Source organism: Aliirhizobium wenxiniae (genome assembly GCF_014201355.1).
GTDB lineage: Bacteria > Pseudomonadota > Alphaproteobacteria > Rhizobiales > Rhizobiaceae > Neorhizobium > Neorhizobium wenxiniae.
The window spans coordinates 1-56,731 of the sequence record NZ_JACHEG010000014.1 but is presented as its reverse complement, the minus strand read 5'-3'; the positions used below and the strand labels follow the sequence as shown (position 1 = coordinate 56,731).

General features: G+C 60.2%; 51 protein-coding genes (1 of these 51 cut by a window edge). 20 read left to right on the top strand and 31 right to left on the bottom strand.

Annotated elements, in window-relative coordinates:
- Positions 1 to 284 carry the end of a P1 family peptidase gene (locus HNQ72_RS28905; RefSeq protein ID WP_183997909.1) on the top strand. It extends 766 nt beyond the left edge of the window, so 284 of the gene's 1,050 nt are visible here — the last part of the coding sequence; its start codon lies beyond the left edge, outside the window; the stop codon is at positions 282 to 284.
- 30 nt (positions 285 to 314) lie between these two features.
- Positions 315 to 1,181 (top strand): D-amino-acid transaminase, encoded by an 867-nt coding sequence (locus HNQ72_RS28900; protein WP_183997907.1) that lies wholly within the window; start codon positions 315 to 317, stop codon positions 1,179 to 1,181.
- Positions 1,182 to 1,230: 49 nt separating this feature from the next.
- Here the strand turns inward: HNQ72_RS28900 and HNQ72_RS28895 are convergent, their stop codons facing one another.
- The 7 genes from HNQ72_RS28895 to HNQ72_RS28865 all read right to left on the bottom strand — a co-directional run bounded on the left by HNQ72_RS28895 (position 1,231) and on the right by HNQ72_RS28865 (position 8,866).
- Complete coding sequence (locus HNQ72_RS28895; protein WP_183997905.1) at positions 1,231 to 2,115, bottom strand: LysR substrate-binding domain-containing protein; 885 nt, start codon at positions 2,113 to 2,115, stop codon at positions 1,231 to 1,233.
- A gap of 109 nt (positions 2,116 to 2,224) precedes the next feature.
- A complete protein-coding gene (locus HNQ72_RS28890; protein WP_183997903.1) occupies positions 2,225 to 3,730 on the bottom strand; it encodes a serine hydrolase domain-containing protein in 1,506 nt (501 codons plus the stop codon).
- Positions 3,731 to 3,787: 57 nt separating this feature from the next.
- Entirely contained in the window at positions 3,788 to 4,531 is a 744-nt protein-coding gene (locus HNQ72_RS28885) for an ABC transporter ATP-binding protein (protein ID WP_183997901.1), read from the bottom strand.
- Positions 4,528 to 5,355: an ABC transporter ATP-binding protein gene (locus HNQ72_RS28880; protein WP_148145221.1), complete on the bottom strand. Its 828-nt coding sequence runs from the start codon at positions 5,353 to 5,355 to the stop codon at positions 4,528 to 4,530. The genes HNQ72_RS28885 and HNQ72_RS28880 overlap by 4 nt, the downstream gene beginning before the upstream one ends.
- Positions 5,356 to 5,358: 3 nt before the next feature.
- On the bottom strand, positions 5,359 to 6,261 hold the full coding sequence (locus HNQ72_RS28875; RefSeq protein ID WP_148145261.1) for an ABC transporter permease: 903 nt from the start codon (positions 6,259 to 6,261) through the stop codon (positions 5,359 to 5,361).
- Complete coding sequence (locus HNQ72_RS28870) at positions 6,258 to 7,271, bottom strand: ABC transporter permease (protein WP_148145220.1); 1,014 nt, start codon at positions 7,269 to 7,271, stop codon at positions 6,258 to 6,260. The genes HNQ72_RS28875 and HNQ72_RS28870 overlap by 4 nt, the downstream gene beginning before the upstream one ends.
- A complete protein-coding gene (locus HNQ72_RS28865) occupies positions 7,268 to 8,866 on the bottom strand; it encodes an ABC transporter substrate-binding protein (protein WP_183997898.1) in 1,599 nt (532 codons plus the stop codon). Before HNQ72_RS28865 ends, HNQ72_RS28870 begins: the two co-directional genes overlap by 4 nt.
- A gap of 208 nt (positions 8,867 to 9,074) precedes the next feature.
- Here HNQ72_RS28865 and HNQ72_RS28860 point away from each other — a divergent pair, with 208 nt between their 5' ends.
- Positions 9,075 to 10,112, top strand: a complete 1,038-nt coding sequence (locus HNQ72_RS28860; RefSeq protein WP_183997897.1) for a dipeptidase — start codon at positions 9,075 to 9,077, stop codon at positions 10,110 to 10,112.
- Positions 10,113 to 10,165: 53 nt separating this feature from the next.
- On the opposite strand, the gene HNQ72_RS28855 is transcribed toward HNQ72_RS28860, so the two are convergent.
- The 6 genes from HNQ72_RS28855 to HNQ72_RS28830 all read right to left on the bottom strand — a co-directional run bounded on the left by HNQ72_RS28855 (position 10,166) and on the right by HNQ72_RS28830 (position 17,106).
- Positions 10,166 to 11,272, bottom strand: a complete 1,107-nt coding sequence (locus tag HNQ72_RS28855) for a glycoside hydrolase family 88/105 protein (RefSeq protein WP_183997894.1) — start codon at positions 11,270 to 11,272, stop codon at positions 10,166 to 10,168.
- Positions 11,269 to 12,834: a polygalacturonase PglA gene (gene pglA / locus HNQ72_RS28850; RefSeq protein WP_183997892.1), complete on the bottom strand. Its 1,566-nt coding sequence runs from the start codon at positions 12,832 to 12,834 to the stop codon at positions 11,269 to 11,271. Before pglA ends, HNQ72_RS28855 begins: the two co-directional genes overlap by 4 nt.
- Positions 12,835 to 12,900: 66 nt before the next feature.
- Positions 12,901 to 14,169, bottom strand: a complete 1,269-nt coding sequence (locus HNQ72_RS28845) for an ABC transporter substrate-binding protein (RefSeq protein ID WP_183997890.1) — start codon at positions 14,167 to 14,169, stop codon at positions 12,901 to 12,903.
- Between the two features lie 29 nt (positions 14,170 to 14,198).
- Positions 14,199 to 15,314 (bottom strand): ABC transporter ATP-binding protein, encoded by a 1,116-nt coding sequence (locus HNQ72_RS28840; RefSeq protein ID WP_183997888.1) that lies wholly within the window; start codon positions 15,312 to 15,314, stop codon positions 14,199 to 14,201.
- Between the two features lies 1 nt (position 15,315).
- The gene (locus HNQ72_RS28835; RefSeq protein ID WP_183997886.1) at positions 15,316 to 16,221 is read right to left on the bottom strand and encodes a carbohydrate ABC transporter permease; all 906 of its coding nucleotides are present in this window, start codon (positions 16,219 to 16,221) and stop codon (positions 15,316 to 15,318) included.
- Between the two features lie 3 nt (positions 16,222 to 16,224).
- Entirely contained in the window at positions 16,225 to 17,106 is an 882-nt protein-coding gene (locus HNQ72_RS28830) for a carbohydrate ABC transporter permease (RefSeq protein WP_183997884.1), read from the bottom strand.
- 212 nt (positions 17,107 to 17,318) lie between these two features.
- On the opposite strand from HNQ72_RS28830, the gene HNQ72_RS28825 reads away from it, so the two are divergent.
- Positions 17,319 to 18,233: an AraC family transcriptional regulator gene (locus HNQ72_RS28825; protein WP_183997882.1), complete on the top strand. Its 915-nt coding sequence runs from the start codon at positions 17,319 to 17,321 to the stop codon at positions 18,231 to 18,233.
- A gap of 13 nt (positions 18,234 to 18,246) precedes the next feature.
- On the opposite strand, the gene HNQ72_RS28820 is transcribed toward HNQ72_RS28825, so the two are convergent.
- Entirely contained in the window at positions 18,247 to 18,639 is a 393-nt protein-coding gene (locus HNQ72_RS28820; RefSeq protein WP_183997880.1) for a winged helix-turn-helix transcriptional regulator, read from the bottom strand.
- 190 nt (positions 18,640 to 18,829) lie between these two features.
- Between HNQ72_RS28820 and HNQ72_RS28815 the strand changes: the two genes are divergently transcribed.
- From HNQ72_RS28815 to HNQ72_RS28780, 8 genes are all read left to right on the top strand, one after another.
- A complete protein-coding gene (locus HNQ72_RS28815) occupies positions 18,830 to 19,711 on the top strand; it encodes a dihydrodipicolinate synthase family protein (protein WP_183997878.1) in 882 nt (293 codons plus the stop codon).
- Positions 19,712 to 19,737: 26 nt separating this feature from the next.
- Positions 19,738 to 20,409 carry a GntR family transcriptional regulator gene (locus HNQ72_RS28810; RefSeq protein WP_244654626.1) on the top strand — a complete coding sequence of 224 codons (672 nt, stop codon included), beginning with the start codon at positions 19,738 to 19,740 and terminating at the stop codon, positions 20,407 to 20,409.
- 53 nt (positions 20,410 to 20,462) lie between these two features.
- A complete protein-coding gene (locus tag HNQ72_RS28805) occupies positions 20,463 to 21,794 on the top strand; it encodes an ABC transporter substrate-binding protein (RefSeq protein ID WP_183997874.1) in 1,332 nt (443 codons plus the stop codon).
- Positions 21,794 to 22,732 carry a carbohydrate ABC transporter permease gene (locus tag HNQ72_RS28800; protein WP_183997872.1) on the top strand — a complete coding sequence of 313 codons (939 nt, stop codon included), beginning with the start codon at positions 21,794 to 21,796 and terminating at the stop codon, positions 22,730 to 22,732. Before HNQ72_RS28805 ends, HNQ72_RS28800 begins: the two co-directional genes overlap by 1 nt.
- Complete coding sequence (locus HNQ72_RS28795; protein WP_183820797.1) at positions 22,732 to 23,565, top strand: carbohydrate ABC transporter permease; 834 nt, start codon at positions 22,732 to 22,734, stop codon at positions 23,563 to 23,565. Before HNQ72_RS28800 ends, HNQ72_RS28795 begins: the two co-directional genes overlap by 1 nt.
- 44 nt (positions 23,566 to 23,609) lie before the next feature.
- The gene (locus tag HNQ72_RS28790) at positions 23,610 to 24,671 is read left to right on the top strand and encodes an ABC transporter ATP-binding protein (protein WP_183997870.1); all 1,062 of its coding nucleotides are present in this window, start codon (positions 23,610 to 23,612) and stop codon (positions 24,669 to 24,671) included.
- 113 nt (positions 24,672 to 24,784) lie between these two features.
- A complete protein-coding gene (locus HNQ72_RS28785; RefSeq protein WP_183997868.1) occupies positions 24,785 to 26,419 on the top strand; it encodes an FGGY-family carbohydrate kinase in 1,635 nt (544 codons plus the stop codon).
- A gap of 17 nt (positions 26,420 to 26,436) precedes the next feature.
- Complete coding sequence (locus HNQ72_RS28780) at positions 26,437 to 28,041, top strand: fucose isomerase (protein WP_183997866.1); 1,605 nt, start codon at positions 26,437 to 26,439, stop codon at positions 28,039 to 28,041.
- A gap of 67 nt (positions 28,042 to 28,108) precedes the next feature.
- Here HNQ72_RS28780 and mmsB read toward each other — a convergent pair whose 3' ends face one another.
- The 7 genes from mmsB to HNQ72_RS28745 all read right to left on the bottom strand — a co-directional run bounded on the left by mmsB (position 28,109) and on the right by HNQ72_RS28745 (position 35,508).
- Complete coding sequence (mmsB, locus tag HNQ72_RS28775; RefSeq protein ID WP_183997864.1) at positions 28,109 to 28,996, bottom strand: 3-hydroxyisobutyrate dehydrogenase; 888 nt, start codon at positions 28,994 to 28,996, stop codon at positions 28,109 to 28,111.
- 32 nt (positions 28,997 to 29,028) lie between these two features.
- Positions 29,029 to 30,624: a GMC family oxidoreductase gene (locus HNQ72_RS28770; protein ID WP_183997862.1), complete on the bottom strand. Its 1,596-nt coding sequence runs from the start codon at positions 30,622 to 30,624 to the stop codon at positions 29,029 to 29,031.
- Between the two features lie 12 nt (positions 30,625 to 30,636).
- Positions 30,637 to 31,641 (bottom strand): branched-chain amino acid ABC transporter permease, encoded by a 1,005-nt coding sequence (locus HNQ72_RS28765; RefSeq protein WP_183997860.1) that lies wholly within the window; start codon positions 31,639 to 31,641, stop codon positions 30,637 to 30,639.
- Positions 31,642 to 31,654: 13 nt separating this feature from the next.
- Complete coding sequence (locus HNQ72_RS28760; protein WP_148170480.1) at positions 31,655 to 32,542, bottom strand: branched-chain amino acid ABC transporter permease; 888 nt, start codon at positions 32,540 to 32,542, stop codon at positions 31,655 to 31,657.
- A gap of 277 nt (positions 32,543 to 32,819) precedes the next feature.
- A complete protein-coding gene (locus tag HNQ72_RS28755; protein WP_183997858.1) occupies positions 32,820 to 33,524 on the bottom strand; it encodes an ABC transporter ATP-binding protein in 705 nt (234 codons plus the stop codon).
- Positions 33,524 to 34,306, bottom strand: coding sequence for an ABC transporter ATP-binding protein (locus HNQ72_RS28750; protein WP_183997856.1), 783 nt, complete (start codon positions 34,304 to 34,306; stop codon positions 33,524 to 33,526). The genes HNQ72_RS28755 and HNQ72_RS28750 overlap by 1 nt, the downstream gene beginning before the upstream one ends.
- Positions 34,306 to 35,508 (bottom strand): ABC transporter substrate-binding protein, encoded by a 1,203-nt coding sequence (locus tag HNQ72_RS28745; protein ID WP_183997854.1) that lies wholly within the window; start codon positions 35,506 to 35,508, stop codon positions 34,306 to 34,308. The genes HNQ72_RS28750 and HNQ72_RS28745 overlap by 1 nt, the downstream gene beginning before the upstream one ends.
- 187 nt (positions 35,509 to 35,695) lie before the next feature.
- Between HNQ72_RS28745 and HNQ72_RS28740 the strand changes: the two genes are divergently transcribed.
- Complete coding sequence (locus HNQ72_RS28740; RefSeq protein WP_183997852.1) at positions 35,696 to 36,619, top strand: LysR family transcriptional regulator; 924 nt, start codon at positions 35,696 to 35,698, stop codon at positions 36,617 to 36,619.
- A gap of 31 nt (positions 36,620 to 36,650) precedes the next feature.
- Here HNQ72_RS28740 and HNQ72_RS28735 read toward each other — a convergent pair whose 3' ends face one another.
- The 3 genes from HNQ72_RS28735 to HNQ72_RS28725 form a co-directional block, all read right to left on the bottom strand.
- Complete coding sequence (locus HNQ72_RS28735) at positions 36,651 to 37,691, bottom strand: zinc-dependent alcohol dehydrogenase family protein (protein WP_183997958.1); 1,041 nt, start codon at positions 37,689 to 37,691, stop codon at positions 36,651 to 36,653.
- 92 nt (positions 37,692 to 37,783) lie between these two features.
- A complete protein-coding gene (locus HNQ72_RS28730; protein WP_183997850.1) occupies positions 37,784 to 39,346 on the bottom strand; it encodes a hydantoinase/oxoprolinase N-terminal domain-containing protein in 1,563 nt (520 codons plus the stop codon).
- Complete coding sequence (locus HNQ72_RS28725) at positions 39,343 to 40,422, bottom strand: DUF917 domain-containing protein (protein ID WP_183997847.1); 1,080 nt, start codon at positions 40,420 to 40,422, stop codon at positions 39,343 to 39,345. The genes HNQ72_RS28730 and HNQ72_RS28725 overlap by 4 nt, the downstream gene beginning before the upstream one ends.
- A gap of 145 nt (positions 40,423 to 40,567) precedes the next feature.
- Here HNQ72_RS28725 and HNQ72_RS31405 point away from each other — a divergent pair, with 145 nt between their 5' ends.
- From HNQ72_RS31405 to HNQ72_RS28695, 6 genes are all read left to right on the top strand, one after another.
- Entirely contained in the window at positions 40,568 to 41,524 is a 957-nt protein-coding gene (locus HNQ72_RS31405) for an AroM family protein (protein WP_244654625.1), read from the top strand.
- 175 nt (positions 41,525 to 41,699) lie between these two features.
- Positions 41,700 to 42,380 (top strand): AroM family protein, encoded by a 681-nt coding sequence (locus HNQ72_RS28715; protein WP_183997845.1) that lies wholly within the window; start codon positions 41,700 to 41,702, stop codon positions 42,378 to 42,380.
- Positions 42,381 to 42,430: 50 nt separating this feature from the next.
- The gene (locus tag HNQ72_RS28710; RefSeq protein ID WP_183997843.1) at positions 42,431 to 44,023 is read left to right on the top strand and encodes an ABC transporter substrate-binding protein; all 1,593 of its coding nucleotides are present in this window, start codon (positions 42,431 to 42,433) and stop codon (positions 44,021 to 44,023) included.
- Between the two features lie 98 nt (positions 44,024 to 44,121).
- Positions 44,122 to 45,129, top strand: a complete 1,008-nt coding sequence (locus HNQ72_RS28705; RefSeq protein WP_183997841.1) for an ABC transporter permease — start codon at positions 44,122 to 44,124, stop codon at positions 45,127 to 45,129.
- Complete coding sequence (locus HNQ72_RS28700) at positions 45,129 to 46,064, top strand: ABC transporter permease (RefSeq protein WP_244654624.1); 936 nt, start codon at positions 45,129 to 45,131, stop codon at positions 46,062 to 46,064. The genes HNQ72_RS28705 and HNQ72_RS28700 overlap by 1 nt, the downstream gene beginning before the upstream one ends.
- Positions 46,061 to 47,707, top strand: a complete 1,647-nt coding sequence (locus tag HNQ72_RS28695) for an ABC transporter ATP-binding protein (RefSeq protein ID WP_183997838.1) — start codon at positions 46,061 to 46,063, stop codon at positions 47,705 to 47,707. Before HNQ72_RS28700 ends, HNQ72_RS28695 begins: the two co-directional genes overlap by 4 nt.
- A gap of 107 nt (positions 47,708 to 47,814) precedes the next feature.
- Here the strand turns inward: HNQ72_RS28695 and HNQ72_RS28690 are convergent, their stop codons facing one another.
- From HNQ72_RS28690 to HNQ72_RS28660, 7 genes are all read right to left on the bottom strand, one after another.
- Entirely contained in the window at positions 47,815 to 48,834 is a 1,020-nt protein-coding gene (locus HNQ72_RS28690; protein WP_183997836.1) for an Ldh family oxidoreductase, read from the bottom strand.
- Positions 48,835 to 48,949: 115 nt separating this feature from the next.
- A complete protein-coding gene (locus HNQ72_RS28685; protein WP_183997834.1) occupies positions 48,950 to 50,629 on the bottom strand; it encodes an amidohydrolase in 1,680 nt (559 codons plus the stop codon).
- Positions 50,630 to 50,638: 9 nt separating this feature from the next.
- The gene (locus HNQ72_RS28680) at positions 50,639 to 51,817 is read right to left on the bottom strand and encodes a serine hydrolase domain-containing protein (protein WP_183997832.1); all 1,179 of its coding nucleotides are present in this window, start codon (positions 51,815 to 51,817) and stop codon (positions 50,639 to 50,641) included.
- Between the two features lie 58 nt (positions 51,818 to 51,875).
- Positions 51,876 to 52,910: an extracellular solute-binding protein gene (locus tag HNQ72_RS28675; protein WP_183997830.1), complete on the bottom strand. Its 1,035-nt coding sequence runs from the start codon at positions 52,908 to 52,910 to the stop codon at positions 51,876 to 51,878.
- A gap of 17 nt (positions 52,911 to 52,927) precedes the next feature.
- Positions 52,928 to 53,737: an ABC transporter permease gene (locus HNQ72_RS28670; RefSeq protein WP_183997828.1), complete on the bottom strand. Its 810-nt coding sequence runs from the start codon at positions 53,735 to 53,737 to the stop codon at positions 52,928 to 52,930.
- A complete protein-coding gene (locus HNQ72_RS28665) occupies positions 53,730 to 54,653 on the bottom strand; it encodes an ABC transporter permease (RefSeq protein ID WP_183997826.1) in 924 nt (307 codons plus the stop codon). Before HNQ72_RS28665 ends, HNQ72_RS28670 begins: the two co-directional genes overlap by 8 nt.
- Before the next feature lie 4 nt (positions 54,654 to 54,657).
- Entirely contained in the window at positions 54,658 to 55,755 is a 1,098-nt protein-coding gene (locus tag HNQ72_RS28660; protein ID WP_183997823.1) for an ABC transporter ATP-binding protein, read from the bottom strand.
- A gap of 343 nt (positions 55,756 to 56,098) precedes the next feature.
- On the opposite strand from HNQ72_RS28660, the gene HNQ72_RS28655 reads away from it, so the two are divergent.
- On the top strand, positions 56,099 to 56,437 hold the full coding sequence (locus HNQ72_RS28655) for a cupin domain-containing protein (RefSeq protein ID WP_183997821.1): 339 nt from the start codon (positions 56,099 to 56,101) through the stop codon (positions 56,435 to 56,437).
- The last annotated feature ends 294 nt before the right edge of the window (positions 56,438 to 56,731 follow it).

The following is a 56,731-nucleotide window of genomic DNA, read 5'->3' as shown; positions in this document are numbered from 1 at the left end:
CGCGCACCGGTGCGGCATTGAGCAATGGTTCGGGTGACTATGCGCTGGCGTTTTCAACCGCCGAAGAGGTGCGCCGCACGCCGGAGCGCCGGAAGGCGGTCGCCAGTTACCCGGTTCTTTCCAATGATATCGTCTCGCCGCTGTTCGAAGCGGTGATCGAGGCTGCCGAGGAGGCCATCCTCAATTCGATGACGATGGCGACCACCACCCATGGCTATAATGCCGGGACGGACAAACCTTCGACCATCCATGCCATTTCTCTCGATGCTCTCAAGCGTCGCTGATCTTTTCCCATACTGTCCAACGGAGTTCCCATGTCCGCCAATGCACCCCGCATCGTTTACCTGAACGGTGCCTTCCTGCCCGAGAACGAAGCCCATGTGTCGATCTTCGATCGCGGTTTTCTTTTCGGTGACGGTATTTATGAAGTCACGGCCGTGCTGGACGGCAAGCTGATCGACAGTCCGCTGCACATGACGCGTCTGGAGCGTAGCGTGCGCGAAATCGGCGGTCATCTGCCGATCTCGACCGATGAGATCGTTGCCATCGAAAAGCGTCTGGTCGAAGAGAACAAGCTGACCGAGGGCGTGATCTACCTGCAGTACACGCGCGGTGCCGAAGATCGCAATTTCCTCTATTCGGAAGATCTTGAGCCGACGCTTCTCCTGTTTACGCAGGCAAAGACGCTGGAACATGTCGCCGCCGTCGAAAAAGGCCTGAAGGTCAAGGTGGTGCCGGACCAGCGCTGGGAACGCCGCGATATCAAGACCGTCTGCCTGTTGCCGCAGGTTCTGGCCAAGCGTATCGCCAAGGCTGAAGGCTGCGACGAGGCCTGGATGGTTCAGGATGGTTTCGTTACCGAAGGTGCGTCGTCGACCGCCTATATCATCACCAATGACGACAAGATCGTCACGCGTGGCAACGGCAACGCCATCCTGCCGGGCTGCACGCGTCTGGCCGTGCTCGAACTTGCCCGCGAGCAGGGGCTGACCGTCGAGGAGCGTCTGTTCACCGTCGAGGAAGCCATGGCGGCGCGCGAGGCCTGCCTCACCAGCGCTTCCAACTTCATCGTGCCGATCACATCGATCGACGGCAAGCCTGTCGGTGACGGCAAGCCCGGCCCGATGTTTACGCGCCTGCGCAAGCTCTACATGGACAATGCCCGCCGCACGGCGGTCTAAGCATTTCCTTGTTTCGGGGCAATTCCGGACGCTGGAATTGCTAGGAACATCAGCCGGCGGCCAATGTCTCCCATATGCGTTTGACGATGGGCCGCCGGTTTTCCTTCGAGCGATAAAGACGGATTTCGACCTCGATATCCCAATCAGGTTCGGCCGCACGAAGGAGCCGACCGTCATTCAGTTCAGCGGCAACAAGACTTTCCGGAATCCAGGCCAAACCCCAGCCCGCCATGACCATGCTTTTCAGGCCGACGGAATGGCTGCCGACATGGACACGATTGTCTGCCGGGAGGCGTGTTGCCAGGGTGCCGGCCATCAACTGGCCGAAGAACGACGTTTTCTGATAGCTGACATGTGCGAAGCCCGGCTCAACCCGGTGAAGCGGCGCGCCTTGGCCGTCCGGTGAACTGACCGGGATGATCGTCTCTGCTCCCAGTCTATGATGTTCGAACTGCGGATCGAGCAACATCGGCACATGCAGGTTCTGGTAGGTCAGCAGAAAATCGGAATCGCCGTCGATCAGCGAGTTGAGATTTTCTTCCATGCTGCCGGAATCGGGCCGCATGTGGGAAACGATCGGCCCGAGCTCGGTGCTCAGCGCCGTCAGCCAGTCCGGGAAAAAGGTGAAGGAAAGCGTATGCAGTGCCGTGAGCGTCACGGTGCGGGCATCATTGCCTTCTTCATGCTGCAGGTTGCGGCGGGCCTGATAGAGACCCTGCAGCGTCTGCTCGGCGATCGGCACGAAACGCTTGCCGGCTTCGGTGAGACGTGAAGGATAGGTGGCGCGATCGATGAGACTGGTGCCGACCCAAGCTTCGAGCTGTTTTATGCGGCGGCTGAAGGCGGACTGGGTGACGTTTCTTTCATCCGCCGCTTTGGAAAAGTTCAGCGTCTGCGCCAGCGCCAGAAAATCTTCAAGCCATTTGACTTCCAAAGCGAACTCCAATGCAAAACCGGCTCTCGGTCTTCCATTGGTCCGAATGGCGGCAAAATGCAATCAGCAGATCATGCTTTTGGAATGCGACTGTGTCAGTGGGCTGCCGTCACGCGCGTCTATATTCGATCATTCTCGCGCGGGACAAAACCAGTTCGAGGCGGTTCTCTGACAGAACATGCAGGCAGACGCGCTTCGTCCACGGGCCGTCCTTCAGCGTGAACAGGAAGCGGCTGTTGCCGAGGGACTTGAGTGGCATGCGGTGGCGGACGGGGCCGACACCCATGATGACCGCATCGCCGTCGATGTCGAACGTGGCGCCTTCATCGGAGAGCCAGCGGCCGGCAAGCGAGGCCGGAACGTCGGTATCGACGGCGGGCAAAAGATGGCGGGCGGGGTAACCGATCTGGCCGGTGATCGCTGCGCCATCCATCTTCAGCCGCATCGGAGAGGTTGCGGAAAAGGATGAGACATAACCGTCTTCGTCCTCATAAACAGCGGTATCGGCGTCGAGCCAGTTGACACTGGAGCCTTTGACTTCGATCCAGAAAGGACCGGTTTCGGTAACGTAAAGGCCATCCTTTAAGGCAGAGGAGGGGACGGGCAGGGCGAGGCCGAACAGGGCGGCCATGGCTGCCTGCGCGATCTTGCTGCCGTTGGTGTCCTCGCGGTTGGAGACGATGACGACACCGGTCTGGTTTGCCTTATCGAGCAGAAAATAGGTTTTGTAGCCGGGATGCGAGCCGCCATGGCCGGTGAATTCATGACCATCCAGAACGGTGCGGCATATGCCGAGGCCGTAGCCGCTTTCGGACCCGTCATTCAGGGCGCGCGGTGCGGCAAGGCGGGCAAGCGTGCCTGTGAAGGGCGCGTTTCCGGAGAGCAGCAGGCGCAGCCAGTTGGCGAGGCTCGTGGCGCTGCCGGTCATGCTGCCGGAAGCGGAGATATGAAGACCGGCGGCAGAGAGCTGCCATTTTTCGCCATCGTGCCAGTAACCGGGCACGAGGCCTGCGACGGCATCGTTCCAGACATCGGGCGCATCAAGCGTGGCACCGGCTTGCGCACCTGCCTTGCGGATGAAGTCGCGGAAGAACAGGCCCTTGCGTTCAAGGGCCGCTTCGACCAGGCGATAGCCGGTGTTGGAATAGGAGACTTCGGTGCCGGCTTCGTAATTCAGGCGCGTTTGGCGGGCGAGATATTCCATCAGCGGACCGGCCTTGGTTTCGGTATAGACCGAGAGACCGAGAAGGGAGAGGCATTCGCGGGTATCGGGCAGGCCGCCGCTCATGTCCAATGCGCGGGCGACCGTGGCACTTGCCATCGGCTCCTGCAGCTCGGGCAGATGCTGGCCGAGCGTGTCGTCGAGGGAGATTGCTTCCGGGTGTGATAGGACCATCGCACAGAAAGCGTGCTTGGTGACGGAGGCGTAACGCACGACCGTATCGGCGCCGAAAGGCGCCATGGTCGAGAGGCTTTCGACACCGCCAACCTCGGCAAAACGGATGCCGTTGGCGTCGAAGCCGATCACTGCACCACCGGGCTGATCCGCACCCCATCCGTCAGTGAATTTCCTGACAGCCTGTTGCGCCTTATCCCAATTGGCCGTGATCGACATCTCGCTTCTCCACTTACTGCTCTAGAACCGGACCGGGTCCGCCAGAACCTTGAAAGGTCAGGCCGGTTCTTCGAGCTCCACGCTCAGACTGCGCAATTCGCGGGTATGAGCGTGATTGACATTGCCGAGTCTCAGGTCCTCGGCAGTTACCTGTTCAACCATATGGCCATCGATCATCACGCCGACTTCTGTGCAAAGATGGGTGATGACGCTGAGATTGTGGCTGACCATCACATAGGTGAGGTTCCGCTCAGCGCGGAGGTCAGCCAGAAGGTTGAGGATTTCCGCCTGAACCGAAACGTCGAGCGCCGATGTCGGTTCGTCGAGCAGCAGAACTTCCGGTTCCGCGATCAGCGCGCGGGCGATTGCGACGCGCTGGCGCTGGCCGCCGGAAAGCTGGTGCGGATAACGGAAGCGCGCGGTCTGCGGCAGGGCAACGGCTGACAGCACCTTGGCGATGCGGTCGTCGATATTGTCCATGCCGTGCACGAGCGGCAGTTCCGACAGGATGCGGTCGATCGTCTGGCGCGGGTGCAGCGAACCATAGGGGTCTTGGAACACCATCTGCACCTTGCGGAAGAAGGCCGGCGGGCGAAACAGCGGGGCATCTTCGCCGGAAAAGGCGATACGACCGGACCAGTCGTTGTTGAGGCCGGCCATGGCGCGCAGAACGGTGGACTTGCCCGAACCGCTTTCACCGACGATGCCGAAGCTTGCGCCCTTGGCAACGTTGAAGGACACGCCCTTGACGACTTCGCGGCCAACGAAGCTGATACGCAGATTGTCGATCTCGATCGTCATTTCAGCCACTCCGGATCACGGGTAAGGACGGGCAGGCGCTCCTTGGGATGCATCAGCGAGGGCATGCAGTTGAGCAGGCCGCGCGTATAGGGATGCTGTGCGGAGAGCAGGTCCGACGCCTTCAGTTCCTCCATCACATGGCCGGCATACATGACGGCAACGCGATCGCAGAAGTGCGAAACGAGCGGCAGGTCGTGGCTGATGAGCAGAAGGCCCATGCCGCGTTCCGAGACCAGTTCCTCGATGAGGCGCAGGATTTCTGCCTGTACCGTGGCATCAAGTGCAGACGTCGGTTCGTCGGCGATCAGGAGTTCCGGATCGGGGGCGAGCATCATGGCGATCATGACGCGCTGGCCCATGCCGCCCGAGACTTCGTGTGGGTAGGAGGCCGCGACCTTTTTCGGGTCGCGGATCTTCACCATTTCCAAAAGGTTGATCGCGGCTTCCAGCGCGGCACGCTTGCTGCCGCCCTTGTGGGTGCGCCATGCTTCGGCGACCTGGCTGCCGACGGTCTTTACCGGGTTCAGCGAATATTTCGGATCCTGCAGGATGAAGCCGGCCCGCTTGCCGCGGATCGTGCGCATCTGCTTTTCCGAAGCCGAGCGGATGTCTATGCCGTCGAATTCCAGCTTGTCCGCCTCGATGACGGTCTGCGTGGGCAGCAGCTTCATCAGTGCGCGGGCGGTCAGGCTCTTGCCCGAGCCGCTTTCGCCGACAATGCCGAGCTTTTCGGTGCCGAGCTTCAGCGACACGCCCTTGACTGCCTGATGGAAGCCTGTGCGCGACTTGAAACCGATCTTGAGGTTTTGAATATCGACCAGCATCCGTCAGTTCCCCTTCGGATCCAGAACGTCGCGCAGCGCATCGCCAAGGAAATTGAAGGCGAGCGAGACGCAGAAGATGGCAATGCCGGGAATGGCGGCGACCCACCATTGTTCGAAGATGAAGCGCTTGGCTGTTGCGATCATCGCTCCCCATTCCGGCGACGGCGGCTGTGCGCCCATGCCGAGGAAGCCGAGCGAGGCGGCGGTGATGATGATCGACGACATATCGAGCGTGACGCGAACGATCAGCGTCGGCACGCAGAGCGGCATGATGTGGCGGAAGATAATGCGCCAGGAGGAGCCACCGGTCAGGCGATAAGCGGCGATGAAGTCGCTGCCGCGAACCGTCAGCGTTTCGGCGCGGGCCATGCGGGCATAGGGCGGCCAGGCGGTCAGCGCGATGGCGAGAATGGCGCTTTCGACCCCCGGCTTCAGCGCCGCAACGAAGGCGAGAGCCAGAACGAGGCGCGGGAAGGCGAGGAAGATGTCGGTGATGCGCATCAGGATCGTATCGACGATGCCGCCGAAATAACCGGCGATGCAGCCGATGGCGAGACCGATCGGGGCGACGAGCACGACAACGGCAATGACCATGCCGAGCGTGACGCGGCCGCCGTAAAGAAGGCGCGAATAGATGTCGCGGCCGAGTTCATCGGTGCCGAACCAGTGCAGCGCGCTCGGAGCCGCAAGGCGGTTGCCAAGATCCTGCATTGCCGGATCGTGGGTGGCAAGCAGCGGCGCGAAGATGGCGATACCGATGAAAATGGCGATGATGGTCAGGCCGATCATGCCGAGCGCGTTGCCGCGCAGGTTCAGCCAGATACGGTACCAGTTGCCCCAGGCGGCCTGGCGGCGCGAGGACGGATTTTCGTCCAGCGCCCAGTTTCGGAAGGTGGCGTTCATTATTGTACCCGTGGATCGAGGACGCGGTAGAGGATGTCCGCAATCAGGTTGAGGCCGACATAGATGAGGCCGATCAGAAGCGTGGTGCCAACGACCGGGTTCATGTCCGCATTCATCAGCGATACGGTCAGATACTGGCCGATGCCCGGCCACGAGAACACGGTCTCGGTGACGACGGCGCCTTCGAGAAGGCCGGCATAGGTCAGAGCCATGACGGTGACGAGCTGGACTGCAACCGTCGGGAAAGCATGGCCCCAGATGACCTTGGTCAGCGACAGACCCTTTGCGCGGGCGGTGATGACGTATTCGCCTTTCAGCGCATCGATCATGAAGGCGCGCGTCATACGGGCGATGTAGGCCATCGAGAAATAGGCGAGGATGATGACCGGCTGGGCCATATGCGCAAGCGCATCCTTGAACGCATCGAAATCGCCGGCGATCAGGGTGTCGATCGTCAGGATGCCGGTGACCGTATCGATCATGCCGTCAAAAATGATGTCCTGGCGGCCGGGACCCGGGGCGAGGTCGAGCCAGGAATAGAAGATCAGAAGCGAGATCAGCGACAGCATGAAGACCGGCACAGAATGGCCGGCGAGGCAGACGACGCGGATCGCCTGGTCGGTGAACGTGCCCTGGCGCACAGCTGCCCAGACGCCGAGCGGAATGCCGATCAGCGCCGCGAGAAGCAGGGCTGCGGTGGCAAGCTCGAAAGTGGCCGGGAAGAAACGGACGATATCGGTCGCGACCGGGTTCTTGGTCAGAACCGACATGCCGAAATCGCCGTGGGCCAGCTGGTAGAGATAATGCAGGAACTGCACTGGAATGGGCTGATCAAGGCCCATTTCGGCGCGTACGCGAAGAATGACATCCTCAGGTGCATTGTCGCCAACGGCGGCAATGACCGGATCGACCGGCATGACCCGGCCGATGAGGAAAGTCAGGACAGTCAAACCGAACAGCGTCAGGAGGACGCTGCTCAGTGTTGCTGCAAGGCTTTTAAAACGTCTGTTCACGCCTTGTTGGTCCCGAGGTAGGAGTTGCCTTCAGACAGAACGCCGATCTGGAAACCGGTAACGCCCTTGCGGCAAGCTGCGGTCTTGGTGTTCTGGAACATGACCGCGAACGGGCTGTTGTGCATGAATTCGCGCTGCAGGGCTTCGTAGAGTTCCAGACGCTTTGCCGGATCCTTCTCGTCGCGGGCAGCTTCTGCCTTGGCGGTCAGCTCGTCGTTCTTGAAGCTGGAGCGCCATGCGAACGGCTTCTTCTTGGCGTCGTCCGAATTGTCCTTGTTGATGCAGAAGACTTCGGCATTGGAGTTCGGGTCGAAGTAGTCGGTGCCCCATGCGGACAGCGCCATTTCGTGCTGGCGGGCGCGCATCTTGGTGAGAACCTGACGGTTTTCAGCCGACTGCAGCTTCACGCGGATGCCGATTTCGCCGAGGTTCGACTGGATCGCCTGGGCGATATCCGGAGCCGGCTGTGCCGAGTAGTGGTCGAGGGTGATGTCGAAACCGTCTGCGAGACCGGCTTCAGCCATCAGCGCCTTGGCCTTGGCGACATCCTTCTGGAACGGCGTATCCATGACCGTGCCCGGGAAGCCTGCCGGTTCCATGCTCTGGTGGACGGCGTGCGTCAGCGGGATGATGTTCTTCTGGATGCCTTCGTAGTCGAGCGCCCACTTGACGGCTTCCCAGACCTGCGGCTTTGCGAGGTTCGCATTGGTCTGGTTCATCGAGATCAGCATCAGGGATGCGATCTGCTTGCGGACCAGAACGACGTTCTCGTCGGACTGCAGCACTTTCAGCTGTTCCGAGGTCAGGTCGCGGGCGATATCGACGTCACCCTTCTGCAGCATGAGCATCTGCGAGGACGGATCGACGACGTGGCGGATGATGACGCGCTTGAGGTTGCCCTTGTACGGGCCGTGCTCGTTGAGCGTCAGTGCGATGCTTTCGGAAGCCTTCCAGGACTGAAGCTTGAACGAACCGGAGCCGGCGCTGTTCTTCTGCAGCCAGGCATTGCCGAGGTCGCCGTTCACTTCGTTTTCAAGAACCGTCTTCTTCTCGACGATGGCGCCGATGTTTGCCGAGAGGCAGAACAGCAGGAAGGAGATTGCGGTCGGCTTTTCGGTCGTCAGCGTGACGGTCTTTTCGTCCTTGGCAACGATCATGGCTTCGACATTCTCTGCCGTGAAGCCGAACTGATTGATGATGAAGGCCGGGCTCTTGTTCATCTTGATGGCGCGCTGCAGCGAGAACGCGACGTCCTCAGCGGTAACGGCTGCGCCCGAGGCGAAGGTGGAGTTGCCGAGCTTGAAGGTGAAGACCTTGTTGTCCGCATCGGCTTCCCAGGAAGCGGCGATGACCGGGAGGACTTCATTGGGGTTGTCGCTGTTGGCGCGAACCAGCTTTTCGTACATGTTGCTGATCATCTCGCCACCGACGGCCTCAAAACCCTCATGCGGGTCAAGGCTGGTCATGTTGTCGAGCTGCTGGGCAACAACCAGAATGTCCTTCGGCGTGGCCGCGAAAACGGTGTCGGCCAGGTTGATGTAGGACAGGAAGGGCAGGGCTGCGCCGCCGATCAGGAAGTTACGTCTGGATACCATTGCTATATTCCCCATTAAAAAACTGAACCCCCAGTATTTGAAGGGTCAGCAAGATTTTGCCGCAATTTGTCGCGCGTCTTAACAGTGCGTTTACGGGCCGACCAATTCCATTTTTCGAATAGGTTATGCGCGGTTTGCATTTGCGACCGCGGCCCCACCTACTTACGGATAGCCAAAACTGATAGGTTCCGGCAGGACAATTTTGAAAATGTTGAACAATCCTCTCCCGATTTTCGATGGCCACAATGACGTGCTTCTCCGCTTGCGACGTGGTGGCGGCAACGACCCGGTAAAGCGTTTTCTTGAAGGCGAAGAAACAGGACATATCGACCTGCCTCGCGCCAGGGCCGGCGGCCTGGCCGGCGGTCTATGCGCTATTTACGTGCCCTCGCCAAGCATGACGAAGGACGCGAACGGGGATTATCCAACACCTTTGCAGCCCGATGCACTGAATGAGACGCTGGCGATGGCGCGGCTTCTTTTCGATATCGAAGCCCGCTCGCAGGGCGCAGTGACCGTATGCCGCACGGCCGACGATATCCGCCGATCGATTGAAACCGGCAGTTTTGCGGCGGTCTTTCATATCGAGGGAGCGGAAGCGGTCGCGGCCGATCTGGATGCACTTCACGTGCTGCATCAGGCGGGCCTGCGCACGCTCGGCCCGGTCTGGAGCCGGCCGAATGTATTCGCCTATGGCGTGCCGTTCCGCTACCCGTCTTCGCCGGATATCGGTCCGGGCCTGACGGATGCCGGCCGTGACCTGATCCGTGCCTGCAACGAGCTGAAGATCATGGTCGACCTGTCGCACATGAACGAGGCAGGTTTCTGGGAGATCGCCAAGCTTTCCAAGGCGCCGCTGGTTGCCTCGCATTCCAACGTGCATGCGCTTTGCAATCACAGCCGCAATCTCACCGACCGCCAGCTCGATGCTATTCGCGATACGGGGGGGCTTGCCGGCATCAATTTCGGCGTGCTGTTCCTGCGGGACGACGGGGTGAAGGACCCGAATACCAGCATTGATCTTCTGGTGCGCCATGTTGCCTATATCGCGGAGCGGATCGGCATCGAGCATGTGGCGCTCGGCTCTGATTTCGACGGCACGACCATTCCGGCGGAAATGAAGGATGCGGCCGGGCTGCCCCTGTTGGTCGAGGCTCTGCGCAAGCATGGTTTCAACGATGCCGAGCTGAAGAAGATCGGTCATGAGAACTGGATTTCGGTTCTGGAGCGCAGCTGGGCTGCTTGATGTTTAAGCGACCTGGCGGCACGAGCGTGCCGCCAGGTTTTTCCGATTAATGGTCAGGCAGCCTTTGCCCTGATCGCAAGCGTGGCTTCCGCATAGGCCATCATGAAGGGGCCGACACCCTTGGCGTCATCGGCCACGACTTCCTCGACCAGATAATAGGCCGGCGAGCCGTCGCGATAGCGGCCATTGAAGGGGCCAAGGCCTGCCACCTGGCAGATGCCGACAAGGCGGGTTTCGCCGTTTTCTTCGACAAGCCGCGTGTCGACCAAAGCCTCTGCCGCCTTCTGGCCGGAGGCGCGGATTTTCGACGCCTCTTCCGGTGCAACCAGATCCAGTCGCTCGGCGCGCAGCAAGGCATAGGCGAACATGGCCGATGCGGAGGTTTCGTCGTAATTGCCGGCAAGATCCGGAGCATCCAGCACCTGCGGCCAGAGGCCGGATTGCTGTTGCCTTTCGGCAAGCGCCAGAAGAACCGCGCGTGTCTGTTTTCTCAGCGTTGCTGTTGCCTGATCTGCGGGAAGAACTGCAAGGATATCGACCAGCGCCATGATCAGCCATCCGACGGCGCGTGACCAGACGGCCGGAGATTTGCCGGTGAGCTGGTCTGCCCATTTTTCCGCGCGGCTGTCGTCATAACCGTGGACATATAGTCCGTTGCCGACCTGGGTCAATGCGAGTGCCGTTGCCAGTTGCTGCAGGGCATCGGTGATCCGCGGCGTTTCACCGGACCGGAGCGCATATTCGACCTGGAAGGGCAGGCCCATATAGAGCCCGTCCAGCCAGACCTGGGAGGGATAGCGCTTCTTATGCCAGTAGTTGCCGGCCGGAATGCGCGGATGCGCATCCAGCTGTGCGATCAGGCGGCGTGCAGCCGACATGTAGCGGGGATCGCCGGTTTGCCGGTCGAGGAAGATCAGTGCTCGTCCCGGCAGGACGTTGTCGATGTTGAACTCTTCCTGGGTATAGCCCGCCAGGCTTCCGTCCGGGCTGACCTGGGGATCAATCAGACGCAGGATATGGTCGAGCCAGCGCTGCTCGCCGGTTGCCTCAAAGAGCAGTTCCAGTCCGCGATAGATGCAGCCGTCCTCATAGCACCAGTTGCCGTTCTTGTAGGCCTGGTAGCGGGTGCAGAATTGGTCGAAATAATCGGTGGGTTTCATCGGGGTGCCAGTAGGTTTGGGAGGGAGATCGGGTCGGTGGAGAGCAGGCTCGCATCATCGATGTCGATCTGCGCGTGTTCGCAGAGGATCTGTTCGTGACGCATGGCCCGCACGCCATCAGCCATGATGGGAGGTGCTGCTATCGCGGCCGGGTCGGTGGAGTGAATACGCAGGCCGCGGATGCGAATGTTGCGGACCGGCATTTCCGGCAGGCCAAGGAAGACGCCGGCGGCAAGCGCCAAGCCGTAGACATCGACGTCCTCGACAAAAATGCCGTCGACATAAGGCGTTCCCTCGACGACCGGTGCCGGTGCACGAGACTGAACCCAGTCGTCATGGCCGTCGGCATCGCAGAAATAATGGACGTTGGCCGAAAGCGTCACCAGGACGCCGTCCATCTTCACCCGGCGCATGGAGATATTGCTGATACCGCCGCCACGACCGCGGCGCGTCTTGATCCGCAGGCCGCGATCGGTGCCGACCATGTCACAATCCTCGACGGTCACATCGTGAACTCCGCCGGACATTTCCGAGCCGATGACAACGCCGCCATGGCCGCGTTCCATCAGGCAATGGCGGATAGTGACACCGCGCGTTTCGCTTAAGTGGTCTGCCTCGCCCTTGTTGCCGCGCTTGCCGGCCTTGATGGCGATGCAATCGTCGCCGACAGAAAAGCGCACTCCCTCGACCGTCACATTCCGGCAGCCTTCGGGGTCGAAGCCATCGGTATTGGGGCTGTCATGGGGTGCCTGGATGTGGAGCGCGACCGCTGCCAATCCGTCACAGCCTTGCGGGTGGACGGTCCATGACGGCGCATTGCGGATGGTGAAGCCGAGAAGAAGGGTTTCCCTGCAGTCGATCAGATGAAGACCGCGCGGACGGCGCGCGCCTTCACGGGTTTCCTTCGGCCATGTCCACCAGTCGCCGGCGTTGCCGGACCCATCGAGGACGCCTTTGCCTTCGATCGTTAGACGTTCCGCACCGATGGCGTGAACGGGAGCTGCAAAGCAGGCATCGGGAAGGCCTTCCCAGCTGCCCAGCATGCGGCCGTCGTCAGCGCGCGCCGGGAGGATCGGCCAGCCGTCGCGGACGCTCGGTGCGCGAAGCACCGCACCTTCCGCCAGATGCAGGGTCAAGTCGCTTCGCAGCTTCAGGGGAAAGGCTGTCCATGTGCCGGGTGCAATATAAAGTGTGCCGCCCAGGGGCGTATCTGACAAAGCCTTGGCAAGAGCGTCGGCATTTTTGCGCGCTGCGGCAAGGTCGGAGAGATCGGTATTCTGAACCAGCCCGTAATCGACTGCCCGCACAAGGCCGGCGCAATCGCGGGTTCGGAATGAAAGAGGCTCGAAACCTTCTGCCTCGAAACGGTAATCCGTGGCAGGATAAAGGGCATCAAGGAGGGTCACCACGGTGGTTGCCGTTCCCTGCTGTACGGGGTCGCTTTCCCCCTTGCGCAACAAGCGCCAGGCTAGCGGTTGCGGCAGGGCATGGCGTGCGCCGGGCACAGCCAGCCTTATGGCCGCGATCCGTGCGGAGATCGCAACTGAAATGGCTTTGTTCATCGTTTCTCTCTTGATTTATGCACCACCCGGCCTCCTGTCAGGCCGGGTGGAGAGTTCTGTCCGCGCTTAGTCGAACTTCTTCAGGGCGTCGTTCACGCCATCGATGATCTGCTCGGCTGCTTCCGTCGAGTTGATCTGTTCGTAGGCATACTCTTCGAGCGTATCGATGATGATGCCGCGGATGACCGGGTTTTCGTCGAAGGGCGAAATCGTCGGGCCTTCGGAGGCCATGACGATTGCGTTGGCGGCGCGGACTTCCGGCTCCCCTGCATTGCTCAGTCGTGCCATGGCGGCCTTGGAGGCCGGGATGCCACGCGACGTACCGAGAATGTCGATGCCTTCCGGTTCATTCAGCAGGCAATTGGTGATCTGCGCTGCTGCTTCCGGGTTCTTCGAGTTCTTGGAGATGGAGAAGACCATCGACGGCTTGCGGAAGACGCCTTCGGTCTTGCCGTTCGCCATTTTCAGCATCGGTACCGGCTTCAGGACCTGACCTTCCTTCAGCGGATCGGCATATTTCGAATAGGTCGAATCCCACTCGTAGGAACCTGCGATCTTGCCTTCTGACCAGGCCGGCTTTTCGAAGAGGTTGACATTGCCATCGGCTGCTTCCTGCTTCTGCGAGCGTATCGCACCGGTTTCCACCAGCTTGCCAAGGAAGTCGATGCCGGCTGCCAGTTCTTCCGGCGTCCAGGCTACACGGTTGGTCTTCGGATCAACCATGCCCTTGCCGGTGGCCTGGGTTACGGCCAGCGTCATCAGAAGATGCGCCGTCTCCTTGACTGCGTTGAAGGTGTAGTAATCCGGGCCGAGCTTTTCCTTGACCGTCTTGGTCATTTCGAAGAATTCGTCCCAGGTGGTCGGAACGGCTACGCCGGCTTTCTCGAGCGTCGTCGTGTTGAAGAAGAAGACGCGGCCGCTGGTGGAGACCGAAAGGCCCTGCAGCACACCGTTCGTGGAGCCCGACGCCAGATCGGCTTCGGTCCAGTTCGAAAGGTCGAGGCCCTTCAGGGTGCGCAGATCGGCAAAGCCCTTGCCGTCCTTGGAGAACAGCGGCAGCCACGGCCAATTGACCTGGATGATGTCGGCTTCCGTCTTGCCTGCCATCTGGGTCGTCAGCTTTTCCAGATAACCGTCGAAACCGGTGAACTCACCCTTCACGGTGTGTCCATATTTAGCGCCGCAGGCGGCAATCGCCTTCTGCGTTGCGACGTGGCGGCTTTCACCACCCCACCACGACATGCGCAGTTCCGCAGCGCTTGCCGAAGGTGCCATTGCGATGACCGCAAGGGCTGCTCCTGCAAGAAAGACGGATGATTTCAGTATGCTTTTCATGTGTGCCTCCTCAAATTGGCTTTAAATTGTTACGCCGCAATGCTGCCTCCATGCAGCGAAACGTTGCGGCCGTCTGACTTGTCGAAAACGTGCAATGTCTTCGGGTCGGGGCGCAGGCGGATCACGTCGGATTGCCCCCGCGCCTCGAATTCTGCAGCACCCACCACGCTTACCAGCCTGCGGCCTTCGCAATCCGCATGCATGTAGACCTCGTGGCCCATGAACTCGGCATTCACGAGCTTGGCCTGCAGCGCCGGTCCTTCGCTGACCAGTGAGAACTGCTGCGGGCGGATGCCGAGAACGGCGTTGCCGGGCTGGCTGGAAAGCCGGCTGGCGAGATCGCTGCCGAGCGCCAGGCGTTGGCTGCCCATGATGAACTCTCCGCCTTCCATCGCGCCTTCGACGAGGTTCATTTCCGGCGTACCGATGAAGCCTGCGACGAAGAGATTGGCCGGAGCGTTATAGAGTTCCTTCGGGGTGGCGACCTGCATGATGTGACCGGCCTGCATGACGCAGATTCGGTCGCCCATGGTCATTGCCTCCGTCTGGTCGTGGGTGACGTAGATGACGGTCGGCGAGCTGCCTTCCGCCTTCAGCTGGCGGTGCAGGTCGGTAATACGGACGCGCATCGAGGCGCGCAGCTTGGCATCGAGGTTCGACAACGGTTCGTCGAAGAGGAAGACGCCGGGGTTCTTGATCAATGCGCGGCCGAGCGCGACGCGCTGGGCCTGGCCGCCCGAAAGCTGTTTCGGCAGGCGATCGAGCAGCGGTTCGATTTCCAGGATTTCGGCGACCTTATCGACTGCGGCGGCGATTTCCGCCTTCGGACGACCGGCGATGCGCAGGCCGAAGGAGAGATTGCCGCGCACCTTCATATGCGGATAGAGCGCATAGTTCTGGAACACCATGGCGATCTGCCGCTTGCTTGGCGAGAGATCGTTGACGCGCTCTCCGCCGATGATGACGTCACCAGCAGTAATTTCTTCGAGGCCGGCGACCATGCGCAGTGTCGTCGACTTGGCGCAGCCAGACGGGCCGACCAGGACCATGAACTCGCCGTCCTTGATATCAAGATCGATGCCGTGAACGACCTTGTTGGTCTTGTTGTAGACTTTCTCGAGGTTTTTCAGTTGTACCTGTGCCATGTCAGCCCTTTCTGCCTCCCGCAGAGATTCCTTCGATGAAGTACCGTTGCGCTGCGAAGAACACGACAAGCGCAGGGGTGATGGTGAGCACCGACATCGCCAGGATGCGGTTCCATTCGAAGGCTTCGGTTGTATCGATTGAGAGTTTGAGCGCGAGGCTCACCGGATATTTGTCGACCGACGAGATGTAGATCAGCGGTCCGAGGAAGTCGTTCATTGTCCACATGAACTGGAACAGGCAGACCGAGACCAGGGCTGGCCCAAGCATGGGGACGACGATGAAGATCAGTGTCTGCAGGCTGTTTGCGCCATCGACGCGGGCTGCTTCCTCCATGTCCGTCGGCAGCGAGCGCAGGAACTGCACCAGCATGAAGACGAAGAAGGCGTCACCGGCGAGCGCCGAGGGCACCCAGAGCGGCAGGAAGCTATCCAGCCAGCCGAGATCCCGGAAGAGGATGTATTGCGGGATACGGGTGACAACGTTCGGCAGCAGCAGAACGGCGATGACCGATCCGAACAGGACCTTCTTGAGCGGAAACTCGAAGCGGGCGAAGGCGTAGGCCACCATCGTGCAGGAGATTGCCGTGCCGATGACCTTGGGCAGGATGATCAGGAACGAGTTCCAGAAGAACCGGCCGAATGTATAGGGCGTGGACGTCTGCCAGCCCTGGACATAACCTTCGACTGTCGGGCTTTCCGGCAGGAAGCCGGCGCCGGCAAAGATCTCCGAATTGGTCTTGAAGCTCGCGCCGACCAGCCAGATCAGCGGGTAGAGCATCAGGAAGCCGACGCCGAAGAGCAGCGAGTAGCGGACGACAGCGGAGATGAGGTCCATGCGGGCGCGTTTTGCAGCAGCGGCTTCATCCGAGCTGCGGGCCGCGGTTTTGGGCAAAGTAAGATCGGTCATGGCTCAGCTCCTCTTGTCGCCGGCGTAGTAGACCCACTTCTTCGAGGACCAGAAGGCCACGAGCGTGAGCACCATGATGATGGCGAAGAGCACCCAGGCAATCGCCGAGGCGTAGCCCATGTTGAACTTCTTGAAGGCCTCCTCGTAGATGTAGAGGGGCAGGAGATAGGTGGATTTCAGCGGGCCGCCTTGCGTGATGATGTAAGGGCCGTTGAATTCCTGGAAGGCCTGGACCATCTGCATGACGAGGTTGAAGAAGATGACCGGCGTCAAAAGCGGCAGCGTCACGAAAAAGAAGGTCGTGACCTTGCCGGCGCCATCGATGGAGGCCGCTTCATAAAGCGACTTGTCGATCGATTGCAGGGCGGCAAGGAAGATCACCATGGCCGAACCGAACTGCCAGCAGCGCAGAAGCGTGATGGTGAAAAGTGCATTTGTCGGATCGCCGAACCAGTCCACTGGTGCAAAGCCGACAGCGCCGATCGCCATGTTGACGAGGCCTTCAGCCGAGAACAGGTAACGCCACAGAACGGCGATGGCGATCGATCCGCCGAGGATGGACGGGACGTAAAAAGCCGTCCGGAAGAAATTGATGAATTTAAGCTTGTAGTTGAGTATGGCGGCGATGAAGAGCGCGAAAGCAAGCTTCAGCGGCACGGTGGAAAATACGTAAATAAGCGTGACAGTCAGCGACTTGTCGAAAGTCCGGTCGCGGGTGAACAGCCGCTCGTAGTTCGACAGCCCGGTCCATTGCGGGCTGCTCATAAGGTCGTAGCTGGTGAAGCTCAAATAAAGCGAAGTCAAAAAAGGGATGGCCGTAAATATGACGAGGCCAATCAAATATGGGGTCAGATAGGCATATCCCAGGAAGCGCTGAGACCTCATGAGGCGCCTCCAACGGGCAAATCACACCCGGTTATGAGAAATACATTTTTGTGCAAATCAAATTCCTCCTCCAGCCAATAGGTGCAAGGCTGTTATGCGTCAGTGGCTTAGCTGAAAGACTGAACAATCATCAATTCTGTTCCTCCTCCAGTATTTAGCGTGACATAATTTCATTTTCAGTCGAGAATGAATGAACAAACACGGAAAAAAAGATGGACGAAATTGAAGGTGGCATTCTCTCCAGCATCGCGCCTTCGGCGCTGTCGCTCAAACTCACTCGAGCGACGATCAAGATGGAGCATTCGAAGACGTGGCGCATTGACAAGACAAACCCCGTCGAAGATTTCGTCATCTGCCTGGAGGGCTGCGGCCATTATGTCATTGAGGGAGAGCGCCGGGTGATGGAGCCCGGCGACGCGATGCTTATCCGGCGCGGACAGCGCTTTCGCGGCTGGAACCGCGGGACGGCAATCTATAGGGGAATTGCCCAGCATTTTTCTCTGGACATCTACGGCAAGCATGACCTGATCGCGCAGATGCAGCTGCGACCTCATGTCCGACTGAAGAAGTGGCCGCTACTGGAGCCGCTGGTGCGGCAATATCGCCAGACGGCGCCGCCTTCTTCACTGACCCTCAGCCAGCATCATCTTTTCATGTATCTGCTGATCGCTTATATCGAGGATGCGTTCATCGGCTGGAACGATAGTGCGACGTATCAGACCGAAGGGACCGACGCTCTGGATCTGGCGGTGATGAAGGCTGTGGCGATGATTTCGGCCAATCCTCTCGATCTGGACATAGCGGAACAGGCGGTGGATGCCTCGCCGTTCAATGCCGATTATTTCCTGCGCGAGTTCAAGAAGCGGGTAGGGCACACGCCGCGCAAATACCAGGAACAGAAGCGCATGGAGCGCGCCATGCATCTGCTGGAAGCGGGGATGCCGGTTGCCAATGCGGCTGCAGATGTCGGGTATGGTGATCCCTATTATTTCTCACGCATGTTCAAGCGTGTCTTCGGTGTCAGCCCACGTGCTCATGTCGAACGCGTGAAGCGGAATCGAAACGGTGGGTTGCTCCGCTTTGACGAAGCCGAACAGACCAGATTGATGAGCATCGATCCCGGTTGATGTGCGTCACGGGTTATGCGGCGATATCGTCCGTCTTGGGCTCGCGCGGATCCATGCCGCGCGGCTTGCCATAGAGGCCGATATTGGCATCGCCCCAGAGTTTCAGCGCAAGCAGGATCGGCTCCATGCTGCGGCCGAGTTCGGACAGGCTGTATTCCACCTTCGGGGGGACCTGGGCATAGACTTTGCGCTCGATCAGGCCGTCGTCTTCGAGTTCGCGCAGCTGATTTGTCAGCATGCGCGGCGTGACGTTGACGATATGCCTGCGGATTTCGTTGAAGCGCAGGGTGCCCGACAGAAGGTGGTACAGCACGACGGACTTCCATTTGCCATCGATGAGACCAATTGCCGCTTCCACCGAGCAGCCGGGAGAGCAATCGAAACGGGAGTGGCGGGCTTTGGCCATGACAGTATCCTTTTTGATACTACGTGCTATTTTCGTGCGTATTGTACGGATCTGAATATAGCCCATTTTGGTGACATATCAATCGACACCGTATCTCACCTGCTAACCCCGATCTCACTTCGCTAAAAATTCTCCATTGACGACTGACATGTTAGTGCGTTAGCGTTGAAAAATCAGTGGAGGATGACTAATGACACGCTTCGGACTTTCCGTCGCTTTGACTACGCCGTTTGGTGAGGACGGCGAGATACTTATCGACATGATGATCGCGCAGGCCAGGCGCAGCCTTGATGCCGGCTGCGCGAGCTGCACGCTGTTCGGCACGACGGGCGAGGGCTCGTCGATCGGAACGCAGGAGCGCGAGCGTGTGCTTGCGGCCTTTATCGACGCGGGCATCGCGCCCGAGCAGATCGTCGTTGGCGTTCTGGTGGATGCTGCGGAAGACGCAGCGCTTCAATCATCCCAGGCGCTTTCAAGGGGTGTCCGCAACATCCTGCTTGCGCCGCCATCCTATTTCAAGAATGTCAGCGATGACGGGCTGTTCGGCTGGTATTCCAAGGTCTTCAAGGATCTCGGCAAGCTGGCGCGCGATATCATCGTCTACAACATTCCGTCCGTCACCATGGTGCCGCTCAGTGTTTCGCTTGTCGGCCGGCTGAGCCATGCCTTTCCGGGCATCGTGACCGGCGTGAAGGATTCGTCCGGTGACTGGTCCTATACACAGGAGCTTCTGAAGGCGCATTCGGACCTGATCATCCTGATCGGTGACGAGCGTCATCTGGCCGAAGGCGTGCGCATGGGCGGGCAGGGTGCTATCTCCGGCATGGCGAATTTTGCTCCGCACGAGGTTGGTGCGATGGCGAATGAAGGTCGCGATGATACCCGCGTGGTTGATTTCGTCGCCGAGCTTCTGAAGTATCCGGTCACGCCGGCGGTGAAGGCCATGGTGGCGCGTCAGCTTGGCGATGAAAACTGGCTTGCGGTTCGCGCTCCGCTGCTTTCTATATCGAAGGACGGACAGAAGCAGCTCGGCCTTGTCTTCGACGGCCTGTTCCGGACGAAAGCGGCCTAAGGGCCAGTGCCAGGAACGGGACGATGATGGACCAGCGCCAAGACCAGCAGACGGAAGAACCGACGCTCAGGGAAAAGGCTTATGAGAGCTTTACCCGGCATCTGCTCGCGCGCGACGTGCGCCCGGGGCAGTTCGTTTCCCAACGTCATCTGGTCGAGCTGACCGGTCTCACACTCGGCGCCATCCGCGAACTCATACCGCGGCTGGAGGCCGAGGGGCTGATCAAGACCGTGCCGCAGCGCGGTCTGCAGATCGCCCATATCGACCTGAACCTGATCCGAGAGGCGTTTCAGCTGCGTCTCTTCCTCGAGAAGGAAGCCGTTGCGCTGTTTGTTCAGACAGCTTCCGACGAAGTGGTAGAAAAGCTGATCCGGCAGCACAGGGAAATCTCGGATGCCATCGCTGCGGGCAATGAAACGCCCGAGCTCGATGCTCATGCACAGGCTGTCGACTGGGGCATGCATGATGCCTTTGTCGCTGCGCTCGACAACGCCATCATCTGGAACGTCTATCGGGTCAACTCGATCAAGATGCGCCTGATCAATCAGGAACGTTTCCGTATCAACGGCCGTGTCGCGCCCGTCATGGGCGAGCATATGGCCGTGCTTGAAGCAATCAAGTGTCGTTCTGCCGACGGTGCCGTCGAGGCGCTCGTCAAGCATATCGGCCATGCAAGGGATCGTGCCTTGAGACTTTAAATACACGCGAAGCCGGGATGAGGAGATCCCGGCGAAACCTGGAGGAGGAATACATGACATCTTCGTTCTTTACACCGACACGCCGGAGTTTTCTGGCTGGATCGGCAGCGCTTGGCGCCGCCGGGCTGATCGGATCGCGGTCGGCTTCTGCTGCCGTCGACTGGAAGCGCTTTGCCGGCACCACGCTGGAAGTGAACCTGGTCAAGAGCCCGCGCGGCGAAACCATCCTGAAATACATCAGCGAGTTCGAGGCGCTGACCGGTATCAAGGTCAATGCCGAGGCAACGCCGGAACAGCAGCAGCGTCAGAAGACGACGATCGAGCTTTCTTCCGGCCGTCCGAGCTTCGACGTCGTGCACCTGAGCTATCACGTCCAGAAGCGGCAGTTCGAAAAGGGTGGCTGGCTGGCCGATCTTTCCGGTTACTTCAAGGATCCGTCGCTCACCGATCCGTCGCTGGTTGAAGGTGATTTCGCCGAGGCAGCGCTGAAATTCGCCAAGGATGCCGATGGCAAGCTGCGCACGCTGCCCTTCTCGGTGGATTACTGGATCGTCTACTGGAACAAGGAACTCTTCGAAAAGAAGGGCCTGAAATATCCGACGACTTTCGACGAAATGGTGACCGCTGCCGAGGCGCTGACCGACAAGTCCGAAGGCACTTACGGCTTCGTTGCCCGTGGCCTGAAAAATGCCAATACGCCGGTCTGGACCTCGTTCATGCTGGGCTATGGCGCAACCCCGCTCGATGCCAGCGGCAAGCTTGCAACGACGTCCGAAGGGGCTGTCGAGGCGGCAAAGCTCTATCAGCGGCTGATGTCCAAGTCGGCGCCGGTCGGTGTGTCAGGCTTCAACTGGGCCGAAGCGCAGTCTGCATTCCTGCAGGGCAAGATCGGCATGTGGTTCGATGGCGTCGGTTTCGCACCGCCGATCGAAGATCCGCAGAAGTCACGCGTCGTCGGCAAGGTCGGTTACGGCGTCATGCCGGCAGGTCCGAAGGCCCAGGCTGCAGCGACGACCGGCGACGGTATCGGTGTGACCGCCGCCAGCAAGAACAAGGAAGCCGCCTATCTCTTTTGCCAATGGGCGATCTCCCATGAAATGGGTGCCCGTCTGCTGCAGGCCGGTGCCGGTGTGCCATTCCGCCAGTCGATCCTCGAGGACGCCAAGGTTCGCGAAGGCGTCAAGATGCCTTCGGCCTGGGTGGATGCGGTTGTTGCCTCCGGCAAGATCTCGCAGCTCGCTCTCCCGGTCATCATCCCGGTCACGGAATTCCGTGACATTTACGGGGTTGGCCTCACCAACATGATCGGCGGCGCCGATCCTGCAAAGGAACTGGAATCGGCAACCGCTCAGTTCGAGCCGGTGCTTGCCCGAAGCGAGGGATAATGGCTTCCGTGACCATAGAACCCACCGCGGCCAGGGATCTGGCCGCAAAGGGGGGCAAGCCGCAAAGGCTTGCTCCCAATTACTGGCCCTTCGTAATGCCTGCCCTGGTCGTGATCGGCGCAGTCATCGTTTTCCCCTGGGTGTTTACCCTCTGGATGAGCGTCAATTCATGGACGCTCGGGCAGGAACAGACCTTTGCCGGTCTAGACAATTATATCCGGCTTGCCGGCGACATGCGGTTCTGGGAATCCATGTGGCACACGCTGGTCTATACCGCGCTGTCCGTGATTGCGCCGCTGATCCTAGGGACGCTGGCAGCTCTCATCTTCGACGGTGAATTCCCGTTGCGCGGTTTTCTGCGCGGGGTTTTCGTCATGCCGATGATGGCGACGCCGGTGGCGATCGCTCTCGTCTGGACGATGATGTTCCATCCGCAGCTCGGCGTGCTCAACTATCTTTTGTCGTTGGTCGGTATCGGCGCGCAGGAATGGATCTACAACCAGTCGACCGTCATTCCGGCGCTGGTTCTGGTCGAGACCTGGCAATGGACGCCGCTGATCATGCTGATCGTGCTCGGTGGTCTGGCCGCTGTTCCGCGCGAGCCTTATGAAAGCGCTGAAATCGACGGCGCAAATGCCTGGCAGAAGTTCCGTTACCTGACGCTGCCGATGATCGCGCCCTTCCTGATGATCGGTGTCATCATCCGCTCGATCGATGCGGTGAAGAGCTTCGACATCATCTATGCGATGACCCAGGGCGGGCCGGGAACGGCGTCGGAGACGATCAACATCTATCTCTACAACACCGCCTTCTCCTATTACGACATCGGTTACGGCTCGGCCATGGCGGTTGTCTTCTTCTTCGTCATCATCGCGCTGTCCTTCGTTCTGATGATGGTTCGCGCGCGCACCAACTGGTCGGACATGGAGGATCGTTGATGATACCCAAACTCACTCATCGCGCCTGGAACCGTCTCGGTCTGTTCTTCGTCGCGCTCGTCATGATCTCGCCGGTCATCCTGTTCTTCGTCTGGATGATCTCGCTATCGCTCAAGTATGAGATCGACAACGGCGCCTATCCGCCGATCCTGATCCCGGAAAACATCGCCTGGTCGAACTATGCCAAGGTGTTCGAGGAGAACAACTTCCTCCTCTATTTCTGGAACTCGATCCTCGTTACGGGCGCTGCAACCATTCTCGCCCTCGTGATCGGTGTTCCCGCCGGTTACGGCATTGCACGGCTGAAAGCCGAAAAGGCGGCGATGGTGATCATGATCGCCCGCATGACGCCCGGCCTGTCGTTCCTGATTCCGCTCTTCCTGCTGTTCCAATGGATGAACCTGCTCGGTACGCTTTGGCCGCAGATCATCATCCATCTGGTCGTCACCGTGCCGATCGTCGTGTGGATCATGATCGGTTATTTCGAGACGACCCCGAAGGAACTCGAGGAGGCTGCCAGCATCGATGGCGCAACGTCCTGGCAGGTCTTCCGCCTCGTGGCTTTGCCGATCGCCAAACCCGGCATCGTCGTCGCCTTCATTCTGGCGGTAATCTTCTCCTGGAACAATTTTGTCTTCGGCATCGTGCTCGCCAGCCGCGAAACGCGAACCCTGCCGGTGGCCGTCTACAACATGCTCTCCTTCGAGCAGGTCAGCTGGGGGCCGCTGGCCGCTGCCGCGCTGATCGTTACCCTGCCGGTTTTGGTGCTGACCATGTTCGCCCAGAAGCAGATCGTCGCGGGCCTTACCGCCGGCGCGGTCAAGGGCGGCTGAAGAAGAGCAACAGATAACGACCCGAAAATCGGGAGGATTTTCAAATGGCAACAGTCAATATCCAGAATATCCAGAAGCGCTACGGAGCCGTCGAGATCATTCGCGACCTGAGCGTCGATATTGCCGACGGCGAGTTCGTCGTGCTCGTCGGCCCGTCCGGCTGCGGCAAGTCCACGCTGCTACGCATGGTGGCGGGACTTGAGGACGTTACCGGCGGCGCGATCCGCATCGGGCCGAGGGAGGTTTCGCATCTTCCGGCGCGTGATCGCGATATCGCCATGGTATTCCAGAACTACGCGCTTTATCCGCATATGACGGTGGCGGAAAACATGGCCTTCGCGCTGAAGCTGAAGAAGGCCGATGTCAACGAGACGCGCAAGAAGGTTGAGAATGCCGCCGGCATTCTCGGGCTGGAAAAGCTGCTCGATCGTTACCCGCGCCAGCTTTCCGGCGGCCAGCGCCAGCGTGTCGCCATGGGCCGTGCGCTGGTGCGCGATCCGCAGGTGTTTCTGTTCGACGAACCGCTCTCCAACCTCGATGCCAAACTGCGCGTGCAGATGCGTGCCGAGATCAAGGCGCTGCATCAGCGGATCGGCACGACGATCATCTACGTCACCCACGATCAGATCGAAGCCATGACCATGGCCGACAAGATCGTCGTGCTGCAGGAAGGCAATATCGAGCAGGTCGGTGCGCCGCTGGATCTCTACGATCGTCCCGCCAATCTCTTTGTTGCCGGCTTTATCGGTTCGCCTTCGATGAATTTCCTCGATGGCAGAATAGAGGAAGGCGTGTTCCGCAGCGAAAAAGGCCTCGTCCTGCCACTGCCAACCGGCGCCGATCCGGCAAAACTTGGCGGCAAGTCGCTGGTCTACGGCATTCGCCCGGAACATATCCGCGCGGACAATGCCGGTGGTGTCCAGGGGCGTGTCGAGATCGTCGAAGGGACAGGTTCGGAAATCTTTGCCCGTGTGGCCAGCCATGGCGAGCATATTTCCTGCCTGTTCCGCGAGCGCCTGAGCATCCATTTCGGCGACGAGATCGGATTGGCGATCGATCCGACCAAGGCGCATCTGTTCGACAAGGCGAGCGGCCAGCGCCTCTGAAAAAAATGAGGGGTGGCGTGATTGCCGCCCCTCGCATCTTTCCGGACCTCTTTTCAAAGAGATGGACTGCAGGGCGCCATGCGTTCTGGTCCTGCTATTGCGGATAAACTGACATGACCTCATTCATCGGAATTGACGTCGGCACCGGAAGCGCCCGTGCCGGGATTTTTGATGCGCGCGGTAACTTGCTCGCGGCGCATTCGCAGGCGATCGCGACCGAAAAGCCGAAGCAGGATTTCGTCAATCAATCCTCGCGCGACATCTGGGCGGCGATCTCAACCTGCGTGCGGAAAGCGATGGCGGATGCCGGGCTTGCCGCCTCCGACATCGCAGGCATCGGGTTCGACGCAACCTGCTCGCTGGTCGTCGTTGATGATAAGGGCGGGCCGGTGACGGTGAGCCCCGGCGGTGATGACGACTGGAACATCATCGTGTGGATGGACCATCGCGCCATCGGTGACGCGGACCAGATCAATGCGCTGAAAAGCCCGGTTCTCGATTATGTCGGCGGTGTCATCTCACCCGAAATGGAGACGCCGAAACTGCGCTGGCTGAAACGTGAGATGCCTCAGAGTTTTGCCCGTGCACATGCCTTTTTCGACCTGCCCGACTGGCTGGTTCACAAGGCAACGGGTGATGATATCCGCTCGCTCTGCAGCACCGTTTGCAAATGGACCTATCTCGGCCAGAACGGTTTGGGTGGCGAGGGATGGGACAAGGCCTATTTCGAAACTGCCGGGATATCCGAACTCGCCGCCGACAATTTTCGCGCTATCGGAAACCGGTTTGCGGCACCGGGTGACAAGGTCGGGTCGCTTTCGGATGCTGCAGCTACCGATCTCGGGCTGGCTCCCGGTACCGCGGTTGCCGCCAGCCTGATCGATGCCTATTCAGGTGCGCTCGGCACGATGGGGGTGGATCTGGGCGAGGGGGCGCTCGACGATCGTCTGGCGTTGATTGCGGGAACCTCTTCGTGCCATATCACCGTCAGCGAAAAACCGGCCTTCGTGCCCGGTGTCTGGGGGCCTTATTTCTCCGTCCTGCTGCCGGGTCTGTGGGCCAACGAAGCGGGACAATCGGCTGCCGGTGCGCTGATCGACCGGATGATCGATGGCCACGCCGCGATCCACGAAGCGCGCGAGATGGCGAAGGCGGAAGGCATTTCCGTGTTCACCCTGTTCGATCGCCGGCTTGAGGCAATGGCTGATGGCGGGGAGACGGCGGTGCTGACGAAATCGCGGCATGTGCAGCCGGATTTCCACGGCAACCGTTCGCCGCTTGCCGATCCGTTGCGCAAGGGCGGGATTACGGGTCTTTCACTTGATCGCGGACTGGACGATCTGGCGCTCGATTATCTCGCGACCTTGCAGGCGCTGGCTTACGGTACCCGGCACATCATCGCGGAAATGCGCGCCAATGGCGTGACCGTCGATACGCTGGTCGTCAGCGGCGGTCTGGCGCAGAACAAGCTGTTTTTGCGCGAGCATGCGGATGCGACGGGCTGCGCCATCGTTGTGCCGGACCAGCGCGAGCCGGTTCTGGTCGGCAGCGCCATGCTGGGGGCTGTGGCGAGCGGCCATTATGCCGACCTGCCTGCCGCCATGCGCGCCATGAGCGGCCCGGGCAGCCGGATTTCTCCGCGCGGAGCGGAGATCGCCACCTATCACGACCGCAAATACCACGTCTTCCGCCGCATGCAGGAGGACTTCGTTGCCTATGCCGAGCTGATGGCCGGCACTGATCATTGATTTGAGGGATGAGGAACATGACCAAGGAAATTGCACTTTTCGCCAGCGGCGACCTTCGCCTATCCGCCAACCAGCAATGCTGGGCGACACAGGACGCGATGGAAAAGAAACTCGGCGAAGTGCTCGCCGGCCTCGGTTACACGGTGAAGCGTGCTCACGCCTACAAGCCGGAAGAAGGCCACGGTTTTCTGTCCTCGCAGCGCGAGGGCATGGATGCGTTTGCGAAGATCGATCCGAACGTGCCGGTGATCGTGGCGGAATCCGTCTGGCAATATTCGCACCATGTGCTTGCCGGTCTCACCAGCCACAAGGGACCGATCCTCACCGTTGCCAACTGGTCCGGCCAGTGGCCGGGACTGGTCGGGCTGCTCAACCTCAATGGTTCGCTGACCAAGGCGGGCGTTACCTATTCCTCGCTGTGGAGCGAGGCGTTTGATGACGATTTCTTCCGAAATGGGCTTTCGCAATGGCTTTCGGAAGGCACGGTGGACCACGACACCAGCCATGTGAAGCCGTTCAAGGCCGGCAATGTGCCGCAGGATCTGCAGGATCTGGCGAAGGAGATCGCTCATGATTTCCACACCAACAAGGTCATTCTCGGCATTTTCGATGAAGGCTGCATGGGCATGTATAATGCCATCGTGCCGGACGAGCTGTTGATGCCGCTCGGCATTTTCAAGGAACGCCTGTCGCAGTCGGCGCTTTATTACGCCACCAATCAGGTGCCTGTCGAGGAAGGCCGCGCCGTCTATCAGGACCTGCTCGCCAAGGGCATGAAGTTCCATCTCGGAACCGATCCGAAGCAGGAACTCACCGAGGACCAGGTAATCGACCAGTGCCGCATGTATATCGCGGCTGTGCGCATCGCCGAGGATTTCGGCTGCGAGGCGATCGGCATCCAGTATCAGCAAGGGCTCAAGGACCTGCTACCGGCATCCGATCTGGTGGAAGGTATCTTGAACGACGACGGGCGACCGGATGTCAAAGGTCGTGACGGCAAGGTCATCCGGCAGGGCAAGGCGATCGTGCATTTCAACGAGGTGGACGAATGCGCCGGCCTTGACGGACTGATGACCAACCGCCTGCATCGTGCGCTCGGCCAGCCGGTGGAAAACACCCTGCATGACCTGCGCTGGGGCGGTGTCGACCCGACCGGTACGGTGGATGGCTTCGTCTGGGTATTCGAAATCTCCGGGGCTGCGCCGCCGGCACATCACGAGGGGGGCTGGGCCGGATCGGACAGCCTGCGGCAGCCGCCGATGTTCTTCCCCGCAGGTGGAGGCACGCTGCGCGGCATCGCCAAGCCCGGCGAGATCGTCTGGTCGCGTATCTTCGTCGAGGACAACCGGCTGAAGATGGATATCGGCCGCGGTCAGGCTGTGGCCTTGCCGAAGGAAGAAACCGAGCGCCGCTGGAAATCCACCAATGAAGAGTGGCCGATGATGCATGCGGTGCTGAGCGGCGTTTCCCGCGACCAGATGATGGCGCGCCACAAGGCCAACCATATCCAGGTCGTTTACGCCAATTCGGCAAAAGAAGCCGATCGCTCGGCGCTCGCCAAGGCAGCGCTTGCGGCCGAACTCGGGATCGAAGTCAATTTCTGCGGCGTCGAGCTGGGGTGAGCAACATTCTTGCTGATCGGAAATTTGGGAGAGGGCGGCTTGGTCGCCCTCTCTTTTTCATTTGATCTTATGAGGCCTGCGTCTCCCGCAGCATTCGGATGATGGCAGAAAAATCTTCTGTGCCGTGGCCGGTGTTTTCGAAGGCTTTGTAGAGTTTGGCGGCATGCGCCCCAAGCGGCGTTCTTGTTCCGGTCTGGCTGGCCGCTTCCTGCGACAGCATCAGGTCCTTTAGCATCAAGGCTGCGGCAAAACCCGGTTTGTAATCGTTGTTCGCCGGTGAGGTGGGGACGGGGCCGGGGACGGGGCAATAGGTGGTCAGCGACCAGCATTGGCCGGACGAGGTCGATGCCACATCGAACAGGGCCTGATGCGAAAGGCCGAGTTTTTCCGCCAGCACGAAGGCTTCGGCGACGCCGATCATCGATATGCCGAGGATCATGTTGTTGCAGATTTTTGCCGCCTGGCCTGCGCCATTGCCTCCGCAATGGACGATCTTCTTGCCCATGGCTTCGAGGATCGGTTTTCCCGCGGTGAAAGCGGCGTCCGAGCCACCGACCATGAAGGTGAGCGTGCCGGCTGCAGCTCCCGTCGTGCCGCCGGAGACCGGGGCGTCGAGAGCAGGGCAATTCATTATGCCTGCCAACCCATGGGCTTTTTTCGCACTCTCCACATCCACCGTGGAGCAATCAATGAGAAGCGTGCCCTCGGTGACGAGCGTGGCGAGATCGGTCCAGACGGAGACGACATGCTGGCCTTTTGGCAGCATCGTTATGACGCATTCGGCATCTCGTACCGCTTCGGCAAGCGATGCCGCCGCAGTAACGCCGGCTTCAGTTGCCGATTTGACGGAGGCTTCGGAGAGATCGAAGCCGGAAACCGAATGCCCGGCTTTCACCAGATTTGCGGCCATGGGGCCGCCCATGTTTCCGAGGCCGATGAATGCGATCCGGGTCATGTCGTCTCTCCCTTTCGTCTTGCGTCGCCTTATCAGCGATTGTCTGCGAGGATCATTTCGGCCGCCTTTTCGGCGATCATGATCGTCGGTGAATTGGTGTTGCCGGATGTTATATTGGGCATGATCGAGGCATCGGCGATGCGTAGCCGCCCGAGCGCCCGCAGTTTCAGGCGTGGATCGACGACGCTGTCGGGATCGGCACCCATGCGGGCCGTGCCGACCGGGTGAAAGATCGTCGTGCCGATCTCGCCGGCAGCACGCTCCAGATCCGCATCGGTCTCGTAAGCCGGGCCGGGCTTGTATTCCTCAGGATTATAACGGGCAAAGGCAGGCTTTTTGACGATTTCGCGGGTCAGGCGGATGGAGCGGACGGCGATATCGCGGTCGGCGGCGGTTGAGAGGTAGTTCGGGCGAATTGCCGGTGCAGCGGCGAAGTCCGGGCCTTTCAGATGCACCGAGCCGCGGCTTTCGGGCCTCAGGTTACAGACGCTCGCGGTCATCGCCGGGAAGGCGTGGACCGGTTCTCCGAACCTGTCAAGCGAGACCGGCTGGACGTGATATTCGAGATCGGCGGTTTCCTTATCCGGGCCGGACTTGGTGAAGATGCCGAGCTGACTTGGGGCCATGGACATCGGGCCGGAGCGTTTCAGCGCATATTCCAGCCCGATCGCCGCCTTGCCGAGAAGCCGGGATGCCTTTTCGTTCAGCGTCGGCACGCCGGTGACCTTGTAGACCAGGCGAAGCTGCAGGTGGTCCTGCAGGTTTTCTCCGACGCTTTTGACCTCTTTCGTAACCTCGACGCCTGCCTCGGAGAGTACGTCGCCGCGGCCGATGCCGGAGAGTTCCAGCACATGCGGGGTGCCGATCGCACCGGCCGAGAGGATGGTTTCGCGGCGGGCATGAGCCGTCTTGGTGATGCCGTCGTGCTGGAATTCGACGCCCTTCACCTCGCCGTTCTCGACGATCAGCTTGCGCACATGGGCCTTGGTCAGAACGTTGAGGTTGGGACGCTTCATCGCCGGGCGTAGAAAAGCTTTCGATGTGTTCCAGCGAATGCCGGAGCGCTGGTTGACGTCGAAATAGCTGGACCCTTCGTTGTCGCCGCGGTTGAAATCGTCGATGGCGGGGATGCCTGCTTCTTCGGCCGCCTTCTGGAAGGCGTCGAGCACGGCCCAGCGGACACGCGCCTTTTCCACCCGCCATTCGCCGCCGGTGCCGTGCATGTCATCGGCGCCCTTGTAGAAATCCTGGCTCTTCCTGAAGAGCGGCAGCACGTCATCCCAGCCCCAGCCGGTGCAGCCCATCTGCCGCCAGAGATCGTAGTCGTGGGCCTGGCCACGCATATAGATCATGCCGTTGATCGACGAGCAGCCGCCGAGCAGTTTTCCGCGCGGATAAGAGAGCGAGCGGCCGTTCAGCCCCTCTTCCTTTTCGGTGGTGAAACACCAGTCGGTGCGCGGGTTGTTGATGCAGTAGAGATAACCGACCGGGATATGCACCCAGTGGTAATTGTCATTGCCGCCGGCCTCCAGAAGCAGGACGCGATTGCGGCTGTCTGCCGACAAACGGTTGGCGAGCACGCAGCCGGCGCTGCCCGCACCGATGATGATGTAATCGTAGGTTTCCATGTTTCGTGCCGATCAGCGCCTGTGCTCGAAGCCCAGCTTGCGGCCGAGCCGTGAGGCGTAGAATTCGCCGATGATGCCGCGGCGGAAGAGGAGGACGCAGACCATAAAAACGACGCCGGTGATGATGGTGACCGGGAATTGCGAGGTCGCGAGATAGTTCTGCAATGTCACCACCAGCCCTGCACCGAAGACCGGGCCGATCAGCGTGCCGATGCCGCCGAGAAGGGTCATGAGGATGACCTCGCCGGACATCTGCCAGCCGACATCAGTCAGCGTGGCAAACTGGAAGACCAGCGCCTTGGTGCCGCCGGCAAGACCCGAGAGCGCTGCCGACATGACGAAGGCGCCGAGCTTGTAACGGGCCACCGAATAACCGAGCGAGACGGCGCGCTGTTCGTTTTCGCGGATTGATTTCAGGATCATGCCGAAGGGCGAGTTGATGAAGCGCCAGATGACGATCATGCCGATGAGGAACACACCGAGCACGAAGTAGTACATGCTGGTCGTGTCGGCGAGGTCGATGAAGCCGAACAGATGGCCGCGCGGCACGGACTGGATACCGTCCTCGCCATGGGTAAATCCGGCCTGCAGGCAGAAGAAGAAGAACATCTGCGATAGTGCCAGCGTGATCATGGCGAAATAGATGCCCTGCCGGCGGATAGCGAAAAAGCCCATGATCAGGCCGAGCAGTGCTGCGCCCGCAACGCCGATGAGAATGCCGATTTCCGGCGTCACACCCCATTCTTTCACGACATGGGCGGTGAAATAGGCGGCACCGCCGAAAAAGGTCGCATGGCCGAAGGAAAGCAGGCCGGTATAACCGAGCAGAAGATTGAAGGCGCAGGCGAAAAGCGCGAAGCACAAGAGCTTCATGAGGAAGATTGGGTAGAAGAACATCGGGGCGACGACCAGCAGGACAAGGCCGATGCCGAGAAAGGCCGCATAGGCTTTCGAGGCAGTTGCCGAACGTTCGGTCCGGGCTGTGTTCGTTGTGGACGAATGGGCGACATGGCTCATGACTTTGCCTCCCTCAAGCATCTCGGCCGAACAGGCCGGCGGGGCGGATGAGAAGCACGATCGCCATGATCACGAAGATCACGATGTTCGAGGCTTCCGGATAAAAGACCTTGGTCAGGCCCTCGGCGATGCCCAGCATGTAGCCGGTGACGATGGCGCCCATGATCGAACCCATGCCGCCGACCACGACGACGGCAAAAACGACGATGATGATGTTCGATCCCATCAGCGGCGAGACCTGATAGACGGGGGCCGCCAGTACGCCGGCAAAGGCGGCAAGGCCTGCTCCGAGCGCGTAGGTGAGTGTCAGCAGCATTGGCACGTTGACGCCGAAGGCCTGGACCAGCGTCGGGTTTTCGGTGGCGGCACGCAGATAGGCGCCGAGCTTGGTCTTTTCGATCAGGAGCCATGTGCCGATACAGGCGATAAGCGACACGACGACGACCCAGCCGCGATAATTGGGCAGGAACATGAAGCCGAGATTGGTGGCGCCGGTGAGTGCCGGCGGCGGCGCATAGGGTTGGCCGGAAGAACCGTAGAGATACCGGAACGTGCCTTCGATGGTCAGCGCCAGACCGAAGGTGAAGAGCAGGCCGTAGAGGTGGTCGAGCTTGTAGAGGCGCGACAGCAGAAGCCGTTCGATAACGGCGCCGAACAGGCCGACGACGATCGGTGCCAGCAGAAGCGCGAACCAGTAGTTGATGCCGAAATATTGCAGCATCAGCATCGCGACGAAGGCGCCGAGCATATATTGCGCGCCATGGGCGAAGTTGATGACGCGCAACAGGCCGAAGATGACGGCGAGGCCGAGGCTTAAGAGCGCGTAGAAGGAGCCGTTGATCAGGCCGATCAGGAGCTGGCCCATGAAGGCTTGGAGAGGGATGCCGAAGATCATGGTCATATCGATGTTCTCCCTCGTGTTGCGAGACCGAGAGACTGAAGGCGGTGCGGCCAGCTCCCCATGATCTCCCCTCTTGTGGGGGAGATGTCACGAAGTGACAGAGGGGGGTAACGACGGTTCAGCACGCTCAACGACAGAGAGTCTTGCGGGCGGAGCCCCCCTCTGCCCTGCCGGGCATCTCCCCCACAAGGGGGGAGATCGGTATGCCGCACCGCGCCATATCCCGTGACCCATTTCGGTGGAAGAGCGGCCATCGATTCAGAGATTCGACCCATCCTCACACCCCCAGAACCTTGTGCAGCGTATCCATCCGTCCGGGCAATTCGCCGACCGGGAAATCCGCGACCATCTTGCCATGGTCCATAAGGTAGAAACGATCCGCGACGCGGCTGGCGAAGCGGAAATTCTGTTCGACCATCAGTACTGTCATGCCGCGTTGCTTCAGCGTTTTCAGCACCTCGCCGATGCGCTGGACGATGACCGGAGCCAGGCCTTCCGTCGGTTCGTCGAGGATCAGGAGTTTCACTCCGGTGCGCAGGATGCGGGCGATGGCGAGCATCTGCTGTTCGCCGCCGGAGAGCTTGGTGCCGGGGCTCGCGCGCCGTTCATGGAGGTTCGGGAAAAGCGCATAGATTTCGTCTAGCGGCATGCCGCCATCGGCGACGACCGGTGGCAGCATCAGGTTCTCGTCCACGGTCAGCGTCGAGAATATGCCGCGTTCTTCGGGTACGAAACCGAGGCCGGCATGGGCGGTCCGGTGCAAGGGCACGCCGAGCATATCCTTGCCGGCAAAGCGGATTTCGCCCTTGCGCTCGCGGATGATGCCCATGATGGTGCGGAGCGTCGTCGTCTTGCCGACGCCGTTGCGGCCCAAAATGGTGATCGTTTCACCTTCGCCGACAGTCATGTTAACGCCGTGCAGGATGTGGCTTTCGCCGTACCAGGCATTGAGGTTCGAGACTTCGAGAAGCGGTTTTGCCATCACGCGTCCTCCGTGCCCATATAGGCGAGCCTTACGCGTTCATCCTGCGAGACCGCAGCATAGTCGCCTTCCGCAAGGATTTCGCCGCGCTGCAGAACCGTGACGTGGTGACAGATGTCAGCCACGACCGAGAGATTGTGTTCGACCATGAGTACGGCGCGGGTCTTTGCGACCTCGCGGATGATGTTGGAGACGGTGCCGATATCTTCCTGGCCCATGCCGGCCATCGGTTCGTCGAGTAGCAGCACTTTCGGGTCGAGCGCCAGCGTAGTGGCGATTTCGAGCACACGTTTGCGGCCATAGGAAAGATCGGCTGCGATGGCATTGCGTTCGCGTTTCAGTCCGACCGTTTCGATCAGTTCGTCTGCCCGGTCGTTCAGCCGGTCGAGCGCAGAGGTCGGCAGCCAGAACTGGGTGGAAAGGCCGTTCGGACGCTGCAGCGCCACGCGGATATTGTCGAGGACGGTCAGATGCGGAAAAACCGCGGAAATCTGGAACGAGCGGACCAGACCCATGCGGGCCACCTTGTCCGGCGGGGTTTTGGTGATGTCGGTTCCCAGAAGCGTGATCGAGCCCGCCGTGGGCTGCAGGAATTTTGTAAGAAGATTGAACACCGTCGTCTTGCCGGCGCCGTTCGGGCCGATCAGCGCGTGGACGCGGGCATGCTGGATATCGAGATCGACATCCCGAACAGCCAGAAAAGCGCCGAAACTCTTGGAGAGACCGCGGGCGGATAAGACCACCCGCGGCTCCTCGTGCAGTTCCTGGAGAGGCACTGCCATTATTTCACCAGCTCGCAACCGGCCTTGGCTGGGTCGAGATAGGCATCCTTGCCCGGGATGGTGGCGAGCACTGTGTAATAGTCCCAGGGCTCCTTGCTCTCATCCGGCTTCTTGACCTGCAGGAGATACATGTCGTGGATCATGCGGCCGTTTGCGGCCACCGTGCCGCCGCGCCCGAAGAAGTCGTCCACCGGCATTTCGCGCATGGCCTTTGCCACCGCGTCAGCATCATCCGTGCCGGCCTTCTCGACAGCCTTCAGATAGTGGGTGACGGCGGAATAGGTGCCGGCATGAACCATGTTCGGCATCTTGTTGGTCTTGGCGAAGAATTTCTTGCCGAATTCGCGGCTCTTGTCGTCGAGGTTCCAATAATAACCCTCGGTCAGCGTCAATCCCTGAGCCGCTTCCAGTCCGAGGCCATGCACTTCGGCAAGGGTGAAGAGAAGTGCCGCCAGCTTCTGGCCGCCCTGAACGATGCCGAATTCCGCGGCCTGCTTGATTGAGTTGGCCGTATCGAGGCCGGCATTGGCAAGGCCGATGACCTTCGCGCCGGATGACTGGGCCTGTAGCAGGAATGACGAAAAATCCTGGCTGGAGAGCGGATGGCGCACCGAACCCAAGACCTTGCCGCCATTGGCTTTCACGTAATCGCTCGTCTGCTGTTCCAGCGAATAACCGAAGGCGTAGTCGGCGGTCAGGAAGAACCAGCTATCGCCGCCCTGCTTGACCATGGCGCCGCCGGTGCCGACTGCGAGAGCGTGGGTGTCATAGGCCCAGTGGAAACCATAGGGCGTGCAAGCCTTGCCGGTCAGATCGACCGTGGCTGCACCGGTGTTGATGGTGATCTTCTTCTTTTCCTTGGAAAGCGCCTGCACGGCGAGACCGACCGACGAAGTGGTCAGGTCCATGATCGCATCGACCTGCTCGGTATCATACCACTGGCGGGCGATGTTGGAGGCGACGTCGGGCTTGTTCTGATGGTCGGCATTGACGAGTTCGACCGGAACGCCGAGCACCTTGCCGCCGTAATCCTCGATCGCCATTTTCGCAGCCTCGACGGACGACTTGCCGCCGAAATCGGCATAGACGCCGGACTGGTCGTTCAAAATACCGATTTTGACTTTGCCGTCGGATGCTGATTGGGCGAATGCAGTGCCGCTCGCCAGCAGCACGGCCAGCGACGTCAGGAACGTCTTACGCATAAGGTCTCCTCCCAGAGATTGCAGAGCGCTAATCTGTTCAAAATTGGCAGGCCGCCCTCCTCAAAGCAGCACTTCCATAAGCACATGGTTGAGGAAAACGCCCGTTGACGCAAGAAGCGGAGCGCTATTAATTGCGGACAGTATCTGTGCATTTTTGAACAGATAAGGGAGCGGGCCGGGTGACAGCATGAGCAGCAATCCCAGTTTCGGCCATCCGGGTTTCACCTGGGATGATCTCCAGTATTTTCTGGCGGTGGCCCGCACCGGTCAACTTTCCGTGGCCGCCCGGCAGTTGCGAACCAGCCATGCCACCGTGTCCCGCCGTATTGACCGGCTGGAATTCACCCTCAAGGTCAAGCTTTTCGAGCGAAACCCGCGCGGCTACGTGCTGACGGGGATCGGTCAGCGTTTCATCGATGCGGCAGAGCGGATGGAGGCGGAAGCCGACCGGCTGCAGGCGGAAATCGCCTCAGGCAATGCGCCGCATCAGGGCGTCGTGCGGCTCAGCGCTCCGGAAGGCATCGCCAATTTCTTCCTCGCTCATCAGATCGGGGATTTCACCGCGCAGCATCCCAACCTGTCCTTGGAACTGGTGACGATCCAGCAGATCATGTCGCTTTCCCGCAAGGAGGCGGATATTGCGATATCGCTCGATCCGCCCAAGGGCGGGCCGTATGAGATCGAGAAGATCACCGATTATCGCCTGAACATCTACGGATCGCGGAGTTATCTCGCGGACAAGCACGAGCTTACCAAGCGGGACGACCTGCTGCGGCACCCGTTCATCGGCTATATTCAGGACATGATCTTTGCGCCGGGACTGGATTATCTCGGGGACGTGCATCCTGGCATCAAGCCACGCTTCCAGAGTTCCAGCATTTCGGCGCAGTTGACCGCGACGTTGCAGGGGCAGGGGCTTTGCATCTTTCCGCATTTCATCGCGCGCCGATGGCCGGAACTGCAGATCGTCCTGCCACGTGAGGTGCAGTTGACGCGGCATTATTATCTGGTGCGCCATCGCGACATGAGCCGGGTTCCGCGGGTACGCGCGGTCGCCGACTACATGACGACGGTGGTGCAGGATAACCGGGAGATATTTCTGGGAGGCTGATTTCGCCTCCCTGGATGTCGACAAGCGTTGGTCAAAAGCTCGTGATGACGGCGATGCCGGGTGTCTCTGCCTTGTCGAGATTGACCAGTTCGGAGACGCCCTCAGTGAGGCTAACCCGCTTCGAGATCAGTTGCTGCGGCTTCATCTTGCCAGCGGTCAGCATCGCGAGCATGGCGTCGTAACGCCAGGCCTGCATGCCGTGGCTTCCATAGATTTCCAGCTCGTGGCCGATGACCTGCGCCATCGGGATTTTCGGCGTTGCATGTTCGCCGAGCATCAGGCCGACCTGAACGTGGCGGCCGCGGCGGCGCAGGTTCTTGATCGAGTTGAAGCAGGTCGTCGGGTGGCCGAGCGCGTCGATCGAGACATGCGCGCCGCCTTTGGTGATTTCGCGTACGGCTTCCACGACATCCGGCACGGAACTGCCATTGATGGTGGCGACGGCACCACATTGGCGCGCCATCGCCAACTTGTCTTCGGTCAGGTCTATGCCGATGACGTTTGCGCCGAGGGCGGTTGCGATCATGATTGCCGAAAGGCCGACGCCGCCGCAGCCATGGACGGCGACCCAGTCGCCGGGGCCAGTGCGGGCCTGATCGGCAACGGCGCGGAAGGAGGTGGCGAAGCGGCAGCCGAGGCTTGCGGCCGTCGCATCGTCGATTTCTTCCGGCAGGTGCACGAGATTGGTGTCGGCGTAATCGATCGCGACATATTCGGCGAAGGAACCCCAATGGGTGAAGCCCGGCTGGAACTGGTCGGGGCAGACCTGCTGGTTGCCGGAATGGCATTCGGCGCAATGGCCGCAGCCGGAGACGAAGGGCACGGTGACACGGTCGCCGACCTTGAAGCGCATGACGCCCTTGCCGGTCGCCACGACCTTGCCAGCCAGTTCATGGCCGGGAACGTGGGGCAGCCTGATATCCGGATCGTGGCCCTTCCAGCCGTGCCAGTCGCTGCGGCAGAGACCCGTTGCGCCGACCTTGATGACCACGCCTCCGAAGGTCGGCTCGGGATCGGGAAGCGTCCTGATCTCCGGCATCTGTTCGAACGCTTCGTAATACATGGCCTTCATCACGCATCCTCGCCTTTCAATATGAAAATCCCCGATCCTCTGCGGGACCGGGGATGTCGATTTTCCTGCTACCGTAGCGCGGCGGGCCGCGTTTACGAAGCCTGTTTCTTCTGGTCCTTCATGAAGGCGATATCGCCGACGACGCGGACGCGCACACGGCGGGCATCACCCGGCAGATAGGCGATCGGAATGTCTTCCGTATCCAGCGTGGTGATCGACTTCGGATCGGCACCGGCCTCGATTGCGCGTTCGCGGGCGATACGGTCGGCTTCGGCAATCGCCTTGTCGCGCGACATGTCGGAGAAGACCTGATCGACTTCGCCGGAGACCTGCGCCATCGCCGCACCGAGTGCGTTGGCAACGCCGGCATGTTCGACGCGCAGCACTTCGCTCGCACCCTTCAGCTTTTCCGGGATGAGGAAGGCACCGCCACCGACGGCGATCAGGCTTACGCCTTCGGCCGAGGTCTTCATCCGGTCTACGCCGTCTTCAACCATGGCTTCGATGCGCTTCAGGAGGTCGGCAACCATTGCCTTGTCGAGATGCTTGACGCGGTCGCGGTCGCCGATCTCGACGAGGCCGGCTGCGACTGCAACGTCGGTCGTGGTCAGCGTATCGCCGCCGAAAACGAGCGCCTTTTCGGTGATGCGGTAACCGACCGAGCGCGGGCCGATCTTGCGGGTTTCCGGGTCAATGATGGTGCCGCCGCCAAGCGCCATGGGCAGAAGGTCGGGCATGCGGAACAGGGTGCGCACACCGCCGACTTCGACGACATTGTTGGCTTCCCGCGGGAAACCGCCGACGAGGCAGCCGATATCGGAGGTCGTGCCGCCGACGTCGATGACCATGGCTTCCTTCAGGCCGGTGAGGAAGGCCGCACCGCGCATTGAGTTGGTCGGGCCAGAGGCAAAGCTGTAGACCGGGTTTGCCGCTGCGACATCCGCCAGCACGACGGTGCCGTCGTTCTGGGTGAGGTAGAAGGGGGCGTTGACGCCGGCCTTGACCAGCGCATCCTTGAAGGCGTCGATCGTCTTGCGGCCGAGGCCCTGAAGGGCGGCGTTCAGCAGCGTGACGTTTTCGCGTTCCAGGAGGCCGATACGGCCGAGCGTGTGGGAGAGCGTGATGCGGGCATCCGGGATGACCGAACGGACGATCTCGGCCGCTTCCAGTTCGCCTTCAGCGGTCAAAGGCGAGAAAAGCGCGGTGATGCCGACTGAGGTGATGCCGGCATCGCGGATCTTCATCGCGGCGTCGCGGATTTCGTCGCGGGCAAGCGGCACCAGCGGACGGCCGTCATATTCGTGGCCGCCATGCACCATGAAGGAGAGCGGATCGACGCTTTCGCGCAGGTCATCCGGCCAGTCGATCATCGGCGGCAGGGATGCGCCGGCCGGCATGGCGATACGGATCGCGGCGATGCGTTCCAGACGGGCGCGCTCGACGACGGCATTGGTGAAATGCGTCGTGCCGATCATCACGGCGTCGATCGGCGAAGTGCCCGGCGCCTGCGAGGACACGACGTGACCGATGGCGTTGACGACGCCCTGCATCACATCCGCAGTGGTGGGAAACTTGATGGCGGAAACGACTTTCTCGCCATCGATGAGCACGGCATCCGTATTGGTGCCGCCTACGTCAATTCCGATCCGCTTCATGCTGCAAACACCGATTTGAAATCAAGATCATATCCGAAGGCGCGGGGGCCGACATGTTCCAGTCCCTTGGGGCTGGTCAGGACCGCCGGCGCCGGCAGGGCGACAACCGTGACACGCTGGCCGTAACGCACGGTTTCGGTACCGATCGCTTCACCCGACACGGTGTCGAGCAGGCAGATCAGGTCAGGCGTCATGGCGATCGGCTGGCCATCGCGGAAGGCGACTGCCCATTCGTTCTGGAAGGCGAGTTCGACCTTGGCGCCGCGATCGTCGTCGAGGCCGTCGATCATAGCTACGCCGCGCAGGAAGCCGCCGGTCGTTGTGCGATCCACGTCGGCAACCTTGCCCTTGAACAGGACCTTGCCGCCTTCATGGGCGAGAACGGCTGCGATCGGGTCGGTATGGGCTGCACGGGCATCAAGCACTGCACGGCCGAGGCTGACGGCCTTGGTCACGGTGTGGAGCACGCCCCAGTCCTTGACTTCCTTGCCGGTGCGCGGAGCCTTGCAGGTGGCAGAGGTCGAGCCGACTTCGGTGCAGATCTTGCGCGAGATGCGCTCCATCCACTTCCAGGACGCTGCCTTGGCAACGATTGCCTCGTTGTCGCGGCAATCAACCAGGGTGAGCGGGTACATCGGCAAGTCGCCGATGGCGAAGCTGGTCATCTGCGCTTCCGGATAGGCGCGGCCCATCGCATCGGCGTCAACAACCGGGATATCCAGCATGGCGGCTGCGAGGAAGGGCGACAGCGCATTGCCGCCGCCGATCTCGACGCTCATCACGGCGCGGAACTTGCGGCCGGTATATTCTTCCATCAGCTGCATGGCACGGGCGAGATGGGCCGGGTCCACCAGACGTTCCTGGCCGACCAGCGGTGCACCCATCTTCGACACGACTGCGACGGCATCGCCATCGTCGAGCGCGTTCGGATCGATAAGCTTGACGCGCTTGCCGTCCTTGTAGAGCTTTTTCAGGTTGAGCTGCGCCAGATAGGGGCTGCCACCACCGCCGGTCCCGAGAATCCAGGCACCAACGGCAAGCGGGTCAATCTCGCCTGCTTCGAAATCACGGATCATGTTTGCCTCCGAATAATGTGCTAGAACCTAGCCATGTGCGACGAAGAATGCCTATAGGGGACTGCCCCTAGAATGGGCTTGCCTTTAATTTGTGCATGTCTAGAACGGCTATAGCGATACGATCAGAAGGACCGATTCACTGCCCGTGACGAAGCATCCTCAAACTCCGTCTTCGACCATCGCGGAAGCAGCGGAACCGCCCCATCGCGTGATGTTTTTGAGCGTCGGCCAATCGCCGCGCGCCGACATTATCGACGACATGCTGGAGAACCTGGACCTGCCGATCGAGGCGCTGGAAATCGGCGCTCTGGACGGGCTTTCGGCGGCCGAGATCAACGATCTCAAGGTGCGGCCCGGCGAGACGAGCATCGTCACCCGGCTGGCCGATGGAAGCAATGTCGTCGTCTCCAAGCCACGGATCGCGGAGCGCATGGCGAAGATCGCCGCCGCTTTTCAGCCGAATGAATTCGATCTGGTGGTCATCCTGTCGACCGGGCTCTTTCGGGATTTTGAAAGCACATGCCCGACCGTGAATGCCCAGCGCGCCATGGAATCGACGGTGATTTCGCTTGCCGCGCATGGGTCTGCGGTGGGGCTGATCCAGCCGCTCGAACAGCAGATCGACGAACTCGATATCCCGGCGCTTTCGCCTTACAAGATCACCGCCAGTTACGCCGCGGATGGCGACAAGCGGTTGCTGGCAGGGGCGCTGCTCGATCTCGCCGATGCGGAGATCATCGTGCTGAATTCGGTGAGTTTTACCGAGGCAGACAGGCAGACGGTTGCCAAGGCAAGCGGCAAGCCGGTGGTGCTGGCCCGACGCATCGTCGTCAGCGCCATTCGCTTGCTTCTGCACGGCACGCATCCGGTCGCCTTGCCCGGCGTGCCGGCGGAATTTTCGGAGAAATTGCAACGTCTAACGCCGCGCGAGCGACAGGTGCTTTCGCTGGTGGCGGAAGGTCTGTCGAATAAGGCGATCGCGCGCCAGCTCGGGATCAGCCCGAAAACGGTAGAGATCCACCGCTCCAATGTGATGGCGAAAATGGAAGTGACGTCCTCGAACGCACTTATCCGCATGGTCGTCGCTGCGGGCCATCCATAACAAAAATAATCGGATTTGCGTAAGAAAGTTGCGTGAAAAACACGATTTGCCTAAAAAATGATCGTAAAAGATCTTTCTGAATTGTTACCCACTAGGGGCATTACCCTATAGTGAAGTCGCGTATTCGAGCGCTAGGCTCCCTGCCAACAAGATAAAGCAGGGAATGAACGAGAGCATGCCTTCCACATCCAAGATTGCCTTCGTGACTATTGGTCAGACGCCCCGCGTCGACCTCGTACCTGAGATGATGGCCGAGATTACCGTCGGTCTGCCGGAAGGCCGTATCGTGCATCAGGAGTTCGGTGTGCTGGACGGCATGAGCCCGGCGGAACTCGATGCAATGCGCGCCAGAGATGGTGAACATTCCTTCGCGACCCGTCTTGCAAGCGGGGAGGAGATCGTCTCCTCCAAGGCTCTGACGGAAGAGAAGCTGAACGTTCTCCTGCAGAAGATCGATGGCGAAGGTTTCGATCTGATCGTCCTGCTCTGCACCGGCACGAAGATCGAGCCGTTGAACAACACGCTCGTGGTCGAGGCACAGCGGATCGTCGATTCCACTGTCGAGGCGCTTGCCGCATCGGCCCGCAAGCTCGGCGTTATCGTGCCGCTCGAACGGCAGATCCAGGATTTCGAAGAGCGCCATGTGCTGCCGGGCAATCCGAGCCTCGTTTCCGCGTCGCCTTATGCCGGTGACGAGATGGGCGAGCGGGCGAAGCTGCTGGAAGGCTGCGATCTCATCGTCATGCATTGCATGGGCTATTCGGCCGAGATGCATGAGGCAGTGCGCAAATCCATCGATGCGCCGGTGCTTCTGTCGCGCCGGTTGGTGGCGGGTGTCGTGCGTCAAATGCTTTAGAACTTGCATACAGTCTGATCGGGAAGCCGTTTAATAAGAGAGGGAACTACATGTTCGGCAAAATCATCAGGAATATCGCAATCGCGGGGCTTCTCGCCTCGTCGGTTCTTGCCACCCCTGCCGGCGCTTTCGAGCGCACCGACAAGGGCAATGTCATCGTGTTCGGCGGTCGTCAGGCGATCCCGGTTCTCGATCCGCATATCCGCTACGACTGGTCGACCCGCATGATGCAGCAGGCCGTCTATGATGGTCTCGTCAAGTACGAAGGCGATCCGGCTGTCATCAAGCCGTGGCTCGCTGAAAAATGGGAAACCAGCGAAGACGGCAAGACCTGGACCTTCCATCTGGTCAAGAACGCAAAATTCCACAATGGCGACCCGGTGAATGCCGAAGCCATCCGTTATTCCTTCGAGCGCGGCCTGAAGCTCAACAAGGGCGTCGCCTGGATGCTCAAGGATTTTCTGGCGCCGGAAGGCATCAGCGTCGTTGACGATTATACCGTCAAGTTCGAGCTGAAGGCTCCCTACACGCCATTCCTCTCCTTCCTGCCCTGGTGGTACATCGTCAACCCGGCCCAGGTTAAGGCCCATGAAGTTGACGGCGACTATGGCCAGAAGTGGCTGACCGACAACGAAGCCGGTTCCGGCCCGTTCAAGCTCGGCCGCTGGGAACCGAACGTTCTTTATGAAGCCGAAGCCGTTGCCGATTACTGGAAGGGCTGGCCGCAGGGCGATGCAAACCGTCCGGCCGGCGTGATCTACAAGATCATCCGCGAGCCCGCCGCCCAGAAGGCTGCTCTCCAGCGCGGCGAAGCCGATATCGTCGAAGGCCTGACGCCGGACGATTACGTCCAGATCGCGCGTGCAAAGGGCATCGCCATCGAAGACCACAAGGGCATGACGACTTTCGGCATCAAGTTCAACACGCAGCAGGGACCGACCGCCGACATCAACCTGCGCAAGGCGATCGCCTATGCGATGGACTATGATGCGCTGATCCAGGTCTATAACGGTGCTGCGTCTCTCGAAACGAGCCCGATCCCGGATGCGATGAAGGGCCATATCGACGTGCCCGGCATTCCGCGTCAGGATCTTGCCAAGGCCAAGGAATATCTGGCGAAGTCCGGTTATCCGAACGGCGGCATCACCCTGCCTTACGTTCACGTTGCCGGTCTTGAAGAAGCCCGTCGCATCGGCCTCGTGCTGCTCGACAGCTTGAAGCCGCTCAACATCAATGTCGAGATCAAGCCGGAACAGTGGCCGAACATGGTCGCCAACGGTTCCAAGGTCGAGACTTCGCCGTCGATGACTTCGGTCTACACGACCCCGGTTTCGACCGATCCGGACGCTGTCGCCTACCAGTATCACAAGAACAGCTGGGGCCAGTATTTCGCGATGATGTTCTACGACAATCCGAAGGTCACCGAGATGATCGACAAGGCCCGTTCCTCGTCGAACTGGGATGAGCGCGCCAAGCTCTATGCCGACATCCAGACCCAGATCGTTGCAGACCAGCCGGAAGTGTTCGGCATGCTGCAGAACCGCCGCTGGGCCCGCCGTGACTACCTACAGGGCTTCCAGTTCAGCCCGGTCCGGTTCACCGGCGAAGTCGACATCTACCCGCTGTGGGTGAAGGCTGAATAAACACTGGCTGAAGTCCCCTCACTCAAGCCAGAATGGTGCGCATGGTCCGCTTTCCCCAACCGCGGGCCATGCGCAAATCATAACAAACGGAGAAGACGATGCTGACATTCGCCTTCCGCAAATTGCTGACGCTGGTCGGCACGATGATCGGCATTGCGGCGCTGACATTTCTCATCACCAATGTCGCGCCCGGCGATCCGGCCCGTCTCGTGGCCGGTCCCAATGCGACCGAGGACATGGTCGCTACGATCAGAACCGAATATGGTCTCGACAAGTCGCTGCCGGAACAGTTCATCGTCTATATGGGCGAACTCGTCCGCGGTGATCTCGGCACTTCGATCGTCACCACACGCCCGGTGCTGGAAGAAGTCATGCGTTATGCGCCCGCGACACTGGAACTCGTCTTCGTCGCGATGTTCCTCGGCATCGTCATCGGCGTTCCGCTCGGCATGCTGTCGGCCGTTTACAAGGACGGGCCGCTCGACCAGGTGACACGCATCTTTTCGATTTCCGGTGTGGCTATCCCGGCCTTCTGGTTCGGTATCCTGCTGCAGCTGATGTTTTCCGTCGATCTGGAATGGCTGCCGGTTTCGGGGCGCCTGCCGCTCGTCACCCGTCCGCCGGAATTTGTGACCGGCCTGCTTCTGGTAGACAGCCTGATTGCCGGTAATTTCTCGACCTTCTGGGTTTCGCTGCAGCATATCATCCTGCCGGCGATCGTGCTCTCCTTCCCCTGTCTTGCCTCGATCCTGCGCGTCAACCGCGCCGAGATGATCGAAGTGCTGCAGTCGGATTATATCGTGGCCGCCCGCGCCCACGGCATCTCGTCCTTCCGCATCGTCGCGCTCTACGCTCTGAAGAATGCCATGTTGCCGACGCTTGCGATGATCGGCCTGCGTTTCGGCTGGATGCTCGGCTCGACCGTTCTAGTGGAAACCGTCTTCGACTGGCCGGGTATCGGGCTCTATGCGGTCTCGTCCGCGCTCTCTTCCGACTTCAAGCCTGTTGTCGGCGTGACGCTGATGATCGGTTTCTTCTTTATCGTCGCCAACACCCTCGTCGATCTGGCCTATGCCTGGATCGACCCGCGTCTCAGGAAAGCGTGATGACGGCTCATCCCATGACACCTATCGATACCTCCGTGGAAGACACACGCCCGCTCACGTTCCGCGAGCGCCATGCGAGCCAGATTCGCCAGTGGCGGCTCTATGCGCACATGTTCCGCAAGAGCTTTTCGTCCATGCTGGGCCTCTCGCTCGTCGTGCTGTTTCTGCTGCTTGCCGCCATCGGTCCGCTGATCGTGCCCTATCCGGAAGCAGCAAGCGGTGCGATCAACATGTCGGCCAAGCTGCAGCCGCCAAGCAGCACCTACTGGTTCGGTACGGATGAAATGGGCGCGGATATCTTTTCGCGCGTCATCATCGGTGCCCGCACGTCGCTCTGGATCGGCGTCGTCATCACCGGCATTGCGGCGATCGTCGGCATCACGCTCGGCATCATTGCCGGTTATCGTGGTGGCTGGGTTCGTGCGGTGATCATGCGCGTCACTGAACTTTTCCTCGCCGTTCCCGGTCTGGCGCTGGCGCTTGCAATCGTTGCGGCGCTTGGCCCCGGCATCACCAATTGCGTGCTGGCGCTCGCTATCGTCTGGTGGCCCGGTTACGTGCGTCTGGTCGAGGCAAAAACGCTGTCGATCAAGGAAGAGCTTTTCATCGAATCCGCCCGTTCGATCGGCGCAAAGACGCCCTGGATCCTCTGGCATCATATCCTGCCGAACTGCATGTCGCCGATCATCGTCAAGATGAGCATGGATATGGGCATGGCGATCCTGTCGGCCGCCAGCCTCGGCTTCATCGGTCTCGGCGCACAGCCGCCGTCGCCGGAATGGGGTTCGATGATCTCGGTCGCCCGCACCTACATGCCCGACTGGTGGTGGTATTCGCTCTTCCCCGGTGCTGCGATCTTCCTCACCGTGCTCGGCTTCAATCTTCTGGGCGATGGCCTGCGTGACATTCTCGATCCAAGGAGCCGCGACCGATGACAGCTCTGCTCGACATCAAGAACTATCGGCTCGATATCGGCACGTTCGACGGCCCGGTGCATGTGCTGAAGGGCATAAACCTTTCCGTCAACCGCGGCGACACGCTCGGTATCGTCGGCGAGAGCGGCTCGGGCAAGACGGTGCTGGTGCGCTCGGTGCTCGGCATCGGCCCGCGCAATTCGAAGGTCGTCGAAGGCTCGATCTCGTTTGGCGGGCAGGACATTACCAACCTGCCGGAGAAGGACTGGACGAAGATCCGCGGTATCCGCATCTCGATGATCTTCCAGGATCCGATGACCTATCTGAACCCGCTCTTCACGATCGGGCGGCAGATTTCCGATGTCATCGCGGCGCATGAGAAGGCAGCCGGTGCAGGCGTTTCTTCCAGGGCGGCGCGTCGTGCCCGCACCGAGGAGCTGCTCGATCAGGTCGGCCTGCCGAACCCGTCCATGCTGTTTTCGCAATACCCGCACCAGCTTTCCGGCGGCATGCGCCAGCGCATCCTGATCGCCATGGCGCTGGCCGGCAAGCCGGATATCCTGATCGCGGACGAGCCGACGACGGCGCTCGACGTCACGGTTCAGGCGCAGGTGCTGGACCTCATCAACTCGCTTGTCGAAAAGCTCAACCTTACCGTCATCATGATCAGCCACGACATCGGCGCGATCGCCACCGTCGCGAAGCGCTGTGCCGTCATGTACAAGGGCGAGATCGTCGAGCAGGGGATGACGCAGGACATCCTCAACCGTCCGCAGCACGAATATACGCAGCGCCTTCTGGCCGCCGTGCCGGATATCGATGTCGAGCCTGAGCGGGTTGCAGCTCAGGCTGCGGACGCAAAGCCCGCCAAGCGCAGCAATCTTCTTGAAGCCATCGATCTGAAGAAGGTCTATCGCAGCCAGTCCGGCACCGATTTCACGGCGGTCAACTCGATCAGCCTTGCCGTGAAGACCGGTGAGATCTTTGGCGTGGTCGGCGAAAGCGGATCGGGCAAGTCGACACTCGCGCGTATGCTGATGCGGCTGATCGAGCCGACTTCGGGCGACATCATCTTCGACGGGCAGAATATCTCCGGCCTTTCGGGCGAGCCGCTCAGGCAGATGCGCCGGCACATGCAGTTCGTCTTCCAGAACCCGCATTCGGCGCTCAACGGTCGCCACACGATCGGCGACGCGATCGGCGAGCCGCTACGGATCCAGACGAACATGAGCCGGCGGGATATCGAGGCACGGGCGGAAGCGCTGCTCGACATCGTGCAACTGCCGAAAATGTTCAAGTATCGCTACCCGCACGAGCTTTCCGGCGGCCAGAAGCAGCGTGTCTGTATTGCCCGTGCGATCGCGCTCAACCCGCGTCTCCTGATCCTCGACGAGCCGACTTCGGCGCTCGACATCTCGGTGCAGGCGCAGGTGCTCGATTTCCTGCAGGAACTGCGCTCCGAGCTGAACCTCACCTATGTGTTCATATCGCACAATCTCGCCGTCATCCGGCAGATCTGCGACCATACGATCGTGATGAAGCGCGGCGAGATCGTCGAACAGGGCGATACCGAGCAGATTTTCCTGTCGCCACGCGAGGAATATACCAAGGCTTTGATCGAAAGCGGCCGGAAGACGTCTCAGGCCGCCAATCTTCAGGTGTAAGCCGAGCCGCAATTATTCGAAACCCTGCGCCGCGCGTGTGCAGGGTTTCATCGTTTCTGCGCGGCGGATGCACCGCCGGCGCTTGAAAATAGACGGTGCGTCCCGGTTCAGGCGTTGGCCAGGGCCTTCAGCTTTTCGTAGTTTTCGGTTGATAGCGGAATACCGTCCTTTTCCGCCTTGGCGCGGGTCACATGGCGGCGGTCGCCGGGCAGGCGTTCCTGGCCCGCCTCCAGCACGAGATCGCAAATGCCCGCGACACGTTCGGCAAAGACGTCGTTGCCGCCGCGGGCGGGATCGATGACGATGAAGAACTGGCCGGTGAACGGCGTCTGTGCGCCCTTGTGACCGCTCCAGTCGAACTCGCCGGAAAAATAACCGCCGGTGAGTGCGGCACTGAGTATCTCGACCATCAGGGCGATGGAATTGCCCTTGTGGCCGCCGAAGGGCAGGAGCGCGCCACCGTCGAGAATGGCCTTGGGATCATTGGTCGGCTGGCCGTCGCGGTCGACACCCATGCCGGGTTTCAGGTCATGGCCGGCGCGGGCGGCGATCTGCACGTCGCCATGGGCAATGGCGCTCGAGGCCTGATCGAAGACGAAGGGGGCAGCGCCTGCGCGCGGTGATGCGAAGGCAACAGGATTGGTGCCGAAGACTGCCTTCTTGCCGCCATGCGGCACGACGCAGGCCATGCTGTTGACGACGCTCAAGGCCACAAATCCCTCGTCGGCAAAGGGTTCGACATCCGGCCAGAGCGCGCTGAAATGATGCGAGCGACGGATGGCGAGAACGGCGACGCCGTTCTGCTTCACCTTTTCGATCAGCAGCGGGCGGGCGGCAAGCATGGCCGGCTGCGTGAAGCCGCCCTTTGCATCGACGCGGACGAAGGCCGGCCCGACATCCTCGACTTCCGGTACTGCCTTGCCATCGACCCAGCCGCTGTTCAGCGACGAGACGTAACCGGCCATGCGGAAGATGCCGTGGCTGAGCGAGCCGTCGCGTTCGCAGGACGCGCAGTTTTCCGCCAGAATTTTCGCGTTGTTTTCGGACACGCCATTCTTGGCGAAGATCTTCTGCAGCAGCGCCACGAGGTCGGCATGGGAGAGATGGATGTCGGTGGCTTTGGTCATGTCATTCTCCTTGCGTCGCCGGTAAGGCGCTGATTTGCGGCCGCACGAAGATACAAACAAAGAGGCTGTGTTCAACCGGCTTTGCAGCAGATTTCGCGGCGAGTTTGCGGTGGGCTCAGCCGGGTGTCTTTTCGTAGGTAACCTTGCCGTCGCAGATGGTGATCACGGGTCTGACCGAGGCCAGATCCTCCGATGCCGTGGTTTCGACATCGCCCGAAAGAACCACGATATCTGCCAGATAGCCCGGTTGCAGAACCCCCTTGCGGTCTTCCATGAACTCCACATGGGCGCCGGTACTGGTGTAGGCGGCCAGCGTTTCGGCAAGCGTCAGCCTCTGGTCCGGCATATCGTCCGCCCAAAGCTGCCTTGTCATTGCATCGTGAATGCAACCCATCGGATCGAGTGGTGAGACCGGCCAGTCGGTGGCGAAGATGATCTCCGCCCCGGCGTCGGCGAGCGTGCGCCAAGCAAAGGCGAGCGGCCAGCGGTCGCGGCCGATGAAGGAGAGGTAGGGTTCGAGCGGCAGGCCGGCATTTCCGGGTGGGTGCGTCGGCTGCATGGAGGCGATGACACCGAGCTTTTTAAATCGCGGTACGTCGTCCTGGTGGATCACTTCGATATGTTCGATGCGGTTGCGGGCATCGCGCTTGCCGTTTGTCTCCGCTGCCGTCTCATAGGCATCGAGCACCATGCGCACCGCACCGTCGCCGATCGCGTGGACAGCGACCGGGAGTTTCAGCCGGTCTGCTTCCGTGACGATTTCGTTGAGATGCTGCTGGGAAAACAGCGGATCGCCCTTCCAGCCGGGGCGATGGGCGTAGTCATCGAGGAAAACGGCGCTTTCGCCTTCGGTCACGCCATCGATGAACATTTTCACGAAATCGCAGCGCAGCCGGTCCGAGTTGAAGCGGTCGCGCCAGAGGGCGGCTTTTTCCGCAAGGTCGGAAAGCGGCATGAAATTCTTCATATGATAGGGCATACGCACTCGAGCCGGCAGACCTGTGGTCTTCTCGATCTCCTCGAGAATTTCCAGCTGGTAGAGATTGCCGTCCATGTTCTGGATCGAGGTTATGCCCAGCGATGCGCAATAGGCGAGGCCATCGCGGATGATGTCGAGGTCGATGGCACGTTCATCAGGTGTGACGCTCTCCGGTTCGCCGCCGGTGCCGATGCCCAGCCCCTCGCGACCGCCGGTTTCGCTCAGATCGAAGACCGGCTGCATCGCATCGGCCTCGCGCAGCTCGCCGGAGGCAAGGCCATCTTCGCCCATGACGACTTCGTTGCCGACACCAACCTGCTTGCCGTGCAGGAGCCCCGCGATTTCCAGCGCTTTGGTATTGGCCCACGCGGTGTGGTGGTCCGGGGCGATCATGGCGAATGGCCGGTCGGAGATGACGCGGTCGAGATCGTGACGAGTGGTGCGTTCGGCCTCCGACAGGATCGTGTAATCGGCGGAGCGGGCGAGAAGCAGCTTTAAATTCGGGTTTCTGGCCGCATAGTCCTCCACTTTGGCCTTCAGCTCGTCGAAGCCCTTCACCTTGTAGAGCGAGAGCTGACGCAGGCCGACCGAGCCCATGAAGATGTGCATATGGGCTTCGTTGAAGCCAGGCAGGACCGTGCTGCCCGCCGCATCAATCACGCGCGTTGCGGGACCCTTGAGAGCCTTGATCTCGGATGAAGCGCCGACTGCAACGAGCTTGTTGCCGGAGATTGCGACGGCTTCGGCTTTCGGTACCGTCTCGTCCATGGTGAGGACGCGGGCATTGAGGATGATGATGTCGGCGAAAGTCTGCATCTTGTATCCTCAAGGTGCCAGGCGGCAGAGGGTTCGGAAGAAGGCGAGATTGTCTTGTTTCAGCTCGTCGTCGAGCGGATTGGACTGGGACGACAGCTTGACGATGACCGCTTCGTTTTCAGGATCGACATAAAGCCACTGGCCATGGATGCCGATGGCGCAATAGGCGCCGTCCGGCTCGCCGGTCTGGTACCACTGGCTGCGGTAACGGCCATTCGGCATGGTGGTGCTGTTTGCTGCCTTCCAGGCTTCCGGGTCGCCATTCGTCAGCATGTCGGAAATCCAGCTTTTCGGGATGATCTGTTTGCCATCGGCGGCACCACCAGTGCGGATCAACTCGCCGACGCGGGCGAGATCGCGAGCGGTGAGGCAGACGCCACCTGCCGTGCGTGCCGTGCCGATGCTGTCGACGGTGACATAGGCGTGGTTGCGGGCGCCCATCGGTTTCCAGAGACGTTCCGACAACAGTTCGCCGTAACGTCGGCCCGTGACGCGTTCGATGACGACACCCAGAAGATCGGCATTCGGCGATAGATAGGAATGTCCGCCGCCATGCGGTCGGTCAGCCTTTCTCAGCGTCATCAGGAAGGAGGCGAGTGTCTCGACCTCGAAGCCGGGTTCGACAGGGTTCCACAACATGGCGCGGCGATAGCGGGCAAAGGGGCCGTTCCTGTCGAGATATGTTTCCTCGAAATCGAGACTTACGCGCATGTCGAGCACATCGCGGTAACGGCAATCCTCATAGGCGCTGCCCTTGGCTTCCGGCAGATAGGCGAGAACAGGTTTTTCGGGGTCGATCAGCCCCTCTTCCTCAAGCATGCCGGATAGGATGGCGGTGAGCGACTTGCTGATCGAGAAGACGAGGTGTTTGGCGTTCACATCGGCATGCGGCGCATAATATTCGCCGACGATTTTTCCGTGCTTCATCAGCAGGAAGGCATCTGTGTGGGCGTATTTCAGGAAAGCGTCGATGGTCGAGATGCCATCCAGACCTGTTGCAATTTCTTGGGCGAGGAATTCTCGTGAGGGCAGCGCCTCTTCCGGCCGCTCAGCGCCGCAGGAGATTTCGGATGTCGGCACCAGTTCGCGGACATTCTGGAAACTCCAGCGGCTGAAAGGCGTTTCGCGCCAGTTGGCAAGCGTCACCGATGCCCGGTTAACGGTGGTCATGTCTGTCATGTTATCCATGTCTTTACCGTAGCGGCAGCGCAGGACCTGCCTACGCTGCCGGCCTCCCTTGCTCGGCTTACTTCTGCAACTCGGTCCAGATCTTGGTGTAGAGTTCCTGCACTTCCGGCGCGCAAGCGAGATTGAACTTGCCTGCGGCCTTGGAGGCTTCCGGAATGTTCACCTCCGGCGCCGTCTTCATGTCCTCAGGCATGAAGGCCTCGGAGCCCTTGATGCCGTTCGAATAGCGTGCAAAGGCGGAGATCAGGGCGGCATTTTCCGGTACCATGATGAAATTGATGAAGAGCTTTGCGTTCTCGACATTCTTGGCATCGGCAAGGATGGCGGCATTGTCCATCCAGACGGGATAACCTTCCTTCGGGTAGCCATAGACGATGTTTTTGTTGGCAAGCCTTCCGCGGAAGGCGGCGCCGTTCCAGTCTACGCTGGCTGCAAGATCGCCCTTGGTGTACTTTTCCACCGTGCCGTAATCCATCGAGATCCATTTCGGCTTGGCGGCGACGAGGATGTCGCGAGCTTTCTTCAGGATCGTCAGGTCGCCCGTGCAGGGCTCGCCGCCGGCATAGGTGACGACCATGTGCATGACGTCCGACATTTCCGGAACGACATTGACCTTGCCGACCAGTTCCGGCGGTGGATCGAGGAAGATCGCCGCGGTGTTCGGATCACCGGAATAGATGGACTTGTCGACCGTCACGCCGGTCGTGCCCCATTGCCACGGAACGGAATAGTGGCGGCCAGGATCATAGGCGACATCCACCCATTGCGGGTCCATGTTCTTGAAGTTCTCCATCTGGTCGGGGCGCGATTCCATCAGCAGCCCTTCCTTGATGAAGACCGGCATGGCGCTGGCGGAGGGAACGACGATATCGAAGCCATGGCCGCCCTGGCGGATTTTCGCGAGCGCGGTGTCGTTGCTGTCGTAGTCGGTCAACGTCACCTTGACCTTGTAGGTCTCCTCGAATTTCTTGATCAGTTCCGGATTTGTGTAATTGCCCCAATTGAAGATGTTCAGCTCGCCTTCGGCATGGGCAAGCGTGGTGGAGGCAAAGAGGACCGCCAGACCGGCAGCAAGTTTCAAGGCATGCGTCATTGTTCCCACTCCTGTTTTCAATCGGATTTTTCGTTGGATCTGCTGAGGAAGAAGAAGATCGTCACGATCGCCAGCGACAGCAGCAGAAAAACCGTCGAAATGGCGTTCATCTCGGGCGTGATGGCGCGGCGCAGCTGGCCGAGCATGTAGGTCGGAAGCGTCTCCTGTCCGGCGGACTTGACGAATTCGGTGATGACGATGTCATCCAGCGAGATGACGAAGGAGAGCATCATGCCGGCGAGAATGCCGGGCCAGAGAAGCGGCAGGGTGATGTAGCGGAACACCTTGAACGGGGTGGCGTAAAGGTCGGCTGCGGCGCGTTCCAGCGCCAGATCCATATTCTCCAGCCGCGCCCGGATCGGCAGATAGGCAAAGGGAATGCAGAAGGCCGTGTGCGCCAGGATGAGGTAACCGAGGCCGGAATAACCGGTCCAGACCTTTATGCGTGAGAAGAGGATGAGCAGTGCCACGGCGGTGACGATCTCCGGCACCATTAGCGGCATGTTGATGAAGGAATATTTGAAGGTCAGGCCGCGATAACCGGCCGTGCGTGTCGTTGCGATGGCCGCAAGCGTGGCAACGGCGGTGGCGATGACGGCGGCGATTGCAGCGATCTGGACGGAACGGATGGCCGCCTCGATGACGAGGTTGTTGTTCCAGGCGGCGACGAACCAACGGAACGAAAAACCTTCCCAGCGAGCAATCGAGATGCCGGAATTGAAGGCGTAGACGACCAGCGTGAAGATCGGCACGTAGAGCAGGAAAAAACAGAACATCGCGATCGTCGCGAAACCCGGCTGGACGCGGATGTCGAAGCGTTTACGCATGGCCGCCTCCGGTCTTTCCGGCATTTTTGACGTAATAGAGCATGGCAAAGAGCACGATGATGACGAGGGTGATGGAGAGTGCTGCGCCAAGCGGCCAGTTGCGGCCCTGGCCGAACTGCAGCTCGATCAGATTGCCGACCATCAGGTTCTTGCCGCCGCCGAGAATGCGCGGGATGACATAGGATGACAGAGCCGGAATGAAGACGAGGATGGATCCGGCAATGATGCCGGGCTTGACCAGCGGAATGATGATCCGCCACAGGACTTTCAGCCGCGTCGCATAGAGATCGTAACCGGCCTCGACGAGGCGGAAATCGAGCTTTTCGAGGCTCGCATAAAGCGGCAGCACCATCAGCGGCAGATGTACATAAACCATGCCGAGCAGGATGGCGAAATCGGTGTAGAGCATCTGGATCGGTGCCGAGATGATGCCGAGCTTCATCAGGATGGTATTGGCCAGACCTTCGTTGCGGATCATCTCCTGGATCGCAAAACCGCGGATCAGCATGTTGGTCCAGAAGGGGATGGTGATCAAAAACAGCCAGATCGACCGGTTATGCGGCGCGCGGCTGGCGATGAAATAGGCGGTCGGGAAGCCGACGATCAGGCATAGAACGGTGGTGATGACGGCGAGCTTTGCGCTGCGCCAGAGGATCGTCACATGGGCATCCGCCAGCGAGATCGTGTCGTCGAATATGTCGCGCGAGAGGAAGACGTTGAACCAGCCCTGGCCGGAAAGCTCCCATTTGACATCGCCATAGGAGCCGGGCGCCAGTACCGAGTAGAGCAGCACGATGAGCAAGGGGCCGACTGAGGCGACGGCAATGAGGACAAGGGCCGGCGCACTGAGGAGCCAGCGATTGGTAATCTCTTTCTTCTGTGCCGCCGAAGCGGCCTGTCTCGTCCGCTCGGTCATTGTCTCAATCCTTCAGGATCTGTGCTGCGCCTTCGCTGATGTTGAGTGACACCGCATCACCGGCGGAAAAGCCGATCGGCCCGACCCGATTGTTCTGCTGTCTTATGGTGAAGAGGGATGTGTCGGGCAGCCTGACCCGGATATGGGTGTCTGTGCCGAGATAGGTGAGGTCCTCGATCTGGCCGGTGAGCATCGCCGTGCTGGAGGGCGTGGCGAGCTGCGCATGTTCGGGCCGGATGACGATCGTCACCTTACCTTCCGGCATGAGATCCACGGGGTAGGTGGCGTCCAGCAGGCTGCCATTGGACAGGCGGACCCTGATCCTGGGACCATCGACGGAGATGACGTCGGCGGCGAGGAAGTTGGTTTCGCCGATGAAGTCGGCGACGAAACGTTCTGCCGGGCGATCATAGATTTCCCAGGGCGCCCCGACCTGCCGGACTTCGCCATGAGACATGACGGCAATCCGATCGGACATGGCGAGCGCCTCCTCTTGGTCATGAGTGACAAAGATGAAGGTGATGCCGGTTTCTGCCTGCACCCGCTTCAGCTCGACCTGCATTTCCTTGCGCAGCTTGTAGTCGAGTGCCGACAATGGCTCGTCGAGAAGCAGGACCTTCGGTTTGGGGGCGAGTGCGCGGGCAAGCGCCACGCGCTGCTGCTGGCCGCCGGAGATCTGCATGACCTTGCGGTTGCGCATTGCTTCCATGTGAACCAGTGCCAGCATTTCTTCGACGCGGGTGGCAATTTCCGTCTTTGGCCGACCCAGCATTTCGAGCCCGAAGCCGATATTCTGGGCAACCGTCATATGCGGGAAGAGCGCGTAATTCTGGAAGACCGTGTTGACCGGGCGCTTGAAGGGCGGCAGCGGCGCTATGTCCTCGCCGTAAAGCAGGATTTCGCCATCCGTCGGGAAGTCGAAACCGGCAATCAGCCTCAGAAGCGTGGTCTTGCCGCAGCCGGAAGGACCCAGAAGCGTGAAGAACTCGTTTTGCCTTATATTCAGGAAGATGTTGCTGAGGGCGGTGACCTGTCCGGCGCCATCGCCATAGACACGGCCGACGCCCCTGACTTCGATTGCAAGTTCCTGCTGTTTTCTCAAGCACGCCTCACATTTCGTTGCTCGTCATTGCAACTCCAGACAGCATTTCATGTCAAATTGTCGCGGGCAAGCCGCGTTTGCGACACTAGGGAAATAATCAAGCAAACCACATGCCAGCCGCCGGACACGAGTTTGAAATCGGCCGATCTTTCTGTGATGCAGAAATGAGATAGGTCTGCGGGAGATGTTTTGGAAAACGCGAGCGATAGGTCGATGGCAATGGATATAGCCATATTAAAACAATGGCTTGTGTTTCGTCATTTCTAGTCAGGGCAGCGGTTGTTGTAGGCTCTGCGACATGTATTATCACAAGGCAAAAGTGCATTTTCAGGTGAGGACAATAATGGCAGCGAGCGATTTTTTTGTTTCGGCGGACAACGCCGATTGGGTAAACCCGGAGCCCGGCGTCAGGCGCCGTATCATGACCTATCTGCCGGAGATGATGATGGTGGAGGTTGTGTTCGAGAAAGGGGCGATCGGCTCGAAACATTCTCATCCGCATATCCAGGCAAGCTATGTCGCAGAGGGCAGTTTCGAAGTCACGATCGATGGACGGACGGAAGTGCTGAACAAGGGCGGCAGCTTCATCGTGCCGCCGGATTTGGTCCATGGCGTCAAGGCACTGGAGGCCGGTCGTCTGATCGACGTTTTCAATCCGCATCGTGCCGAATTTCTGAAGTAGTGTCTCGGCCGCGGTTGCGGTTGAAGTTGAAGTCAATAAAAGCCGGTCGCATCGTTGCGGCCGGCTTTTGTTTTTGCGGTTGTGTCTGAGCCTTCACGAGCACCCTGGTCGGGGCCAGATTAAACGAAAAGCGCCCGGCGGAAGCCGGGCGCTGGATTTTCGAGCTGCGGGCTGTTGCTTTTAGTGCATCAGCAGGCGTGGCAGCCACATGGAGAACATCGGCACATAGGTGACCAATGCCATGGCGAGGAAGAGCGCGCTGTAGAAAGGCAGAATGGACTTCATGACTTCGCC

Excerpts from the sequence above, each read along its gene's own strand:
- HNQ72_RS28655 (WP_183997821.1), top strand. The coding sequence starts at position 56,099 with ATGGCAGCGAGCGATTTTTTTGTTTCGGCGGACAACGCCGATTGGGTA.
- HNQ72_RS28880 (WP_148145221.1), bottom strand. The coding sequence starts at position 5,355 with ATGCTGGTCGATATTCAAAACCTCAAGATCGGTTTCAAGTCGCGCACA.
- HNQ72_RS28810 (WP_244654626.1), top strand. The coding sequence starts at position 19,738 with ATGGACCAGCGCCAAGACCAGCAGACGGAAGAACCGACGCTCAGGGAA.
- HNQ72_RS28865 (WP_183997898.1), bottom strand. The coding sequence starts at position 8,866 with ATGGTATCCAGACGTAACTTCCTGATCGGCGGCGCAGCCCTGCCCTTC.
- HNQ72_RS28730 (WP_183997850.1), bottom strand. The coding sequence starts at position 39,346 with ATGAAGCGGATCGGAATTGACGTAGGCGGCACCAATACGGATGCCGTG.
- HNQ72_RS28680 (WP_183997832.1), bottom strand. The coding sequence starts at position 51,817 with ATGGATAACATGACAGACATGACCACCGTTAACCGGGCATCGGTGACG.
- HNQ72_RS28705 (WP_183997841.1), top strand. The coding sequence starts at position 44,122 with ATGCTGACATTCGCCTTCCGCAAATTGCTGACGCTGGTCGGCACGATG.
- HNQ72_RS28800 (WP_183997872.1), top strand. The coding sequence starts at position 21,794 with ATGGCTTCCGTGACCATAGAACCCACCGCGGCCAGGGATCTGGCCGCA.
- HNQ72_RS28825 (WP_183997882.1), top strand. The coding sequence starts at position 17,319 with ATGGACGAAATTGAAGGTGGCATTCTCTCCAGCATCGCGCCTTCGGCG.
- HNQ72_RS28885 (WP_183997901.1), bottom strand. The coding sequence starts at position 4,531 with ATGACGATCGAGATCGACAATCTGCGTATCAGCTTCGTTGGCCGCGAA.
- HNQ72_RS28700 (WP_244654624.1), top strand. The coding sequence starts at position 45,129 with ATGACGGCTCATCCCATGACACCTATCGATACCTCCGTGGAAGACACA.
- HNQ72_RS28835 (WP_183997886.1), bottom strand. The coding sequence starts at position 16,221 with ATGACCGATCTTACTTTGCCCAAAACCGCGGCCCGCAGCTCGGATGAA.
- HNQ72_RS28715 (WP_183997845.1), top strand. The coding sequence starts at position 41,700 with ATGCCTTCCACATCCAAGATTGCCTTCGTGACTATTGGTCAGACGCCC.
- HNQ72_RS28840 (WP_183997888.1), bottom strand. The coding sequence starts at position 15,314 with ATGGCACAGGTACAACTGAAAAACCTCGAGAAAGTCTACAACAAGACC.
- HNQ72_RS28725 (WP_183997847.1), bottom strand. The coding sequence starts at position 40,422 with ATGATCCGTGATTTCGAAGCAGGCGAGATTGACCCGCTTGCCGTTGGT.
- HNQ72_RS28815 (WP_183997878.1), top strand. The coding sequence starts at position 18,830 with ATGACACGCTTCGGACTTTCCGTCGCTTTGACTACGCCGTTTGGTGAG.
- HNQ72_RS28740 (WP_183997852.1), top strand. The coding sequence starts at position 35,696 with ATGAGCAGCAATCCCAGTTTCGGCCATCCGGGTTTCACCTGGGATGAT.
- HNQ72_RS28855 (WP_183997894.1), bottom strand. The coding sequence starts at position 11,272 with ATGAAACCCACCGATTATTTCGACCAATTCTGCACCCGCTACCAGGCC.
- HNQ72_RS28785 (WP_183997868.1), top strand. The coding sequence starts at position 24,785 with ATGACCTCATTCATCGGAATTGACGTCGGCACCGGAAGCGCCCGTGCC.
- HNQ72_RS28790 (WP_183997870.1), top strand. The coding sequence starts at position 23,610 with ATGGCAACAGTCAATATCCAGAATATCCAGAAGCGCTACGGAGCCGTC.
- HNQ72_RS28780 (WP_183997866.1), top strand. The coding sequence starts at position 26,437 with ATGACCAAGGAAATTGCACTTTTCGCCAGCGGCGACCTTCGCCTATCC.
- HNQ72_RS28805 (WP_183997874.1), top strand. The coding sequence starts at position 20,463 with ATGACATCTTCGTTCTTTACACCGACACGCCGGAGTTTTCTGGCTGGA.
- HNQ72_RS28670 (WP_183997828.1), bottom strand. The coding sequence starts at position 53,737 with ATGCGTAAACGCTTCGACATCCGCGTCCAGCCGGGTTTCGCGACGATC.
- pglA (WP_183997892.1), bottom strand. The coding sequence starts at position 12,834 with ATGAACAAAGCCATTTCAGTTGCGATCTCCGCACGGATCGCGGCCATA.
- HNQ72_RS28685 (WP_183997834.1), bottom strand. The coding sequence starts at position 50,629 with ATGCAGACTTTCGCCGACATCATCATCCTCAATGCCCGCGTCCTCACC.
- HNQ72_RS28795 (WP_183820797.1), top strand. The coding sequence starts at position 22,732 with ATGATACCCAAACTCACTCATCGCGCCTGGAACCGTCTCGGTCTGTTC.
- HNQ72_RS28845 (WP_183997890.1), bottom strand. The coding sequence starts at position 14,169 with ATGAAAAGCATACTGAAATCATCCGTCTTTCTTGCAGGAGCAGCCCTT.
- HNQ72_RS28820 (WP_183997880.1), bottom strand. The coding sequence starts at position 18,639 with ATGGCCAAAGCCCGCCACTCCCGTTTCGATTGCTCTCCCGGCTGCTCG.
- HNQ72_RS28755 (WP_183997858.1), bottom strand. The coding sequence starts at position 33,524 with ATGGCAAAACCGCTTCTCGAAGTCTCGAACCTCAATGCCTGGTACGGC.
- HNQ72_RS28770 (WP_183997862.1), bottom strand. The coding sequence starts at position 30,624 with ATGGAAACCTACGATTACATCATCATCGGTGCGGGCAGCGCCGGCTGC.
- HNQ72_RS28830 (WP_183997884.1), bottom strand. The coding sequence starts at position 17,106 with ATGAGGTCTCAGCGCTTCCTGGGATATGCCTATCTGACCCCATATTTG.
- HNQ72_RS28710 (WP_183997843.1), top strand. The coding sequence starts at position 42,431 with ATGTTCGGCAAAATCATCAGGAATATCGCAATCGCGGGGCTTCTCGCC.
- HNQ72_RS28760 (WP_148170480.1), bottom strand. The coding sequence starts at position 32,542 with ATGACCATGATCTTCGGCATCCCTCTCCAAGCCTTCATGGGCCAGCTC.
- HNQ72_RS28860 (WP_183997897.1), top strand. The coding sequence starts at position 9,075 with ATGTTGAACAATCCTCTCCCGATTTTCGATGGCCACAATGACGTGCTT.
- HNQ72_RS28745 (WP_183997854.1), bottom strand. The coding sequence starts at position 35,508 with ATGCGTAAGACGTTCCTGACGTCGCTGGCCGTGCTGCTGGCGAGCGGC.
- HNQ72_RS28900 (WP_183997907.1), top strand. The coding sequence starts at position 315 with ATGTCCGCCAATGCACCCCGCATCGTTTACCTGAACGGTGCCTTCCTG.
- HNQ72_RS28890 (WP_183997903.1), bottom strand. The coding sequence starts at position 3,730 with ATGTCGATCACGGCCAATTGGGATAAGGCGCAACAGGCTGTCAGGAAA.
- HNQ72_RS28665 (WP_183997826.1), bottom strand. The coding sequence starts at position 54,653 with ATGACCGAGCGGACGAGACAGGCCGCTTCGGCGGCACAGAAGAAAGAG.
- HNQ72_RS28735 (WP_183997958.1), bottom strand. The coding sequence starts at position 37,691 with ATGAAGGCCATGTATTACGAAGCGTTCGAACAGATGCCGGAGATCAGG.
- HNQ72_RS28750 (WP_183997856.1), bottom strand. The coding sequence starts at position 34,306 with ATGGCAGTGCCTCTCCAGGAACTGCACGAGGAGCCGCGGGTGGTCTTA.
- HNQ72_RS28690 (WP_183997836.1), bottom strand. The coding sequence starts at position 48,834 with ATGACCAAAGCCACCGACATCCATCTCTCCCATGCCGACCTCGTGGCG.
- HNQ72_RS28765 (WP_183997860.1), bottom strand. The coding sequence starts at position 31,641 with ATGAGCCATGTCGCCCATTCGTCCACAACGAACACAGCCCGGACCGAA.
- mmsB (WP_183997864.1), bottom strand. The coding sequence starts at position 28,996 with ATGACCCGGATCGCATTCATCGGCCTCGGAAACATGGGCGGCCCCATG.
- HNQ72_RS28675 (WP_183997830.1), bottom strand. The coding sequence starts at position 52,910 with ATGACGCATGCCTTGAAACTTGCTGCCGGTCTGGCGGTCCTCTTTGCC.
- HNQ72_RS28695 (WP_183997838.1), top strand. The coding sequence starts at position 46,061 with ATGACAGCTCTGCTCGACATCAAGAACTATCGGCTCGATATCGGCACG.